The sequence below is a fragment of the Streptomyces sp. NPDC001663 genome, from assembly GCF_042893105.1.
Classification (GTDB): Bacteria; Actinomycetota; Actinomycetes; order Streptomycetales; family Streptomycetaceae; genus Streptomyces.
Map to the genome: position 1 here is coordinate 1 of NZ_JBIAUR010000035.1, position 48,175 is coordinate 48,175.

Annotated in this window: 38 protein-coding genes and 3 pseudogenes; 16 read left to right on the forward strand and 25 right to left on the reverse strand. The window is 70.3% G+C overall.

The annotated features are described in order from the left end of the window. Positions 1–66 precede the first annotated feature (66 nt). On the reverse strand, positions 67–303 hold the full coding sequence (locus ACFY1L_RS54165) for a hypothetical protein (RefSeq protein WP_388842974.1): 237 nt from the start codon (positions 301–303) through the stop codon (positions 67–69). Between the two features lie 190 nt (positions 304–493). On the opposite strand from ACFY1L_RS54165, the gene ACFY1L_RS54170 reads away from it, so the two are divergent. Beyond that, positions 494–2,830, forward strand: coding sequence for a SpoIIE family protein phosphatase (locus ACFY1L_RS54170; protein ID WP_388842975.1), 2,337 nt, complete (start codon positions 494–496; stop codon positions 2,828–2,830). On the opposite strand, the gene ACFY1L_RS54175 is transcribed toward ACFY1L_RS54170, so the two are convergent. The 3 genes from ACFY1L_RS54175 to ACFY1L_RS54185 form a co-directional block, all read right to left on the reverse strand. Continuing rightward, positions 2,831–3,265: a cupin domain-containing protein gene (locus tag ACFY1L_RS54175; protein WP_388842976.1), complete on the reverse strand. Its 435-nt coding sequence runs from the start codon at positions 3,263–3,265 to the stop codon at positions 2,831–2,833. It abuts the gene before it with no gap. 237 nt (positions 3,266–3,502) lie between these two features. Continuing rightward, complete coding sequence (locus ACFY1L_RS54180; RefSeq protein WP_388842977.1) at positions 3,503–4,114, reverse strand: DNA polymerase ligase N-terminal domain-containing protein; 612 nt, start codon at positions 4,112–4,114, stop codon at positions 3,503–3,505. A 56-nt stretch (positions 4,115–4,170) separates the two neighbouring features. Beyond that, complete coding sequence (locus tag ACFY1L_RS54185) at positions 4,171–5,001, reverse strand: aldo/keto reductase (RefSeq protein ID WP_388842978.1); 831 nt, start codon at positions 4,999–5,001, stop codon at positions 4,171–4,173. A 216-nt stretch (positions 5,002–5,217) separates the two neighbouring features. Here ACFY1L_RS54185 and ACFY1L_RS54190 point away from each other — a divergent pair, with 216 nt between their 5' ends. After that, complete coding sequence (locus ACFY1L_RS54190; RefSeq protein WP_388843010.1) at positions 5,218–6,282, forward strand: LacI family DNA-binding transcriptional regulator; 1,065 nt, start codon at positions 5,218–5,220, stop codon at positions 6,280–6,282. Here ACFY1L_RS54190 and ACFY1L_RS54195 read toward each other — a convergent pair. Genes ACFY1L_RS54195 through ACFY1L_RS54210 form a run of 4 tightly spaced genes read right to left on the reverse strand, consistent with a single transcriptional unit; the run spans position 6,245 to position 10,849 of the window. Beyond that, positions 6,245–7,630 (reverse strand): glycoside hydrolase family 32 protein, encoded by a 1,386-nt coding sequence (locus ACFY1L_RS54195; protein WP_388842979.1) that lies wholly within the window; start codon positions 7,628–7,630, stop codon positions 6,245–6,247. The two genes, ACFY1L_RS54190 and ACFY1L_RS54195, sit on opposite strands and share 38 nt — an antisense overlap. After that, entirely contained in the window at positions 7,627–8,481 is an 855-nt protein-coding gene (locus tag ACFY1L_RS54200; protein WP_388842980.1) for a carbohydrate ABC transporter permease, read from the reverse strand. The genes ACFY1L_RS54195 and ACFY1L_RS54200 overlap by 4 nt, the downstream gene beginning before the upstream one ends. Before the next feature lie 14 nt (positions 8,482–8,495). After that, positions 8,496–9,443: a carbohydrate ABC transporter permease gene (locus ACFY1L_RS54205; RefSeq protein ID WP_388842981.1), complete on the reverse strand. Its 948-nt coding sequence runs from the start codon at positions 9,441–9,443 to the stop codon at positions 8,496–8,498. Then, positions 9,440–10,849: an extracellular solute-binding protein gene (locus ACFY1L_RS54210; protein WP_388842982.1), complete on the reverse strand. Its 1,410-nt coding sequence runs from the start codon at positions 10,847–10,849 to the stop codon at positions 9,440–9,442. Before ACFY1L_RS54210 ends, ACFY1L_RS54205 begins: the two co-directional genes overlap by 4 nt. Before the next feature lie 166 nt (positions 10,850–11,015). On the opposite strand from ACFY1L_RS54210, the gene ACFY1L_RS54215 reads away from it, so the two are divergent. Both ACFY1L_RS54215 and ACFY1L_RS54220 read left to right on the forward strand, forming a co-directional pair. Beyond that, positions 11,016–12,554: a glycoside hydrolase family 32 protein gene (locus ACFY1L_RS54215; RefSeq protein ID WP_388842983.1), complete on the forward strand. Its 1,539-nt coding sequence runs from the start codon at positions 11,016–11,018 to the stop codon at positions 12,552–12,554. 192 nt (positions 12,555–12,746) lie between these two features. Then, positions 12,747–13,721, forward strand: a complete 975-nt coding sequence (locus ACFY1L_RS54220; RefSeq protein WP_388842984.1) for a TauD/TfdA dioxygenase family protein — start codon at positions 12,747–12,749, stop codon at positions 13,719–13,721. Between the two features lie 2 nt (positions 13,722–13,723). Here the strand turns inward: ACFY1L_RS54220 and ACFY1L_RS54225 are convergent, their stop codons facing one another. Beyond that, the gene (locus ACFY1L_RS54225; protein WP_388842985.1) at positions 13,724–14,758 is read right to left on the reverse strand and encodes an LLM class flavin-dependent oxidoreductase; all 1,035 of its coding nucleotides are present in this window, start codon (positions 14,756–14,758) and stop codon (positions 13,724–13,726) included. Positions 14,759–14,858: 100 nt separating this feature from the next. Next, complete coding sequence (locus tag ACFY1L_RS54230) at positions 14,859–16,364, reverse strand: metallophosphoesterase family protein (protein ID WP_388842986.1); 1,506 nt, start codon at positions 16,362–16,364, stop codon at positions 14,859–14,861. A 465-nt stretch (positions 16,365–16,829) separates the two neighbouring features. Between ACFY1L_RS54230 and ACFY1L_RS54235 the strand changes: the two genes are divergently transcribed. Continuing rightward, positions 16,830–17,921 (forward strand): LLM class flavin-dependent oxidoreductase, encoded by a 1,092-nt coding sequence (locus tag ACFY1L_RS54235; RefSeq protein ID WP_388842987.1) that lies wholly within the window; start codon positions 16,830–16,832, stop codon positions 17,919–17,921. Then, positions 17,918–19,318, forward strand: a complete 1,401-nt coding sequence (locus ACFY1L_RS54240; protein ID WP_388842988.1) for an NtaA/DmoA family FMN-dependent monooxygenase — start codon at positions 17,918–17,920, stop codon at positions 19,316–19,318. The genes ACFY1L_RS54235 and ACFY1L_RS54240 overlap by 4 nt, the downstream gene beginning before the upstream one ends. A gap of 4 nt (positions 19,319–19,322) precedes the next feature. On the opposite strand, the gene ACFY1L_RS54245 is transcribed toward ACFY1L_RS54240, so the two are convergent. Continuing rightward, positions 19,323–20,276 carry an MHYT domain-containing protein gene (locus ACFY1L_RS54245; RefSeq protein ID WP_388842989.1) on the reverse strand — a complete coding sequence of 318 codons (954 nt, stop codon included), beginning with the start codon at positions 20,274–20,276 and terminating at the stop codon, positions 19,323–19,325. Positions 20,277–20,468: 192 nt separating this feature from the next. Then, a complete protein-coding gene (locus ACFY1L_RS54250; protein ID WP_388842990.1) occupies positions 20,469–21,287 on the reverse strand; it encodes an SDR family oxidoreductase in 819 nt (272 codons plus the stop codon). A 129-nt stretch (positions 21,288–21,416) separates the two neighbouring features. Here ACFY1L_RS54250 and ACFY1L_RS54255 point away from each other — a divergent pair, with 129 nt between their 5' ends. After that, positions 21,417–22,271 carry a helix-turn-helix domain-containing protein gene (locus ACFY1L_RS54255; RefSeq protein ID WP_388842991.1) on the forward strand — a complete coding sequence of 285 codons (855 nt, stop codon included), beginning with the start codon at positions 21,417–21,419 and terminating at the stop codon, positions 22,269–22,271. A gap of 21 nt (positions 22,272–22,292) precedes the next feature. On the opposite strand, the gene ACFY1L_RS54260 is transcribed toward ACFY1L_RS54255, so the two are convergent. From ACFY1L_RS54260 to ACFY1L_RS54270, 3 genes are all read right to left on the reverse strand, one after another. Next, complete coding sequence (locus ACFY1L_RS54260; protein ID WP_388842992.1) at positions 22,293–22,835, reverse strand: FABP family protein; 543 nt, start codon at positions 22,833–22,835, stop codon at positions 22,293–22,295. A 76-nt stretch (positions 22,836–22,911) separates the two neighbouring features. After that, positions 22,912–23,751, reverse strand: a complete 840-nt coding sequence (locus tag ACFY1L_RS54265) for a class I SAM-dependent methyltransferase (protein ID WP_388842993.1) — start codon at positions 23,749–23,751, stop codon at positions 22,912–22,914. Between the two features lie 120 nt (positions 23,752–23,871). Then, the gene (locus ACFY1L_RS54270) at positions 23,872–25,383 is read right to left on the reverse strand and encodes an FG-GAP-like repeat-containing protein (protein WP_388842994.1); all 1,512 of its coding nucleotides are present in this window, start codon (positions 25,381–25,383) and stop codon (positions 23,872–23,874) included. Positions 25,384–25,763: 380 nt separating this feature from the next. Here ACFY1L_RS54270 and ACFY1L_RS54275 point away from each other — a divergent pair, with 380 nt between their 5' ends. Further along, complete coding sequence (locus tag ACFY1L_RS54275; protein WP_388842995.1) at positions 25,764–26,399, forward strand: HAD family hydrolase; 636 nt, start codon at positions 25,764–25,766, stop codon at positions 26,397–26,399. Positions 26,400–26,521: 122 nt separating this feature from the next. On the opposite strand, the gene ACFY1L_RS54280 is transcribed toward ACFY1L_RS54275, so the two are convergent. Then, complete coding sequence (locus tag ACFY1L_RS54280) at positions 26,522–26,983, reverse strand: hypothetical protein (protein WP_388842996.1); 462 nt, start codon at positions 26,981–26,983, stop codon at positions 26,522–26,524. Positions 26,984–27,139: 156 nt separating this feature from the next. Next, positions 27,140–28,078: a hypothetical protein gene (locus ACFY1L_RS54285; protein ID WP_388842997.1), complete on the reverse strand. Its 939-nt coding sequence runs from the start codon at positions 28,076–28,078 to the stop codon at positions 27,140–27,142. A gap of 325 nt (positions 28,079–28,403) precedes the next feature. On the opposite strand from ACFY1L_RS54285, the gene ACFY1L_RS54290 reads away from it, so the two are divergent. Both ACFY1L_RS54290 and ACFY1L_RS54295 read left to right on the forward strand, forming a co-directional pair. Next, a complete protein-coding gene (locus ACFY1L_RS54290; RefSeq protein WP_388842998.1) occupies positions 28,404–31,991 on the forward strand; it encodes a BTAD domain-containing putative transcriptional regulator in 3,588 nt (1,195 codons plus the stop codon). Between the two features lie 326 nt (positions 31,992–32,317). Further along, a pseudogene (locus ACFY1L_RS54295) lies at positions 32,318–33,154 on the forward strand (MFS transporter); the annotation flags it as partial. Positions 33,155–33,328: 174 nt separating this feature from the next. Here the strand turns inward: ACFY1L_RS54295 and ACFY1L_RS54300 are convergent. The 4 genes and pseudogenes from ACFY1L_RS54300 to ACFY1L_RS54315 all read right to left on the reverse strand — a co-directional run. Then, positions 33,329–34,069 carry a DUF1963 domain-containing protein gene (locus ACFY1L_RS54300; protein ID WP_388842999.1) on the reverse strand — a complete coding sequence of 247 codons (741 nt, stop codon included), beginning with the start codon at positions 34,067–34,069 and terminating at the stop codon, positions 33,329–33,331. A gap of 100 nt (positions 34,070–34,169) precedes the next feature. After that, positions 34,170–35,195, reverse strand: coding sequence for a hypothetical protein (locus tag ACFY1L_RS54305; protein ID WP_388843000.1), 1,026 nt, complete (start codon positions 35,193–35,195; stop codon positions 34,170–34,172). Between the two features lie 239 nt (positions 35,196–35,434). After that, positions 35,435–35,887 carry a hypothetical protein gene (locus ACFY1L_RS54310; protein ID WP_388843001.1) on the reverse strand — a complete coding sequence of 151 codons (453 nt, stop codon included), beginning with the start codon at positions 35,885–35,887 and terminating at the stop codon, positions 35,435–35,437. A gap of 71 nt (positions 35,888–35,958) precedes the next feature. Beyond that, positions 35,959–37,029: pseudogene (locus tag ACFY1L_RS54315) on the reverse strand (transposase); the annotation flags it as partial. A 267-nt stretch (positions 37,030–37,296) separates the two neighbouring features. On the opposite strand from ACFY1L_RS54315, the gene ACFY1L_RS54320 reads away from it, so the two are divergent. From ACFY1L_RS54320 to ACFY1L_RS54330, 3 genes are all read left to right on the forward strand, one after another. Further along, positions 37,297–39,366, forward strand: a complete 2,070-nt coding sequence (locus ACFY1L_RS54320) for a prolyl oligopeptidase family serine peptidase (protein ID WP_388843002.1) — start codon at positions 37,297–37,299, stop codon at positions 39,364–39,366. Next, a complete protein-coding gene (locus ACFY1L_RS54325; protein ID WP_388843003.1) occupies positions 39,336–39,896 on the forward strand; it encodes a hypothetical protein in 561 nt (186 codons plus the stop codon). Before ACFY1L_RS54320 ends, ACFY1L_RS54325 begins: the two co-directional genes overlap by 31 nt. A 246-nt stretch (positions 39,897–40,142) precedes the next feature. Beyond that, the gene (locus tag ACFY1L_RS54330; RefSeq protein ID WP_388843004.1) at positions 40,143–42,536 is read left to right on the forward strand and encodes a M4 family metallopeptidase; all 2,394 of its coding nucleotides are present in this window, start codon (positions 40,143–40,145) and stop codon (positions 42,534–42,536) included. Positions 42,537–42,605: 69 nt separating this feature from the next. On the opposite strand, the gene ACFY1L_RS54335 is transcribed toward ACFY1L_RS54330, so the two are convergent. The 4 genes from ACFY1L_RS54335 to ACFY1L_RS54350 form a co-directional block, all read right to left on the reverse strand. Continuing rightward, the gene (locus tag ACFY1L_RS54335) at positions 42,606–43,778 is read right to left on the reverse strand and encodes a glycoside hydrolase family 64 protein (RefSeq protein WP_388843011.1); all 1,173 of its coding nucleotides are present in this window, start codon (positions 43,776–43,778) and stop codon (positions 42,606–42,608) included. Positions 43,779–44,021: 243 nt separating this feature from the next. Continuing rightward, positions 44,022–44,777 (reverse strand): dienelactone hydrolase family protein, encoded by a 756-nt coding sequence (locus ACFY1L_RS54340; RefSeq protein ID WP_388843005.1) that lies wholly within the window; start codon positions 44,775–44,777, stop codon positions 44,022–44,024. A 108-nt stretch (positions 44,778–44,885) separates the two neighbouring features. Continuing rightward, the gene (locus ACFY1L_RS54345) at positions 44,886–45,506 is read right to left on the reverse strand and encodes an L-threonylcarbamoyladenylate synthase (protein ID WP_388843006.1); all 621 of its coding nucleotides are present in this window, start codon (positions 45,504–45,506) and stop codon (positions 44,886–44,888) included. 9 nt (positions 45,507–45,515) lie between these two features. Then, the gene (locus ACFY1L_RS54350) at positions 45,516–46,010 is read right to left on the reverse strand and encodes an FBP domain-containing protein (protein WP_388843007.1); all 495 of its coding nucleotides are present in this window, start codon (positions 46,008–46,010) and stop codon (positions 45,516–45,518) included. Positions 46,011–46,081: 71 nt separating this feature from the next. On the opposite strand from ACFY1L_RS54350, the gene ACFY1L_RS54355 reads away from it, so the two are divergent. The 3 genes and pseudogenes from ACFY1L_RS54355 to ACFY1L_RS54365 all read left to right on the forward strand — a co-directional run. Further along, positions 46,082–46,666 carry a TetR/AcrR family transcriptional regulator gene (locus ACFY1L_RS54355; RefSeq protein ID WP_388843008.1) on the forward strand — a complete coding sequence of 195 codons (585 nt, stop codon included), beginning with the start codon at positions 46,082–46,084 and terminating at the stop codon, positions 46,664–46,666. A gap of 4 nt (positions 46,667–46,670) precedes the next feature. Then, a complete protein-coding gene (locus ACFY1L_RS54360) occupies positions 46,671–47,858 on the forward strand; it encodes a GDSL-type esterase/lipase family protein (protein WP_388843009.1) in 1,188 nt (395 codons plus the stop codon). Positions 47,859–48,066: 208 nt separating this feature from the next. Beyond that, positions 48,067–48,175: pseudogene (locus ACFY1L_RS54365) on the forward strand (IS607 family transposase); the annotation flags it as partial.

Consider the following 48,175-nt stretch of genomic DNA (forward strand, 5'->3'; position numbering starts at 1 on the left):
TCAACCACGTCGCGGCACACTGGAAGAAGGCGCTGAACCAGTTCTCACTCTTCTTCGAGGACCGGCTCAACACCAGGTGAACCCCAAGGACTTACGCAAAGCTACTGACACGCCCGGCTGAGCTGATAGACCCCGCGCCTTGAGTCCGGCGTAGGCCAGGGTCTGCAGCCCCTTGCGCGTGCGGTCCTTCTCGCCAAGGGCGGAGACACGGTTCGCCTCGGTGTTCAACGTGTGCAGGGTGCGCTTGAGTGCGGAAGCCTGAGCGGCATCCGGTGTCAGTTTCACCTGCACGACGGTCTTCACGCCGCGAGCCTAGTGACGCGCGAGGACATGGGCGGGCGTTTGTGTCGGATGCTTGGGTACTTTGCTTCTGCTCATGTCGGGGCTGCCTGTCGCTGTGCGCGAACACGCAACTCCTGCTGAGGCCTGCATCGCCGTGCCCCTTCGCCGGATCCGGTTGAACCGGTGGGACAAAAGCACCATCCTGAAGCCTATGGAGCACGCCCCCGCTGCCGCGATCGTCGATGCCCGGGGAATCGTGACCGGGTGGAGCGAAGGCGCCCGGCGGCTGACGGGCTACCCGGCTGAGGAGGCCGTGGGCCGGGCGGTGCGGGACCTGGTCGCCGAGGAGCCGTCGGCGGAGGGCTTGGCGGCGCTGCACGGTACCGTCATCGTGCGGCACCGCGACGGCTCGTCCGTCACGCTCGCGCTCAGGGCGTGCGCGGTGCTCGGCGAGGGCGGCGAACCGGCCGGCTACATGATCACCGCAGAGCCTCCCGGAGACCCCGAGCCGACCCTGGCCGGCCAGGCGTTCCAGCAGGCGGCCATGTCCATGTCGGTGTTCGACACCCGCCAGCGCTATCTGCGCCTCAATGACGTGGCCTGCCGGGTGATGGGGGTGTCCGAGGAGGTTCTGCTGGGGCGGCACTTCCCGGAGAGTGTGGAGGACGCCGAGCACAGCCGTGGCTTCCTGGCCCATCTCCGCCAGGTGGCCGAGACGGGTCGGCCGACCCGGTACGAGAGCTACACCGGGGCCCCCGCCCTGAACCGGGACCACGCCTGGACCACCGACATGTGGCCGCTGCGGGACGCCTCCGGCGAGGTCCACGCGGTCGCCCTGGCCGCGTTCGACAGCACCGAGCAGTACTGGGCGCGCGAGCGCCTGGCGCTGCTGAACGAGGCGGCAGCCTGCATCGGCACCACCCTGGACGTGGTCCGCACCGCAGAGGAGCTGGTCGAGGTCCTGGTGCCCCGCTATGCGGACTTCGCCAGCGTCGACCTGCTCGACTGGGTCCTCGGCGCCGAGGAGCGGCCCGCGCTGCTGGAGGCGGATGTCGTGCTGCGCCGCGTGGCCCACGGTTCCGTCACCGAGGGCACGCCGGAGGCCGCCGTGCACGTGGGCGAGACGGACGTCTACCCGTCGTTCTCGCCGCCTGCGAAGGCGCTGCGCGGCGGGCGGGCTGTCGTCAGCCAGGCGGGCGAGCCGAACTTCATGCGGTGGGTCGCCGAACGCAACGCCCGGGCCCCGGCCGGCCGGCCCCACCGCATGGGCGTGCACTCGATGGTCGCGGTGCCGCTGCGGGCCCGCGGCACCACGCTCGGTGTCGCCGTCGGCGTCCGTATCGCCAATCCGGACGACTACGGCGGTGACGACGCCGTCCTCGCGGAGGAGGTCGCCAGCCGGGCCGCCGTGTGCATCGACAACGCCCGTCGTTTCGCCCGTGAACGCACCACTGCGCTGGCCCTCCAGAACAGTCTGCTGCCGAGGGGACTGCCCGGGCAGGCCGTGGTCGAGGTGGCTCACCGCTACCTGCCCTCGGGTTCGCTGGTCGGCATCGGCGGCGACTGGTTCGACGTGATCCCGCTGTCCGGCAGCCGCGTCGCCCTGGTCGTCGGCGACGTGGTCGGCCACGGCATCCCCTCCTCGGCGACCATGGGCCGCCTCTGCACGGCCGTACGCACCCTTGCGGACGTGGACCTGCCGCCGGACGAGCTCCTGACCCACCTCGACGACCTGGTCACCCACCTCGCGTCGGACGAGAGCGGCGAGGCCGCCGAGCTCGGCGCCACCTGCCTCTACGCCGTCTACGACCCCGTCTCGCGCCGCCTCAACCTCGCCGCGGCCGGCCACCCGCCGCCTGCCCTGTTGCTGCCCGACGGCACCGCGAGCCTCGTACCCATGACGGCCGGGCCGCCGCTCGGCGTCGGCGGGCTGCCCTTCGAGGCGACGGAGCTGGAGCTGCCCGAGGGGTCCGTCGTCGCGCTCTACACCGATGGCCTGATCGAGGACCGCGACCGCGACGTCGACCACGCCACCACCGAACTGTGCCGCGCCCTGGCCGCCCCCGCCGACACACTCGACACCATGTGCGACACGGTCCTGAAGGCCGTGCTGCCCGAGGAACCCAGTGACGACGTGGCCCTGCTGGTGGCGCGCACCCGGGCGCTGGGCGAGGACCGGGTCGCCACCTGGGACATCACCCCGGACCCCGAGCGCGTGGCCGCGGCCCGGCAGGCGGCCACCGAGCAGCTGACCGCCTGGGGCCTGGACGAGGCCGCCTTTGTCACCGAACTCGTCGTCAGCGAGCTGGTCACCAACGCGATCCGGTACGGGGCCCCGCCCATGCAGCTGCGGCTGATCCGCGACCGCAGCCTCATCTGCGAGGTCTCCGACGGCAGTTCCACCTCACCGCATCTGCGCCGGGCCCACGCCTTCGACGAGGGCGGCCGCGGTCTGCTGCTGGTCGCCCAGCTCACCCAGCGCTGGGGCAGCCGCCAGACGGGCCGCGGCAAGACCATCTGGGCCGAGCAGACGCTGCCGCCGGTCTGATCACTGGAAGTCGCAGCCCGGGTTCGGGACGTCCTCCGAGTACGGCGCGCCGTGCGGAAGGACGTACAGCACTTCGAGGATGAGCGGGGTGGTGCCCTCGTTGCGGCCGAGGTGGACATCGCTCGGCCCGCCCGGCTCGCGGACGGTGGTGCCGGTCTTGTAGACGCCGTCCTCGGCGCAGTCCGAGTGGTAGTGGCTGAGCGTGCCCTGCCGGACGAAGCCGTAGACCGGGCCGTCGTGGTAGTGCCAGCCGGTGCTCTGGCCGGGCGGGACGGTTATCTCCCGGACGACGTAGTCGGTGTTCCCGATGGTGGTGGTGCTGATCAGCTTTCCGGACACCCCCGGACCGGGAGGTGTGGCGCCGGCGGTGCCGCAGGTCAGGACGGTGCCGGTGACGATCGTGCCGACGACTGCGGTACGGAGCGCGTTGCGCATGCGGAGGGCCTCCCGGGACGAGGGACGACGGACGGGGTACGAAGATCGAGTACCGCCGTGAACATAAGCGCCCGGAGGGGGAGTTGGGGCCGGAACGCGTCAATCCGTCCTACGGCGCGGCGAGTTCACTCAGTGTCTGTGCCGCAGACAGACCCTCAGACGAGCTTTCGCTCGAAGATCCACTCGCGGCTTGCGCTGCCCGTCGGGGAGCGAGTCCAGGAGGCCGGGCACCGCGGGTCACTGCTCCTCGGCAGCCGCCGCGACCTGGGCGAGCGTACGGCCGCTGGTCACCGAGCGGGCACGGCGCGGATCCGGTGACCCGTGGTCGTGCGACTTTCCGCCCCCGGCCTTGACCAGCAGCCAGGCTTGCTCGCTGTCACCGTCCTTGCCGCCGCGGAACCGCGTGAGCGCGTGCTCGCCGTGCAGCTTCGAGCCCTTGAGCCGGAAGCGTGCATGCCCGTGCTCCAGCGACTCCTCGAAGTCGACGGGCCGTCCCTTGCGGTCGTGGCTCAGCGGTTCATAGGTGCCGTGGTCCCACACGATCACGGTGCCGCCGCCGTACTCGCCCTCCGGGATCACGCCCTCGAAATCCTCGTACTCCAGCGGATGGTCCTCGGTGGGCACGGCGAGCCGCTTGTCCTGCGGATCGGCGGAGGGGCCCTTCGGGATCGACCACGACTTCAGTACGTCGCCGACCTGCAGCCGGAAGTCGAAGTGCATGGTCCTGGCGTCATGGATCTGCACGACGAACCGGGGTTCCTCGCCCGAGGTCGCGGATCCTCCGCGTGGCTCCTCGGTCCGCCCGAAGTCGCGCTTGCGGTGATAGTCCCGCAGCCGGTGCTCGGCCACCTCCGGCTCCTTCCCTGCGCCCAGTTTCCGCGGCGCCCGAGTACCCGGCCGGCGGCTCAGAACTCCTCGTGCACCTCTGGGTCCCCGCCCACGCGCCGGTGGGTACGGTCGCCGACGGCCCGCAGTTGGTCGGGGTCCAGTTCGAAGCCGAAGACGTCGAGGTTGGCGCGCTGCCGCTCGGGGTCGGACGACTTCGGGATGGGCACCGCGCCCAGCTGGGTGTGCCAGCGCAGGACGACCTGCCCCGGCGTCACCCCGAGCGCGTCGGCCACTCCGGTGACGGCGGGGTCGTCCAGCAGGTCGGTGCCCCGGCCGAGCGGGCTCCAGCTCTCGGTGAGGATGCCCTTGGCGGTGTGGAAGGCGCGCAGCTCGTCCTGCGGGAAGAATGGGTGCAGCTCGATCTGGTTGACGGAGGGCAGGACGCCGGTCTCCTTCTCGAGCCGTTCGATGTGCTCGGCGGTGAAGTTGGAGACGCCGATGGAGCGGACCAGGCCGTCCTCCCGGAGCTTGATCATGGCGCGCCAGGAGTCGACGTACTTGTCGATGCGGGGGAGCGGCCAGTGGATCAGATACAGGTCGACGTATTCCAGGCCGAGCCGGCGGCGGGATTCCTCGAAGGAGGTGAGGGTCTCCTTGTAGCCGTGGTGGCGGCCCGGGAGCTTCGTCGTGACCACGACCTCCTCGCGGGGGACGCCGCTGCGGGCGACGCCGAGGCCGACTCCGGTCTCGTTGCGGTAGTTGGTGGCCGTGTCGACCAGGCGGTAGCCCAGGCCGAGGGCCTCGGACACGGCGCGTTCCGCCTCCGCGTCGCTCATCGGCCAGGTGCCCAGGCCGATGGCGGGGAGCTTCGTACCGTCGTTGAGCGTGTGCGTGGGGATGCTGATCACGTGATCCTTCCGAGGACGCCCCGGCCTTCGGGCTGGGGAGGATTCGGACTCCTGTGCAGCAGGGTAGGGGAGGCTGCCTCACTTCCAGGGACACGGCCGGGCCGTGCACTTGGGCTGCCTGAGCCTGGAATCCCTTTCCTAGGAGAGGCGAGCGGTCAAGGATAGGGTGAGCGGTGATCACATTCGGGCGGATGGGGGATGAGGGCAGCGCACGGCATGGACAGGGCCGAGGACAGGCGTGTGTCGGGATCCGGGCGTGCCACGTCACGGGACGTCGCGCGGCTCGCGGGTGTGTCGCACACCGCGGTGTCCTTCGTGTTCAACGGGCGCGCCGAGGGCAACCTCTCTCCCGCCACCCAGGAACGCATCCGCGAGGCCGCCGCCCGGCTCGGCTATCGCCCTGACCCCGTCGCCCGCGGTCTGCGCCGCCGCCGTACGGCCGTGATCGGCCTGGTCACCGACGAGATCGCCTCCTCGCCCTTCGCGGGCCGGCTGCTGCGCGGTGCCATGGAGACCGCCTGGGACAACGACCACCTCGTGCTGACCGTCGACTCCGGCGGCGACCCGGCCAAGGAGGACGCGGCGGTCGCCGAGCTCCTGGACCGGCGCGTCGACGGCATCATCTACGCCGCCATGTCGCTACGACGTGTCCGCGTCCCCGAGGGCCTGCACCGTACCCACTCCGTGCTCGCCAACTGCCTGCCCGAGGACGACTCGCTGCCCTCCGTGATCCCCGCCGAGCGCGCCGGAGGCCGTACGGCCGCCCGGCTCCTGCTGGAGCAGGGGCACCGGCGGGTCGCCCTGGTGGGCGGCCAGGACGACATCGCGTCGGCCGAACGGCTGCGCGGCTTCCGGGACGCCCTGCGGGCCGAGGGGATCACCCTGCCCAAGGACTGGGTGGTGCGCAGCGGCGGCGAGATCTCGGCCGGCCATGAGGGCGCGTTGCGCATCCTCGAAGGCGTTTCCGCCGACCGCCGCCCGACCGGGATCTTCTGCTACAACGACCGGGTCGCGGCGGGCGTCCTGCACGCCGCGGCCCGGCTCGGCATCGCCGTCCCCGGCGAGCTGTCGGTGGTCGGCTACGACGACCAGGAGCACATGGCCGCGTACCTGACCCCCGCCCTCACCACCGTCGCGCTGCCGCACCGGGCGATGGGCGAGGCCGCCGCCCGGCTGCTCCTCGACGCCATCGACACCGGACGGACGCCGCCCGCCACCGCACGGCGCCTCGCCTGCCCGGTGATCAGCCGTGCGTCGGTGGGACCAGCTCCCACCCGGTGACGGCGTCGGCGTCCCCCGTCACGACGAGCTCGGGCACGTCGTCCGGGCGGAGGTAGACCCGCTCGGTCACCGTCGCGCGGTCGTCGACGAACAGCTCGAACAGCGAACCGTCGACGAGTACCCGTAGCTGTCGGCCGGGCGCCCGCACCACGATCGGCGCCGCCTCGTCGGGCCTCGCCCGCGGCCAGTCACCGCGATCCAGCGTCACCGTGCCCTCGTCCGGGTCCAGCCGGACCGTGAGCCGCGCGCCGGAGACGGACCGCAGCAGGCTCACGGTGGTCCGCCCGTGCGCGGTGACGGTCAGGTCGTACGACCGGGGGAGCGGTACCTGGTGGCCCGGTGCGGTCACGAACGGCTCGGCTGCACGCAGGAGTTGGAGTTCGGGTGCCGGTACGACGCGCAGTGCGCCGTCCGGATGTACGTCCACGACCCGCGGCGCGGTGAGGACCCCGGCCCACCCGGTGCGGTCGACCTCGTTCTGGGTGCGGGCCTCCCAGGACCAGCCCCACATCAGGGCCCGGTCCGGCTCCTGGAGCACGGCGGGTGCGTAGAAGTCCCGCCCGTGGTCGAGCCGCCCGCCGGTTCGTGCCTCGAAGCGCAACTCGCTGTCGCCGTAGGGCTGCAGACGCCCCGTCAGATAGCCGGTGGCGCACGGGTCGCCGTCCCACAGGGACAGCACGAGGACCCAGTCGCCGCTCGCCGTCGCGTACAGCTGCGGGCACTCCCAGCCGACCGCCTTGTCGCCGAGGACATCGGCCGCGACAGGGTCGTTGCCGTCGAGGAGTACCCCGGCGAACCTCCAGTCGGCCAGGTCGTCGCAGTCGTACAGCAGGACCGACGGTGTTCCGTCGGCGTGCCCCGCGCCGACCAGCGCCCACCGCCGGCCGCCGTGGCGGAAGACGAACGGGTCGCGGAACATCACCACGTCCAGGTCGGCGGGCGGGCCCGTCACCACCGGCTTTGGCAGCGGCTTCCAGTCGGTGAGCGTCTCGTCCTCCGGCACCACCGCCCGCGCCAGGCAGATGGCGCCCAGGCCGGTGTGGTGGCGATCGACGCCGGTGTACACGGCGGTCGGCACGCCGTCGTCGTCGACCACGCAGCCGGACCAGCAGCCCGTCTCGTCGGGGCCGCCGGGGGTCGGGGTGAGCGCGATCGGGTGGTGCTCCCAGTGCGCGAGGTCGGCGCTGGAGGCGTGACCCCAGTGGACGTTCGTGTGCACCGGCGCGTCGGGGTTGTGCTGGTAGAAGAGGTGGTAGCGGTCCCGCCAACGGAACGGCCCGTTGGGGTCGTTGAGCCAGTTGGCGGGCGGACGGACCCTGAAACGCGGTGCGTTGGGGTCTTGGTTCAACGGTTGACTCCTGCGGACGTGATGCCCTCGCGCAGAGGGCGCTGGCCGACGACGAACACGGCGACGGCGGGGATCATGGAGAGGACGACACCGGCGAGGACCACCGAGATGGAGCCGGTGCCGAGGTTGCCCTGGAGGGAGACCAGGCCCAGCGGCAGCGTGTAGTTCTGGCCGGAGGTCTCGAGGATCAGTGGCCGGAAGAACTCGTTCCAGTGGTAGTTGAAGGCCAGTACGCCGACGATCGCGAGGCCGGGCGCGGCCAGCGGTGCGTACACGGAGCGGAAGATCCGCCAGGGTCCGGCACCGTCCAGCATCGCCGCCTCGCCCAGGTCCTTGGGCATGCCCAGGAAGTACTGGCGCATCAGGAAGGTGCCGAACGCGGTCGGGAACGCCGGGACGATCAGGCCGAGCAGGGTGTCGGTCAGGCCCATCGATTTCAGCACCAGGAACACCGGCACGATGGTCACCTGCAGCGGCACCATCATCGTCGCCAGCACCAGCCCGAACAGGGGCTTCTTGAAACGGAATTCGAGGCGTGCGAAGGCGTATCCGGCAAGACCGGCGGTGATCATCTGGCCGACCGCGATCAGCGCGGTCACCAGTGTCGAGTTGAGGGCGAGCAGCCAGACGTCTATCTGGTCGAACACCCCGCGGTAGGCCTCGGCCGTGGGGTGTGTCGGGATGATCTTCGGGGGCAGGTCCAGGGACTGGGCCGGGGTGCGCAGCGAGGTGGACACGGTCCAGATGACCGGGCCGAGGGTCAGCAGCGCGCACACGGCCAGGGCGGTGATCCGCGCCCATGGCCCGAGCGAGTGCCGGGCACGGCTCAGGGACAGGGTTGCTTGGCTCATGGAGGTCACCCGGCTCACTGGTAGTGGACGAAACGCCGGCTGAGCCGGAACTGCAGGGCGGTCACCGCCATGATCAGCACGAACAGCAGCACGCCCACCGCGGACGCCTCACCGAAGCGCAACTGCTCGAACGCGGTCTCGTAGATGACCATCACGACGGTGCGGGTGGAGTCGCCGGGCCCGCCGTCGGTCAGGACGTACGGCTGCTCGAAGACCTGCAGGGCGTTGATGACGCCGACCACGGTCGCGACCAGCAGCGTCGGCGACAGCAGCGGCAGCGTGACGTGCAGGTGCTTGCGCAGGCCGGTCGCGCCGTCGAGGGAGGCGGCCTCGTGGACCTCCTTGGGGATGTTGTTCAGGCCGCCGACGAACAGCAGGAAGGAGAACCCGAACTGCTGCCACACGTAGACCAGGATCACTGTGGCCATCGCCGCGTTCTCGGACGTCAGCCACGGCACCGGCGCGACCCCGACCAGTCCGAGCAGCCAGTTCACGACCCCGAAGTCCTGGTTGAACAGGTACTTCATCACCACGGAGATCGACGCCGCGGACAGCACCAGCGGGAAGAAGAACGCCGAGCGGAACACCGACCGCAGCCACAGGGGCATCCGCCCGTTCACCGCGAGCGCCAGCGCCAGGGCGATCACCAGCTGGAGCGCCACCGCGAACACCATGAACAGCAGCGTGTTGCGGAAGGACACCAGCACCGTGGAATCGTGGATCATCTCCCGGTAGTTGGCGGCCCCCGCGAAGCTCGGCGGGTCGATCACGTTCCAGTGGAAGAAGCTGAGCACGACCGAGCCGACGATCGGCACGACCGTGAAGACGACGATGCCGACGATCGTGGGCGCCAGGAACAGCGTGGCCAGCAGCCGGGTGCCGCGATCGCGGCGAGAGGGGCGTGTGACCACCGCTGGAGACGGCAACGTCCTTGCGGGCTCGACTGTCCGGGTGTCCGTCATACCTCACGCTCCATGGCCTTCTCCAGGTCGCCCTGCATCCGGCGCAGTGCGCGGCGCACCGCCCGTGGTGAGGCCAGGGCGGTGCCGGTGTGCTTGAGCAGGACGTCGGTCACCTCGGCGACCTGCGGCGGCGCGGGGATCGGTCCCGTGTCGGGGAACTTGTCGAGGGTGTCGTAGAAGACCGGCCAGTGCGCCGGGCCGGTCTGCCGGTAGCGGGCGGCGGTCAGCAGCGAACGGCGCGCCGGGGTGGTCTGGTTGGTGGCGAACAGCGCGGTGAGGGTGTCCTTGCGGGCGGCGTACTTGATGAACTCCCAGGCCTCGTCCTGCTTCTTGGAGGTCCGCAGCAGCGCGTAGCCGGCCGCGCCGAACTGCATGCGCTGGGTGCGCCAGCGCGGGAAGTACTGCACGTCGTAGCCGTCGGCCTGCATCCCCGCCAGATGCAGTCCGCCCGCCCAGAAGCCGCCCGCGGGCGTGACGCCGACCCGGCCGGTGGAGAACACGCCTACCAGGTTCTGGCCGTTGCCGCCCTCGGGCCGGGTGCACAGATCTTCCTGGATGAGGGAGGCGAGATAGTCGTACGCCTCCTCCACGCGCTCATGGGTGGCCTGCGGCGTGGTCCAGCGGAAGCCGCCGCCGCGCCCGACGCGCTCGGCGGCCGGGTAGAAGCCGTCCCACAGCCAGGAACCGCCGGGCGCCTTGGACTCGGCGAGCAGGTTGGTGTCGTTCGCGAACAGCCAGGGCACCACGCCGCCCCACAGCCGGTTGGTCCAGAAGTACGGCGTGAACTGGGAGCCGCTGGACTTCTTCATGTCCCGCAGCAGGTCGGTGAAGTCGTCGCGGGTCCAGTCGGCCGCCGGGAAGTCCGCGCCCGCCCGCTTCAGGACCTGGTTGTTGAGGTACATGTCGGCCGCGTTGAACTCGACCGGCAGCTGGTACAGGCTCCCCTCGTACATCATCGACTCCACCAGCGAGGGATGGACGTCGGCGAAGTACTCCTTCAGCTCGGCCGCGTCCCGCTTCACCCAGCGGTCCAGCGGCACGCCGAGGCGCTGCGCGAACAGCTGGACGCCCTCGGTGGCGACGTACACGAGGTCGGGAGCGGTGCCCGCCGCGATCTGCGTGAGGATCTTCGCGAAGAAGTCCGACCAGTCGACGGCCTGCACGGCGTTGATGCGGAGCTTGATGTCGGGGTGGACCTGCTGGAAGCCCTCGGTGAGCGTGCGGATGGCCTCCGGTCCGTAGGCGGGGCCGAGGGTGGCGACGACGAGGGAGCCGTCGTCGCGGCCGGGGATGTCGGCTCCGGTGAGCCGGTTCCAGCTTGCGGCGGTGCCGGCCAGGGCGGCGGCTCCCGCCCCGTAGGCGCCGTACCTCAGCAGGGTGCGGCGGGTGAGATGCGAGTCGGTCATCCAACGTGCCTAACTCGTATTAGATCAGGGTTGACGCCCAGATGATGGGAAGCGCGGCATGGCTGTGTCAAGGGTCCCGGAGGGTTGACCTTTAACGAGTTAGGTCCCAGAGTCCTGCATCACATGAGCCGCCTTTCGACGAGAGGAACGACGAGTGACGCGTCGAATGTCCCGGAGAGCGCTGCTGGCCGGAGCCGCCGGCGGGGCCGCCACCCTGCTGCCCGCAGCGCGGGCCGCCGCCAAACCCAAGGCGTCCAGGGCGAGTTGCGCGAGCTATCGCGCCGCCTATCACTTCACGGTCCCGGACGCCTGGAAGAACGACCCGCAGCGCCCGGTCTGGATCGACGGCGAGTACCACTACTACTACCTGTACAACGCGGACTACCCCACCGGTGCCGTGGGCACGGCCTGGCGCCTGGCCACCACCTCCGACCTGGTCTCCTTCACTGACCGCGGGGTCGCCGTGCCCAAGGACACGACCGTCAACGGTGACGTCTGGTCGGGCTCGGCGGTGGTGGACACGGACAACACGGCCGGTCTCGGCGCGGGCGCGGTGATCGTCATCGCCACCATGTCGCCCGGCGGCGGAACCGACCACCAGGCGCAGTTCCTGTACTACTCCACCGACGGTGGCCGCACCTTCACCAACCACGGCACCGATCCGGTGCTGCCCAGCCCGGCTGCCGGCGCCGACTTCCGCGACCCCAAAGTGATCCGCGACGAGGACCGCGACCGCTGGGTGATGGCGCTCGCCGAGGGCACCAAGGTGGGCTTCTATCACTCGGACGACCTCAAGTCGTGGACGTACGCCGGTGGTTTCGTCAAGGACGGTATCGGCACGCTGGAGTGCCCGGACCTGTTCCGCATCACCGCCGGGGACGGTGCGGTGAAGTGGGTGCTGGGTGTCAGCGCGAACGGCAAGGGCTCGGGGCTGCCCAACACGTACGCGTACTGGACGGGCTCCTTCGACGGCAGCGCGTTCACCGCGGACGCCGCCGACCCGCAGTGGCTCGACCACGGCTGGGACTGGTACGGCGCGGTCACCCTCGAGAAGCGGGACGCGAACGGCACGCTCGATTCGGGCGCCCGCTACGCGATCGGCTGGCTGAACAACTGGGACTACGCCAACATCACGCCGACCATCGACTGCGACGGCTTCAACGGCACGGACTCGATCGTCCGCGAGATCACCCTGAAGCGCGGCTCCTCCGGCCCCTATTACCTCGCCTCGCGGCCCGTCTCCGGGCTCGACGCATACGTCTCCCGCACCGTGAACCTGGGCGACGTGAGTGTGAACGGCACCGAGGTGCTCGACTACAAGGGCATCTCCTACGAGCTCACAACCGAGATCACCTGGGACCAACTCACCGGCGCCGGAATGCAGTTGAGGCGCTCACCCGACGGCGGCCGGCACATCGACGCCGGCATCTACGCCGACTACGCCTTCCTCAACCGCCGCAACACCGTCAACCCCGACTCGTCCGGTAAGTGGCAGGAGAGCCACTCCCCGTTCGACCGCTCGGCGGGCACGGTGAAGCTTCGCATCCTCGTCGACCGTACGTCCGTGGAGATGTACGTGGACGACGGCCGGTACGTGCACTCCAGCGAGGTGTTCCCGTACCTGGTCGACACCGGGCTCGCCCTGTTCACGATCGACGGAACGGCGGTGTTCCGGAACACGGTGATACGGGAGTTCACGGTGTGAGAGGGCCGTGCGGGTCCCGGATCCGGTCCGTACGAGGCGTCCGGCGGGCGGTGGTTGAGAGGAGGGCCAGCTGGAATCAGCCCCCGTAGGCACCTCTCGGGGCGCCGCGGTCGTCGTACTGCAGGGCTCGCTGCGAAGATCGGATGAGGGACCGGCCGAGCGGCGCCGGTCGGGCCGAGCATCGGAGCGCGTATGACGACGGAGCGGGACACGGTGACGGACGCTGCACGGGGCGCGGGGATCGAGGTGAACCCGGTCGCCGGGCACATCGGGGCCGAGATCACCGGCGTCGATCTGGCCGGCGACCTCGACGACGCCGTGGTCACCGCGATCCGGGCGGCGGTGCTGCGCTGGAAGGTGGTGTTCTTCCGCGGGCAGCGGCTCGACCACACCGGTCATGTGGCCTTCGCCCGCCGGTTCGGTGAACCCGTCGTGCTGCGCAAGCGCGGCAGCGCCTCGCCGCCGGACTTCCCCGAGGTGGAGACGACCGCCGACCGGCTGGAGCTGGGCGGGAAGTTCGGCATGGAGCACGACGAGTGGCTGCAGCGCCGCCGCCACACCCTGCTGCGCGGCTGGCACTGCGACCACGGCGCCCGCATCGACCCGCCGGCCGCGACGATCCTGCGCGCCGAGACCGTACCGCCGTACGGAGGCGACACGACCTGGTCGAACCTCGCGGCCGCATACGCCGGACTGTCCGCTCCCGTGCGGGAGTTCGTCGACGGGCTGCGCGCCGAGCACCGGCTCGGCGTCGGCTACCAGCCGCGGCCCGGCGACGACGCCTACCTGCGCCGTCTGCTGGACCATCAGGTCGCCTCCGTGCACCCGCTGGTGCGGGTGCACCCGGAGACGGGGGAGCGGATCCTGTTCGTCAACGGCTACTACCTCGAGCAGATCACCGACGTCTCCCGCCCGGAGAGCCGGGCGATCCTCGACATGCTGCTGGAGCAAGCAGTCCGGCCCGAGTACACGGTACGGTTCCGCTGGGAGCCGGGCAGTGTGGCCTTCTGGGACAACCGGGCCACCATCCACCTCGCCCCCAGCGACAACGCCCACCTGGACTTCCCCCGGATCATGCACCGGGTGATGCTGACGGGCGACGTCCCCGTCGGCGTGGACGGCAAACCGTCGGAGCCGGTGGTTGGGACCGAGCCCGGCCGCTGGTGACCTCAGCCGGCGGGCTGCCAGCCCAGCGCCGGGCCGAGCTTCGTGGCCATGTCGGTGAGGATCTGCACGTAGTCCTCGTGCCCGAAGGTGAACGGCAGCGCGAACGCCACCTCGTCCACCTCGCGGAACGCGGCATGCGCGTGGAGGCGTTCGGCGATCTCCTCGGAGGTGCCGACGATGTCCGGCGCGAACAGCAGCCGGGCCGGACCCTGCGGTGACGTCGTGCGAGGGGTGCGCTTGGCCACGAACTCCTCGTACTTCGCCCGCTGTTCGGGCGAGGCGGAGTCGGTGGGGATGACGACCAGGCCCTGCGAGACGCGGGCCGCCTCCCCGTCGGGGTGGCGGTCGCGGAAGGCGCGGATGTGGGACAGCTGGATCTGCGCGAAGTCGAAGTCCGTGTCCCCATCGGCTCCTTCGGCCTTTACGACACTGCTGGTCAGGAAGTTCATGCCGTGCTCGCCGGCCCAGCGTGCCGAACTCAGGCTGCCGCCGCCGTACCAGAGCCGGCGGCCGAGGCCGGGGGAGTGCGGCTGGACCCGGTCGGAGAACACCTCGAAGCCCTCGATGCCGCTGAAGTCGGTGGCGCTCTTGCCCCGCACGAAGTCCAGCAGCCGCCGCACCCGCTCGTAGGAGAAGTCCTCGGTGTCCGCCGTGTCCGGGTAGAGCGCCTGCTTGACCTGGTCGTAGTGCATCGGCGGGCCGACGCTGACGCCCGGGTTGATGCGGCCCCCGGACAGGATGTCGACCGTGGCCAGGTCCTCGGCCAGGCGCAGCGGGTTCTCCCAGCCGAGCGGGATGACCGCCGTGCCGAGTTCGATACGGCTGGTGCGCTGCGAGGCGGCCGCCATCACGGCGACGGGGGAGGAGATGCCGTACTGGAGATGGCGGTGGCGCAGCCATGCGCTGTCGAAGCCGAGCCGTTCGCCCAGTTCGATGATCTCCAGCGTGGACTCGTGGCCGCGGCGCGGGTCCGACTCGTCGAACAGGCCGATGGTCAGGAAGCCGAGCTTGCGCAAGGGGCGTGAGGTGGGCGGCACGGGGCTCCTCCGTGGTTGTTTGACGTATCAAGTAATACGGCAGTGCCAACCCGGTCGCCATCAGAACTGTTCCCGCTGCCCGGGTCAAGATCAGGTCGGCTCAGGCCAGCGGAATCGTCACCTCGTCCTCGACCGGCGGCTCGACCTCCTGGGCGCGGTTGCCGGTGGCCGCGTAGCAGCGCAGCCGGATCGCCTCCGGGGTGACGTCCAGGCGCAGGAAGCACTTGAAGAAGGGCGGGCTGTACGTGGCCGAACTCGGCGAGAACAGCTGCGTGTAGATCTTGCGCACGGGCAGCCGGAACCGGGACGTGCGGTCGGGGCGGCCGCCGGCGCCGAGCAGGCTGGCGACGAGCCGCGTACGGCGGGTGACGCGCACGGGCCCGCCCGGGGTACGGGTCGGTGCGATGCCCAGGCGCTCGGCGATGACGGCCATCGCCTCCGCCTCGGTGAGGGTGAAGAAGCGGCGCAGGCGCAGACGGCGTCCGTAGAGCCTGCTGTAGAAGGCGAGGGAGTCACCGCGCAGCGGGTAGCAGCGGAAGTCCTTCTCGGCGACGTCCGCGATGTCGACGCGCGGGATGGTGTGGGTGGCGTGCATGAACGCGCCGCCGCCGCCCGAGACGACGTACTGGATGGTCCGGCCGTCCACCTGCACCGGGTAGCGCTGGTAGTTGTGGATGTCGCCGCCGATCGCCGCGACGTAGTGGTGCTCGGGGGCGCGGACGATGTCGTCGACCGTGCCGGCGCCCCCTTCGATCGTGCAGGGGCGGTGTTCGCCGTCCACGTACAGGGGCGAGCCGGTGATCAGAATCTTCGGGCGGGGGCCCTTGGACACCTCGCGCAGCCAGGCGCCCTGTTCGGCGTCGATGGTGCCGAGCAGGCCTGTGTCGATGCCGATGAGCCGTACGGGTCCGGCGTCGATGGCCCAGTACGGGCCCGGCTGGACGGCCTGTTGGGCCGGTGCCGACCGCAACTGCCGGGCCTCGTCCAGGCGTTGACCGTCGCCCGCGCGCGGCCGGTGCCACAGCAGCGAACGCAACCAGGCCCGGGTGAAGGGGCGTTGCGCGGGCTCGGGGGCCAGGGGCGGGGTGTCCGCGCAGAAGACCCGCATGAAGGCGCCGAGATCCTCGTACCAGTCGTGGTTGCCGGGTATCGCGTAGATCGGCGCCCGGTAGTCCTGGTAGGGCCGGAAGAACTTTGTGGCGTAGTCGTCCGCGCTGCCCACCGGATAGATGACGTCGCTGGCGACGACGGCGAAGTTCGTGTCCTGACTGACCTTCAGAAAGCCCGGCACGACGGCGTATTGGGGATCGTCGCCCTCACCGGTGTCGCCGATCACCATGAACGAGAACCGGTCCGGGTCCTCGCGCCGGATCACCTTGTCCGCGGGCGCGCCGGCCGCCTCCCGCTGTGCCACCCATCTGCTGCGCGTACGGCCCGTGGGGTCCCCGAACCAGGAGGCCACCACGCCGTTGCGGGCGGCCCACAGCGTCCTGGGGTTCAGCCACGAGATCTTCTCGACCTCGGGCGGCATCAGCTGCTTGTACCCGCCTTGTTCGGCGGCGCCCCAGCCGGCGCCTTCGGCGGTATCGCGTGAAGAGTCAGACACCGCTGAACCGTAACAACGATCAAGTGGCGGACGGGAAGGGGGTGTACGAGGCGGCCGGGCTGCGCTGGTCGTCGACGGGCGCTCTTGACATGGTCAGGGGCCCGCGACGTACGTTGAAGCGGCAAGTTCCGTACCGGTGGAGGCTCTCGATGCACGTTCCTGGCACGGCACCGCTCGGTGCCGGTACGGGCACGCAGCTGGTCACCCGCCGACACGTCGACTACTGCCGTACCGCTTCCGCGGTCTGTCCTTCCGTACCTGTCTGAGCCCCGGCCGACCCGCATCCTCCGTCGGCCGCGTGTTTGTCGTGGACCGGGCGTCCTCGCGCTCGACGACCCTTGCTGCTGATCCGTCGGCGTCCCGTGACCGACGGCAGGCGTCTGTCGCCGCCGGCCCTTTCCGGGGCGGCCCCGCGTGGCAGCCGCCCGCCGTCGGCCCGATCGCCGCGCCCCGGAAGGAACCCGCATGTCCGGCCCCGCCCTGCATCTCGCCCTCGAAGCCGACGGCGACGGCGCCCACCCCGCGGCCTGGCGCCGCGCCGCCCACGCCCCCGCCGAACTCCTCGACCCGCGCCGCCTGGCACGCGTGGCCGCCGCCGCGGAGAACGCCGGGTTCACGCTGATCACCTTCGAGGACGACCCGCTGCCGCCGGGCAGCGCGCCCAACCCCGTCGGGCGGATCGGCGCGGTCGAGCGGGCCGCGTTCGTCGCCGCCTCGACCAGCACCCTCGGCATCGCCCCCGTCCTAGCCGTCACCTACGCCGAACCCTTCCACGTCTCCTCGCAGTTGGCCTCGCTCGACCACATCGCGAGCGGACGGGCCGGCTGGGTCGTGGGGGAGGAGGCCCGCCCGGAATCGGCCCGCGTCTGGGGCCGCCCCGAGGTGACCGGTGTGGCGCTCGCCCGGGAGGCCCGGGACGGCGTGGAGGTGGTGCGTGCGCTGTGGGACTCGTGGGAGGACGACGCGGCCGTCCGGCACGTGGCGACCGGCCGCTACCTTGACCGCGAGCGCCTGCACTACATCGACTTCACCGGCGAGACGTACGCCGTGAAAGGCCCGGCCATCGTGCCACGCCCGCCCCAGGGCCAGCTCGTGGTGTTCGCCCGGCACGGCAGCGTGCCCGACGCACAGCTCGATGTCGCCCTCGTCTCCGGCCGCGACCTCGCGACGGTGACGGCGACGTCCACCGCGACAGCGCGCACCTTCGCCGAGGTCGAGGTCGCCCTGGACACCCCGCAGGCCACGGCCGACGAACGCGTCGCCGACCTCGAACGGTACGCACCCTGGCCGGACCGGGGCCGACTGCGGCACGTCGGCACGGCCGCCGAACTCACCGGGCTCCTGCGGGAGTTGAGCCGCGTCGTCGACGGCGTACGACTGCACCCGCTCGTACTCGACGAGGACCTGCCCGTCCTCTCCCGCCTGGTCCTGCCCGAGCTCGTCGACCAGCGCCTGGCCGCCCGCCCGCTGCCGGGCACGTCACTGCGCGCCACCCTCGGACTGGAACGCCCCGCCAACCGCTACGCCGCCGCCGGCCCCCGCGAGGAGAACCGATGACCCGCACCGACCCCCTGGACGTCCCCCGGCCGCACGCCCAGCTGCACTTCGGCGTGTTCTTCCAGGGGGTCAACCACTGGACCATCTGGTCCGACCCGGCCAGCGGCTCCCAGATCGACCCCGCCAGCTTCCGCCGCGTCGCGCAGAGCGCCGAACGGGGCCTGTTCGACGCGTTCTTCCTCGGTGAGGGGCTGCGGCTGCGCGAGGTCGACGGCCGTATCCACGAACTCGATGTCGCCGGGCGGCCGGACGCCATCACCCAGCTCGCCGCACTCGCCGCCGTCACCGACCGGATCGGCCTGGTCAGCACCTCCAACGCCACCTACAACGAGCCCGCCGATCTCGCTCGCCGCCTTTCAGGCCTCGATCTGCTCTCCCGGGGGCGCGCCGGCTGGAACGTGGTGACCACCGACAACGCCTGGACCGGCGCCAACTTCCGCCGCGGCGGCTACCTCGACCACGCCGACCGCTACCGGCGCGCCGAGGAGTTCCTCACCGTGGCCCGCGCGCTCTGGGACGGCTGGGCCGACGGAGCGATCGCCACGTCCACCGACGGCCCGGCCTGGGCCGCGCCCGGTTCCGTACGCCAAGTGCGCCACCAGGGGCCGCAGTTCGACATCGACCTCGCCCCGACCCTGCCGCGCAGCAACCAGGGCCACCCGGTGATCTTCCAGGCCGGGGACTCCGGCGCGGGACGGGACTTCGCCGCCCGCAACGCCGACGTCATCTTCTCCGCGCACGGCAACGACTTCGACGACGCGCTCGCCTTCGCCGACGACATCCGCACCCGCCTGCGGGTGGCCGGGCGGCCCGACGACGACATCCGCATCCTGCCCGGCACGGAGATCATCATCGGGGCCACCGAGGAGGAGGCCCTGGAGAAGAAGCGGTGGATCCGGCTCCAACAGGTCACCCCGGCAACGGCGTTGAGCATCGCCGGACTCGTCTGGAACCGCGACCTGTCCGACCGCGACGCCGACGGGCCACTGCCCAAGGAGGACCCCGTCGTCGAGGACAACGACGGCTCCTTCGGCGCCCGCCGCATCGCCGATCCGCACAAGGTCGTCGCCGAGTGGCGGGAGAAGGCGGACGCCAACGGCTGGTCGCTGCGGGAGGCCGTCATCGCCCTCGGTCCGCAGCGCGGGCACGTCGGCACCCCGTCCGGCCTCGCCGACAAGTTCGCACACTACGTGCGGCACGGCGCCGTCGACGGCTTCAACGTCACGCCGTACCTCATTCCCGACGGCCTCGACGACATCGTCGACCTGCTCGTCCCCGAACTGCAGGAACGGGGCGTCTACCGCACGGAGTACACCGGTACGACCCTGCGCGAGCACCTCGGCCTGCGCGAGCCGCTCACCCATCGCACGGCGCTCGAGGCACGGCAGGCGGGCTGACGCCTCACCACTCGCGGGTGGGCGGCGGGGCCCACTGCGGCTGCGTGTCGCCGTGCGAACCCTGCTGGGATCGCGCGGGAGGGGCGGGAGCGTAGGAGTCCGGCCGTGACCGTGCGGTCCCCGGGGTGTTGTCGAACAGGGTGCCGCCGTTGCGCGGCGCGGGGATCTTCCCCAGGTCGGCCGCGCGGTCCTTGCGGGACGAAGGCGACCGGTTCCAGTCGCCGTCGCCCAGCACCAGCAGCGGGTCGAACATCACCACGACGCCGGCCAGCAGCAGGAAGACGGCCGGTCCCAGCAGCATCGGGAGCAGCAGCGAGGTCGGCGAGTCGCCCGCCCAGGCCCCGCTGCCGCTGCCGTGCACATGGACGCTGACGGCGGCCATGGCCGTGTAGTGCATGCCGGACACCGCCACGCCCATGACCAGGCTGGCCCCCAGGCTGGCCAGGAAGCCGCGGAGGGTGACGGCCGCCCACAGCGCGGCGGTCGCGGCGGCGATCGCGATGCCGACGGACAGGGCGACGGTGAACGTGTCGTACTGGATGTCGCCGTTCACCTCCATCGCCGCCATGCCGAGGTAGTGCATCGCGGCGACACCGAGACCGGTGATCACACCCGCGACGGACAGGGTGAGCGTGCCGGCGCCCAGATAGCCGACGATGAACACGCCGATGCCGACCACGACGATCGCCACGCCCAGGCTGAGCAGGGTGAGACCGGCGTCGTAGCGGATGCCGGTCTCCTGGACCTGGAAACCGAGCATCGCGATGAAGTGCATCGTCCAGATCCCGCAGCCGATCGACGCGGCGCCCAGCGCCAGCCAACCGGGCTTCCAGGACTGTTCGTTGAGCAGGGACCGGACGATGCACCGCAGCCCCAGCGCCCCTCCCAGGCAGGCCATCAAATAGGCCGCCACCGGGGTCACCGCACCGTAGCGGAACCCGTCAACAGTGCCTTGCATATGCCAACTCCCCCCAGAGTCACGGCATTTCGTGAAAGCAAGGTCTACGGGTGAGTGGCGTGTGAAGGCAAGGGATTACCGGCGGTAAGCGAATAACTTTCAACTTCCGTCGGTTGACTCCGGTCAACGAGGGGCGAGTTCCGGCCATGAACATCTTGCGAGAGGCTCCGACAGCGGCGTGACGGGCGGGGGTCAGCCTTGCTGGACGGGCACGACCACCAGCTCCGCGATGTTGACATGCGGCGGTGCGGCCACCGAGAAGGCAACGGCTTCGGCGACGTCCTCCGCGACCAGCGGGCGCAGGTCGGTGCGCATGCGGGACAGAGTGGTGCGCATGTCGTCGTCCTGCATGTCCGAGCCGAGTTCCGTGACGGTGACGCCGGGTTCGACGTTCCGCACGCGGACACCGCGAGGCCCCAGTTCGGCGCGCAGGTTGCGGGTCAGATGGGCGACGGCGGACTTGGTGGCGCAGTAGACCGACCAGTTGGGGTACAGCGAGTGGCCGGCCACGGAACCGACGTGGACCAGATCCGCAGGCAGCCCCCGGGCCGCGGCGGCGAGCAGGTCGTCGGTGAACGCGCGCGCCGTGTGCAGCAGACCGCGCAGATTGACGTCGATCATGCGGTCCCACTCGTCGGTCCGGGCGGCCTCGAAGGGAGCGCCGAGCATCACACCGGCATTGGCCACGACGAGGTCGACCCCGCCGAGCTCCGCGGCGACGGCACGCGCGGCGGCATCGACGGCCTCCCGGTCGGTCAGGTCGACGGCGAGCGGCAGTACGGTGCCGGCGGCCGTGGCCCGAAGCCGCTCGGCCAGCTCCGTCAGCCGGTCCTCGCGCCGACCCAGGAGCGCGACGTCGGCCCCACCGGCGGCGAGGCGCCGGGCGGTGGCCGCACCGATCCCACTGGAGGCGCCGGTCACGACCGCGACGCGGCCGGTCAGGGGCTGGACGGGACGGCTGGAAGCGGTGGTGAGAGGGCCGGTATCGGTCTTGAGAGGTTCGGAAGTCATGCCTTGGACCCTGCGGCCCCCGCGCCGCGCCGACCAGGCCGCACTTCTCCGGGGAGAGCTGATCGTAGGAGTTCCACGGCCACCTTCCGATCTCCCCTCCCGGGCTGTGCCGTGCCTAGGGTTGAGGCCATGGACAGCACGAACCCGCTCGGGGAATACCTGCGCGCCCGCCGTTGCCTGGTACGGCCGGAGGACTCGGGGCTGCCGGTGTCGGCCCGGCGCCGGGTGGCGGGGCTGCGCCGGGAAGAGGTCGCGCTGCTGGCCGGCGTCAGCACCGACTACTACGTACGGCTGGAGCAGGGCCGCGAGCGGCATCCCTCCGCCCAGGTTGTCGAGGCCCTGGCTTCGGCTCTGCATCTGGACCCGGAAGCGGCCGCCCATCTCCACCGCCTGGCCCGCCCGGGACCCGTCCCCGGCCGGGCGGCCGCACGGACGGGCCGGGAACGGGTCAGCCCGGTTCTGCTGCGGATGATGGAGGGCTGGCACCGCACTCCGGCCGTGGTCCTGGGCCCCTGCATGACCGTGCTGGCCCACAACGCCCTGGGCCGGGCCCTGTTCGCCGGACACACCTACAGCGGCGATCTCGTACGGCTCGTGTTCCTGGACCCGGATGCGCGGGCGTTCTACCCCGACTGGGAGAAGGCGGCGGTCAACACCGTGGGTGCCCTCCGCTCGGCGGCGGGCACCGACCACCACGACGACCCTCAGCTGATCCGCACCGTGGGCGAACTCTCCCTGAAGAGCAAGGAGTTCCGCCGGCTCTGGGCCCGCCACGACATCCGCCAGAAGACTCACGAGACCAAACGCTTCCAGCATCCCCTGGTGGGCGAACTGACGCTGGACTACGAATCGTTGACCGTCAACAGCGCCCCCGGACAGCAACTGGTCGTCTACCAGGCCGCCCCCGGCAGCACCTCGGAACAGACCCTCGCCCTCCTGGGAAGCCTGACCGCCGACCAGCCTGCCCAGGACCTCGAAGTGTGACGGGGTGCCCGGGCCGGTCGCCTATTCCTTGCGGCGCAGGGTCGCCGAGAGATGGTGCTGCAACGGCTGCCCGACCGCCGCGAGTTCGTGCACGAACGTGAGGGTGTCGCCGTCGGTCAGGGTGTAATGGCGGCGGGTGGCGGTGACTTCCTTGGCGGTCGGGGTGAGGGCCACTTCGTGGGTGGCGAGCTCGACCGTGTCCTCGGCGGCCTGTCCGACCGCGATCTCCGCGATGCCGGTGGGCTGGGTGATCAGTGCTTCCACCCGGCCGTCGGGTTGCAGCCGCCACCAGCCGCTCTCCCGGGCCGCCGGACGCAGGGGTGCCCCGTCGGCATCGAGCAGCCAGGCCCGGGCCTCGTAGCGGAGGAAGGGCCGGCCGTCGTGGCTGAAGGTGACCTCCTGCCCATACGCGAAGTCCCCGTCCAGCGTCGGATACCCGCCCTGGCCCCGACCGTGCCAGGCGCCCAGGAGACCGAGCACGGGCGCCAGCAGCGGGTGCGGCGCGGGCGCACCGCCCGGCCTGTGGGATTCGGGGTACGGGTACTCCGGCGCGGGGTCGAACACGGTGACGCTCCTCGGGTTGTACTGGTGACGCTCGAGAGCCTAAGCGTGCCGTCCGCCGGACAGGCGCCGACGCGAGTCAGACTCCCTTCCCCCATACGAAGACCTCGGTGCTCGGCTGACGCTCCGAGAACCGGCCCGACGGGGACGCTTCGTTCAGCAGCCGACGCACATCCGCCTCGAATGCGCCGAGACGCGTGCCGAAGAGGTGAGGCGCCGAGTACGACATTGAGAACTGGCCCGCGACGACGTCGTCAACCGTGCGTACCAGCGGCTGTCCGCCGGCAACGACATGACGCTGCGGACCGGAGAACCCCGCCCGGGCATACACCTCGGCCTCACCACCGGGCGTGCCCTGCGCCAACACGCCCCGACCGGCTCGCCGGACCGGCCCGAGGTAGCGCCGTACCAGATCCTGGATCGCCTCGTACGGTGCCCCCGGATACGGCAGACCTTCGGCGCTGCGGACCTCCGTCGGCAAGTCGGAGATGTGCACCAGCACCCCGCCGGGCCGGAGCATGTCCCGCACGGTCGCCGCCACCAGATCGCGGTCCATCCAGTGGAAGGACTGACCGAAGGTCGCGACGGTGAACGTCCCGAGCCCCGCGGGCAGTTCCTCGGCCCGGGCCTGAACCCACCGCACCTTCCCGGTCACTCCGCGCGAAACGGCTTCGCGAGCGGCTTCGGCGAGCATCCCCTTGTCCGGGTCCACGCCGACGATCTCGCCGAACAGATGCGAGAAGCCCAGAGCGAGAGTTCCGGGCCCGCACCCCACGTCGACGAGGCGCCCCCGCCCATCGAGCTGCAGGACCTCGGCGAGCAGTTCCGCCAGCCCAGGGGCATAGGGAAGCCGCCCACGCCGGTAGTAGGCGGCCGTACCCGCAAACAACGTTTCGTCCCATTCCCAGCCGGCCACCATGCCCCGCCACCACCTTCACACAGATCCGCACCAGTTCAGCCGCCGATGATTCCACGCACCAATCGGCCGGAGGCCCGCCCGCCCCAGCTGGCTTGCGTTCGTACGGGGATGTGGTCGCTGTCAGTCGGCCAATGAGGCTCCGAATTGGGCCCCGGTCGCGGGCAGGCCCATGGTGGACGGGCCGAACGAGAAGGAGCCGCTCGCGGTGATGCCGCTGGAGGTGGCCGAGAAGACCCACGCGGCACCGTTGTTCGTGTTCTCCGCCCAGTCGCCGACGACCAGGCCGTCCTTCTTGTCGCCGTTGGCGTCGACGAGGGCGCTCTCGCTGCCGAAACGGTCCAGCTTCTCGGCGGTGCCGGGTACCCCGGCGGTGTTCTGGCTGAACGACTTGACGCCGGTGGTGGTCAGGCCGTTCGCGCTGCCGCGCAGCACGAGCACGGTGCCGGCGTCGGTGAGGCCGTCGAAGTCCTCGCCGGGCAGGCCGGTCACCACGTCCAGGTAGCCGTCGCCGTTGGTGTCGCCGATCGACAGGCCCGAGCCCATGCCGTCGTGCCACTCCCCGACGCCCGGTACACCCGCGGTGTCCTGGTTGATCCACACCGGCTTGCGGGTGGTGGACACGCCGTTCGGGCCGCCGTGGACGACGGCGATGGCACCGCCCTTGACCGGGAGGTCGATGTCGTAGTCGGTGCCGTCGACGGAGTGGCCGACGACGATCTCGGCGTGAGCGTCCTTGTCGAGGTCGCCGATCGCGACGTCGTCGCCGCGGATGAGCCGGCCCTGGGAGTCCTTGAGGAGGCCCTTGTACGTGAACCCGGAAGGACCGCCCAGCATCAGGGCCACCCCACCGGTACCGACCTCGCCGTCCAACTGTCTGGCGCTGACGGCCAGATCGGCGATTCCGTCGCCGTTCACGTCACCGGCGGCCATCGCGAGGGCGTACCACTCCTCGCCGGGGGCGACGAGGGTGAACCGGGTCGTACTCGCGCTGCCGCCGTCCCGCCTGAACGGGCCGTGCAGCACCGAGCCCTCGCCCGGCGTGTTCTCGTCGCCGTAGTCGTCGCCCGACGCCACCACATCCGGGTACTTGTCCCCGTCGACGTCGGCGACCACGAAGGAGCCGCGGGAGTTCGCCGGCACGTTCCTCAGCAGGGTCGGCGTGGCCGACAGCCCCTTGGGGCCGCCCCAGTTGACGGCCAGGAAACGTCCGTCGTAGCCGCTGATCGGCGACATGTCCACGAGCGACAGCAGATCGGCGTAGCCGTCCCTGTCGAGGTCGCCGCTCTGCAGGTCGCTGCCGTAGCGCGTCTGTGGCTGCGTCGTCGACCGGCTCGACCAGGTCAGCACCTGCTTGCGCGAGGTCGACAGCCCGCTGGACGAGCCGTACAGCACGCTGACGGCCCCCGCCTTCGCCTGCCCGTTCAACGTGGTGCCCGGCGCGCCGATCGCCAGGTCGGGGTAGCCGTCGCCGTTGAAGTCGTCGTGCAGGCGCTTGGTGCTGGGCGTGGTGGCGGTCGTCGCGGCCGGGGTGGCGGCGTCGACGACGGGAACCAGCACGGCACCGCTGACCAGGGCGATACCGGTAGCGAGGAGGAGCTGTCTGCGGCGCCGGGGAAGGGAACGGGAAGCCATGGTTGTCCTGACGTAGGCGGTGACGAGGGCGGGGGGCGGGGGATCAGCGCGGGAACGCGTCGCCGAGCCAGGCCCCGCTCGCGACCGTGCCGAGAGTACGGGCGCCGAAGGAGAGGGGCCCTTGGCCCTCACGCCGCCCAGTACGACTCACCAGAGAGACGGTTGGTTGTGCTGGGGTACGCCGCGACTTTCCCTGCCGTTAACCGCGAACCCCACCCCAACCGGCCGTCATCGACAGCTCCCAGTCGAAGGCGACGGCCTTCTCCTCGGGCCCGATGGCGACACCTTCACCGGCCCGGGCACCCGCTGCATCAACTCCTCTTCCACTCGCGTACTGGTGGCATCCTTGGTCGGTGTTGTCATCCGATCACGTGGGCGCTGTGTTCTTCGACGTCGACGGCACCCTGGTCCCAGGTACCAGTTCGTCGGTCTTTCTGGCCGGCTTCCTCGGCCATCGGGACGAGTTGGCCAAGGCCGAGGACGCCTATGCCTCCGGCGCCCTGGACAATCGACAAGTTTCCGAGCTTGATGCCGCAGGCTGGGCGGGCATGTCCGAGGAACAGATCTCTGGCTGGCTCGACGGACTTCCCTTGGTCTCGGGCATCACGGAGACCGTGGTCTGGTGCCGGCGGAACGGATTGGTGCCCATGCTGGCAACCCTGGCCTGGTCGCCGGTCGGCAGCTATCTGACTGACCGTTTCGGCTTCCACACGTTCAGCGGGCCTCGGCTGGAGACCACCGACGGCCGGTTCACGGGCCGGGTCGCTCGTCACTTCGACGAGTACGACAAACGAGACTTCGCCCTTGCGCAGGCGCGGGAGCTGGGGCTGGCCCCTCACGCATGCGGAGCTGTCGGCGACAGCCGGTCCGACCTGCCGCTGTTTGCGGCTGTCGAGTTGAGCGTGGCGTTCAACGCCTCGGCGGGTGCGCGGGCAGTAGCGACAGCCACGGTGGACGACGACGACCTGCGAAGTGTGCTTCCCGCCTTGAGTTGCCTGGTCACAGCCACTCGTTGAGAGCGGCGACGAGGACGGCGATCCGCTGGCCCTACGTCCGGGGCGCAACGTGCCGTGACCCGCCGGGAGGCGGCGGGCCACGGGGTGAGTGTGCGGATCGGTCGGGCGGGTTTCCGGACGGGTCAGGAATCCAGGAAGTGGCCGTTGCACGAGGCTTCCGTCACCCAGCGGTGGGAGCTGATCGCGTTGTCCACGTCGTAGCCGCTGCTGAAGGAGAAGCCGTTGAGGCTGCTCATGTAGTACTCGGACTTCTTGATGCAGGTGTAGCCGCCGCCCCAGTCCGTCCCCGTCCCGTTGAAGACCTGGACGGCCAGGCCGGACGTCCCCTTGTGCAGGATGGACTCGGCATTGTTGGTGGCGCTGCCCTGGAACCCGCCCTGGTCATTTCCCCAGTTCGAGTCCTCGCCATCGGCCCTGCCGAGGTAGCCGGTGCAGTTGTCGGAGGCGTAGGCGTAGAAGTAGCCGGATGACGCACTGTTCCACGCGTTGTCGCAGGCTGTGGCGGCTTGAGCGCCGCCTGCGGGGACGAGCGCTCCGAGGCCCGCGAGGCCGATGGTGGCGGCTGTGGCCAGGATCTTGCGCATGGTCGTTTCTCCTTGTTCTGCTGGTGCCGTCTTCGGCTGTCCGCAGCCGTGGTGCTGCGGAGGTGTGGGCAGTCCCGGAGCCGCGGACCGATGGGTCTGCGATCCCGGACTGAAGGCGCGCGGCGTCAGGGCTGAAGGCGCGTGGTCGCGCGGGACTCAGGCCGTTGAGCCGGTGATGTCCTTGGCCCGCTGGAGGGCGAGGAGGCTCATGCGCTGATAGGTGGTGATGTCCTTGGCGTACCGACGGAGCTTCCGGTCGCGGTACTCGGTTTCCAGCGCGTGTGCCGTGCCGGACAGTGGGGTCTGCGTTGCACAGGTGGCCTCGGAGACCGCCAGTTCAACCTCGACGGCGTATGCCTTCTTCGCGCTCAACCCCTTGGTGAGCCGCGGCAGTTGTCGTCTGACGGCGGGCGGGTCGGCGAAGTTGTGGCCCGCCTCGCGCATACATGCCGACCACTTTTCGACCGCGTGCACGAAGCGCTTGTCCTTGACGAGGTCGGGTACGTACAGGGAAGACAGGTTCGTTGCGGTCTTCTCGACGCGGAACCAGGTCGCGAAGTCGCCGTAGAGCCGGTTCTTGGCGTCGGCCTGGCAACTGTCGCGAGGGGTCTGGACCGTGCCGCCGGCGGGAAGTTCGGCGGTCAGCATGCCGCTGGAGGGGCCGCCTTCAAGCGCCTTGCCATAGCGGACGCGCTCGTTTTGCGGGAGTGCGTTGGCGTACGCGTTGTTCGGATCGTCGCGTTGGACTTTCTGGAGCTTGCTCTTGAGCCGACTGCCGTACCCGTGTTTCCTCGCCCAGTCGACATCGGTGAGCACATATCCGTCGCCTTTGAGGTCGTCGACGGTCGGCAGCCAACCCACCCAGTACTTGAAGCCCTTGTTCTCCATGCACTTCTTCACGAGCAGCGCTTCGGCCCGTTGGACGAGAATCTGTTCGGCGTCGGTCAGCTCCCGGCCCTGGGTCTTGGAGTTCTGGGCCGTGGTGCCCTTCTGTACGTGCGTGGCGGAGTCGGGCCGGTGGCTCGCGGTGCAGCCGGCCGCGGTGACGGCGACGATCACCGCGCCGACGCAGGCGGCAACGGGTGCTCGCTTCATGCTGGTGTCCCCCTGACTGCGGCGCCCCGGGGCGCATGCCTCGTAACCGGTAGCTCTCTGCCTCTGCACCGGACATGCGCGGATTCGTGTGTCCGACTCGGGCCGAGCGGTCGTGCTACCGACACTGCCGAGCGACCTCGCCCCGTCGCCGACCCTCTGGCCTCCCCCGTGGGGGCCGGCCCGCTCGGCCGCTCGGCGGTGTGTGCGTTGATGGTGGCGCCCCGACCTGGTGGAGATCTTGTCGAAACCTTGTCGATGTCGCGTGTGCCTGATGTGATGGACGTGCGCTCAAGGTGATGGAGCGGATGCGATCAGACGGGTTGGCGTGACGGATTTTCGACTGCTGGGCCCGTTGGAGCTGCGCGTGGCCGGCCGGACAGTGGAGCCGGGCCCGCCGCAGCGGCGAGTCGTGCTTGCCTCCCTGCTGGCGGACGTCGGCCGACCGGTCCCGGTCGACACGCTGATCGACCGGCTGTGGGGTGAGCATCCGCCCGCCGAGGCCCGGGCCTCGCTCTATTCGCACATCGCCCGGATCCGTCGGCTCCTGGAAGCAGAGCCGGGCGCCCCGGTACCTGATGAGGGCGGCGGCCTCACGGCGCCACCCAGTGTCCTGCGCCGCGCCGACGGATACCTCCTCAACGCAGCCCCGGACCAAGTGGACTTGCACCGCTTCCGGCAGCTGGTCGAGAAGGCGCGCAGTCCTGAACGCACACCGGCCGAACGCGCACTGACGCTGCGTCAAGCATGCGCGCTGTGGCGGGGACAACCCATGGGCGGGCTACCGGGGCCCTGGGCGGCCCGCACCCGCGAGAGCTGGAAGCAGGAGTACATCGCCGCACTGGTCGCCTGGGCCGACTGCGAGCTGGAAGCGGGCAACCATGCGGCGGTGGTCGGTCGGCTGCCTGATCTGGTCGCCGAACACCCGCTGGTCGAGCCGCTCGCGGCAGCCTTGATGAGGGCGCTGCACATCGGCGGACGCGCTCCGGAGGCCCTTGCCTGTTTCGCCGCGTTACGGGAGCGGCTGGCCGAGGAACTCGGCACCGACCCGGGGCCCGAGGTACGGCGACTGCACCAGGCGATCCTCCGCGGCGAGGACACGGCACCCAGCCGGCCCGACGGGAGTGCCGCCCGCGGCCGCCGACGCGGAAGCGAGGGCGCAGGCGCGCGCCACCCAGCGGCGTCGACCACCATCGGGACGCGTCCCAAGGCGCAAGGCCGTCACGGCGACCGGCTCGTGGGACGTGCCCAGGAGGTGGCGATGTTCGACCGGCTTCTCGAAGATCTGACCACCGGTGAGTCCGGCGCCCGGGCACACGTGGTGGAGCTCGCCGGTGAACCCGGTATCGGCAAGACGCGCCTGCTCGCCGAGTTGGGCGAGCAGGCGAGAAGGCGCGGGATGCTTGTGCTGGCCGGGCGCAGCATGCAGTTCGACCAGGCTCCCTACGGTGCCTTCGTGGACGCGCTGGACGACCACCTCGCTTCCGCGGCCGCGGGCGGTAACCCCGTGCACGCATTGCCGGCGGCGGCGGTGCGGCAACTCGGTGCCGTCTTCCCTGCACTTTGGAACGAGAGCCCGGCAGCGCAGCCGGTTCAAGCCGAGCGGTACTGGCTCCATCGGGCAGTGCGGTCGCTGCTGGAAGCCCTGGGCGGTGGCTGCCGGGGACTGGTACTCAGTCTGGACGACCTGCACTGGACGGACGACGCGACCGCCGAGTTGATCGAGCACCTGATACGGCATCCGCCGAACACGCCGGTGCTGCTGGCGCTCGCCCACCGTCCGCGGCAGATCCCGTCCCGGCTGTCCGCGGCTCTGGCCCGGGCCGGGGCGGACGGCCGGATATCTCAGGTGGACCTGGGGCCCCTGTCCTCCACGGACGCGGCCGGACTGTTCGCCGGCGACATGGGGCAGGGGCGCTGGAGTCAGCTGTACAAGGTCAGCGGCGGGAATCCGTTCTATCTGGAGGCGCTGACCCGGATGCCCTCCGAGCGGCTCACCGCGGCCGCCCCCATGGATCCGACAGCATCCGTGAGAGACGTGCCACGACCCGTGCGGGACTCGCTCCTGGCGGAGTTACAGGGCCTGTCCGATTCGGCGCGGCTCTGCGCACGTGCGGCCGCCGTCCTCGGCGACTCCTTCGCGGTCACGATGGTCGCGGCCATCGCCGAATCCGATCAGGTGCGCACCCTCGCAGCCCTCGACGAACTCACCGCACACGACGTGGTGCGGCCCGTGGGGGCACCGGGCCAGTTCAGGTTCCGCCATCCGCTCGTGCGGGCCGCCGTGTACGAGGGAGCGGGCGCCGGCTGGTTGATCAGCGCACATGGCCGCGCCGCTGAATACCTTGCGTCGCGCGGCGCTCCGTTGGCCACGCAGGCCTCGCACGTACAGCGATCAGCACATCCGGGCGACGAGAAGGCCGCGGAGCTGCTCGCGCAGGCCGCCCGCGACCTGCTGACCATTGCTCCGTCCACCGCCGCGCACTGGACAGGGGAGGCCCTACGACTGCTGGGTGACGAGGGCCGGCTCAGGCCCGACCTGTGGTTGCAGAGGGCAAGTGCGCTCGGCGCGGCCGGACGACTACGAGAGAGCCGTGACCTGCTGCGTACCACGGCTTCGCTGTTGCCTTCCCGGGCCGGGGACATCCGGGTCCGAGTCGTCGTCGCCCAAGCCACGATGGAGTGGATGCTCGGCGACTGCGAGCAGGCAATGCGCCTGTTGCTCCGGGAGTTGGAGGACCGGGACGGCCGGTCGGCGCATGACACCGCGGAACTGGAGATGGCGCTGGCCGCCATCGCACAGCGCACGGACGAGTTCTCCACAGCCGTCCACTGGAGCGAACGGGCCCTTGTTTCAGCGGAGAAGGCAGGTGACCCCCCACGGCTCGCACTGGCTCTAGGGCTGCTGGCGCTCGCGTACGCCTCGAACGGCGACCACGCCCGCTCCCGCGCCCACCTCACTCAACTACTCAAGACGCTCAGCGCAGCGCAGAGTGAGCGGCCGGAGTACATCGACGCACTTTCCGTGATCGGCTGGACGGAACTGCTGCTGGGCCAATATGACTCGGCCCTGCACCATCTCGACCTGGGACTCGAGTTGTCCCGCCGTACCGGCAACAGCCTGTTGCTCAGTGACCTCTTCGCCGCTTCAGCACACGTCCACCTGCTCCTCGGGAACCTGGACGACGCGTCAAGGTGCGCTGAGGAGGCGCTGGAAGCCGCCTCGTTCGTCGGCAGCGAAGAGGCATCCTCGTTCGCCTCCGCGGTGCTCGCCGCGACCCGCATGTGGCAGGGGGACAACGCCACCGACCATTCCACCCTCGAGAAGCTGGTCATCTCCCTGCGCGCGGTCGACGATTCCGAGCCGGCACCGGTCAGGTCCGTTGCGCTCGGCATTCTCGGCCAGGCCATGCTCATCGACGGTGACCCGGACGGGTGCATCCGCACGGTCACCCGCGCGGGCGGAGGTCCCGACCTGCCCAGATTCGAGGCCCCGACGCGCACTTTGTGGTTCATGCTGCTGTCCGGTGCGGAGCTGGCCAGGGGCGACCACGCAGCCGCCGCTTCCTGGGCAGACCGAGCCGCGGCCGCGGCGAGTCCTGAAGGACCGCAAAACCAGCAGGCCTTCGTCGCACTCTCCCGCGCCGAGATCCATCTCAGTCTGCACGACACGGCGGTTGCAGCACGGTTCGCACTGGATGCCGCAGAGGGGTTCAGTGCCTGTCGTATGCCCCTCTACGAAGCAGCTGCGCGAGTCAAGGCGGGCGTCGCGCTGGCCGCGTCGCCCGAGCGCAGGACCGATGCCCTGGCTCAGCTCGAACAAGCGCGGTCACTGTCCGGGACACGTGGCGCCCATGGTCTGTCAGCAGTGGCCGAGGCGGAGTACCGCCGCGTCGCCGAGTCGCCCGTACGCTGACCGGCGGCACGGTCTGCGCCCCATCAGACCGCCCGGCCCGCCCTGAGCGCAGCCGCCGTCTCGACCACGCGACGCGCCTGGTGACGGGCCGCATGCAAGGCCACCACACTGGGCGGGCCGTCGCCGTCCGCGTGGGACGTGCCGTAGGGGTTGCCCGACCGGAACTGGATTGGGGCGGTGTAGCCGGGGCGTGCCCCTATGAAGCCTCTATGTCCCGTCAACCCTCGTACTTGCTGAAGCGGCGTTGTTGAGGCGGCGATAGAGGCGTCGGGCGAAGTAGCGCTTGAGGCAGCGTCGAATCTCGAGTTCCGTCTTGCCCTCGGTGCGCGCTCGAAGGGAGCCGTTCCTCGGCCCAGATCGGCGGCCCCGCTCTCGGTGGCGCGCTGGTGTCCCTGCTGTCGGCGCCGGTCGCCGCCGCATCCTGCGCGGCCTGCTTCGTGGTGTCGTTCCTGTCGATCCGGCGGATCGACCGCCGCGAGTCGATGCCCGAGAACTCGCAACGACCCTCGCCGGTCTGGCGGCGAATCCGTGACGGCCTCCGCTTCGTCGTCCATGAGCCCTCGCTGCGGACGGTGGGGCTCGCCTCGGCCGCCTTCCAGTTCTCGTTCGCGGCGACGATGACCGTCTATCTGGTCTTCCTGCCGCGGGAACTCCACCTGTCCGGCACGGCCGTTGGGCTTGCACTCGCAGCGACGGGTCCGGGCGCGCTGGTCGGCTCACTGCTGGCCGCCCGGCTACCGCGGCGCTTCGGCTACGGCCCGGTGCTCATCGGAGCGGCGGCACTCGGCGACGGTGCGATGCTGTGCGTGCCCCTGCTCCACGGTCCCCACGCGCAGACGATCGTCGTCCTCCTGGCGGTCAACTTCGTGTTCGGTACCTTCGGCCAGCTGGTGAACGTCACGGTCATGGCCGTGCGGCAGGCCGTCACCCCGAGCGGGATGCAGGGCCGCACCGCCGCGACGATCACGTTCATGGGCATGGGGCTGACCCCGCTCGGCTCCCTGCTCGGCGGCCGGCTGGCCCAGGGATGGGGCCTGCGCACCAGCCTTCTCATTACGGCCGCCGGGATGATGCTGTCGCCCGCGCTGATGCTCCTGTCTCCGCTCGCTCGCCTGGGACGTGAGCTTCCCGCGCCGCGGGAGGCGTCGGCGCCCTCTGCATGACGGCATCCGGCTTCAGGGCGTGCCGTTGAATTCCTCGTACGGATCAGGGAGGAACGCAGCGAGGTGGTTCATCCGGGCGGCGCAGCGGAAGGTCAAGGTCGTGACCGAAGTGCGAGCCCGGGGGAGCAGGGCTGCGCGGCCTTCGCGAGGGTATGCGCCTCGCCTGAGGCTGCGTCAGCCGACCATGTCGAAGCAGGCCCGGACCCGGGTGAAGCGGCCGGCGGCCAGGTCGTCCCGGCGAATCACCCAGTAGACGACGCCCAGTTCACCCTCGGTGAGATCCTCGCCCCCGACCTCCGCGAGCAGCACCCAGTCGCCCGGGCCGTGGTCGTGCTCCGTGATGGGATCTGCGTTCCAGACCCAGGGGTAGCCGCCCATCTGCACCGGTCCTTCCGCCTGTATCTCGCCGCAGGTCTTCCACCACACCGAGCCCAGTTCGCTGCCGTGCGGGAACTCCTCGGTGTCCGAGCCGCGGTTGGGCAGCGAGGGCTCGATCGACAGATGTAGATCCTGGGCCGGGTGAACGTGCGGCGGCCACTCGCCGCCCGGACCGCGTTCGGAGACGGGCGTGCCGGCCGGGACGTGGACGAGCCGGGACCAGTCGTCGTCGCTCCACGGGTCCTCGGTGTCCGCGAAGAAGAGCAGCGTGCCGTCCTTCGGCAGCGGGAGGTCCGTCGCGCCCGGCGGGATGGCCGCGAGGTCGACCGAGGCGAGGAACGGCAGGTCCGGAACGGGCTCGTCCTCGGGCATCGGCGGCAGCCCGCCGAGCCGTCCGGCCACCGGGCCGTCGGGCGGCGCCTGACCGGCGGGGCTCAGCATCGCGCAGCGACGGACGGTGCCGAGCCACCGCTCGACCTCGTCCTGCGGTACGCCACGGCTGCGGGCTTCGTCGCGGAACGGATCCATCGATCGCATTTCGCCGAGTATGCCAGGGCGATCATGACCGCCTGCCCTGATGAAGCGAACCGGCCGCGGGCCCGACGGCCGACGCCGCCCTGACCGACGAGCGGTTTTCCTACCGCTTGTGCGCCTTGTAGCGACTGGCGAGCGCGTGGAACGCTTCCTTCGGTTCCCAGGGCATATCGGGGTAGGTGCGTGCGTCCGCGGGGTAGCTGCTCTGTTCGTCGAGGATCTTGACGATGCCGTAGGAGGCCATGTCCTCGTCCGGTCCGGTCGTGCGGTGGGGTGTGGCGAAGCCGGCGAAGCTGAACCAGAAGACGGAGTCGACGCCTTCCTCTTCGAAGACCGTCATGAGGTCGTCGAGGTAGCGGACCTGCTCGCTCTCGTCGCGTATCAGGTCGGGCTTGAGGGTGACGCCGTCGGCTTCCTTGGCCATGTACCAGCCGGCGCCGCCATAGTCGCCCGCGCCCCGGTACGTGCAGCAGCCGGCCTCCATGATGGCGACGGGCTTGCCGTGGGCGAACTCCTTGCGCAGGTCGTCGCGGTAGGTGGGGGCGTTGCGCAGGCCCCGGAAGGCGTCCAGGCCCACGATGTCGAACGGGGTCCAGTCCACGCCGTCCAGGGGGCAGGAGGCGTAGCTCACGCGACCGCCGAAGAGAGGCCGTACGGTGTCGACGGCCTCACCCAGGAAGGCGTTGACCTTGTCGGGGATGCCCTGGAGCGCGGCCTCGCGGTCGGGCCCCGCCAGGATGGGGACGCGCTCGTTGAAGGTGTCGCCGGGCAGGTACCCGCGGGCGAACAGGCTGAGTTCGCAGCCGGTGACCAGGGTGACCGCGGCGCCGTCCCGGCGCAGCCGCTCCGCCCGCTGGGCGCAGTCGGTGAACAGCGGCAGCATCTCGGCGTTCGCGAGCTCGCAGGGGAACGGTGAGAACCAGACCTCCAGGCCGGCGTCCGCGGCATACCGCGCCGTGGTCTCGATCCGATCCGGGTCGCCGCCCGTGATGCGGACTGCGGTGCAGTGCAGGTCCTTCGCGATGACCCGCATGTCCCGTTGGGCGTCCCGGGGGTCGAAGACAGGGCGCGAGGTGTCGCCGTTGGGAAAGGTGCCGGTGTCGTAGTGGATGCCCTTGCCGCGCAGCATGACGGGTGCCTCCGATAAGCGTCGCCGTGTTCGTATGGCGCGATCGTCCAGGCTCCAGCCGCGTCAGAGTCAAGAGCGGGTGGTCGTGAGCCGGCGTGAGGGCGGTGACGGCCCGCCCAACCCTACGAATGGCTCGACCAGCCTGTCCCAGGAAAGTAAGGCCAACTGGGATGCACAGTGGCTTCCCAATGGGGAAGTCGAGCTGTGTTCCTGTGCATTGGCAGAACTCAGTTCCGTGATCAGTCGAACCAGACCACGAGGCGCACGTGCTCTGGGCCATGCAGCTCGGCCAGGGTCCTCATTACGTCCCAGACTGGCGCCCAGTGGGTCCCCGCCCCGGCCACGGTGTTTCGGCTCAGTGTGCCGGATCGATCGGTCTCGTCCCAGTCGGCGGCTGCCAACTCGGCCCAGCTGATCCACGTTGTTCCGTGCGCGCCTTGTGGCCCACCCCAGGCGTTGAAAGCCTGTCGCAGTCCCTCGGAAGCGTCCTCCGGCAGGCCGCGGTTTTCGGACAGCGGTCGAAACCCGGAGGAGTTGCGGACGCCGAAGAGGCAGGCAAAGGCGTCGTAGGCGTTGCCGGTGTTGAGGAGGAAGAGGTCAATGGCGGCGTGCCACACCGCGTCCTCGTCGTCCTCCCCGAAGATCCGGGCCAAGGGCCTGCACTCGATCATTCCGCTCACGTCGGTGGACATGCGTCGCAGTCTGCCGAGCGCGGGCAAGGCTCGTCGCCTCGATTTCCGATGCAGAACCCAGCCGGCGGGTGTGGTGGGGCGACCTCGTAGGAGCGCCGGTCGCGGATCACGGCCCACAGGACGTTGACTCTGCGGCAGGCGAGGGCGATCACGGCCTGGGTATGGCGTTTGCCCTCGGCGCGCTTGCGATCGTAGAAGATCCGGGAGTTGGGGTCGTAGCGGACGCTTGTCAGAGCGGACATGTAGAAGATGCGTTGGAGGCCCCGGTGGTAGTGGCGAGGGCGGTGTAAGTTGCCATTCCGCTTCCCGGAAGCTGCCGATCGCGGCGAGGAACTCTGCGCCCAGCAGTGGCCCCATGCCGGGCATGCCGGCCACGACCTCGGCCAGCTCGTGTGTCCGGAACGGGTCTCGATGAGCCGGTCGATCTCGGCGACCTTCTCGTTCAGGGTCTGGACCTCCTGGGCAAGTGTCCGAACGAGCTGGGCGATCACAGCCTCTCCCGGGACGGCGGTGTGCTGCCGCTCGGCGGCCTGCACGGCCTTCTGCGTGAGCGCCCCGGGGGTGCGGACGCCGCGGGCGCGCAACCAACGGGTGAGCCGCGCGGTGCCGATGCGCCGGAGGGAGGCCGGCGTCTGGTTGCCGTCCAGCGCAACGAGGGGTCCGGCGGTCGTCAGGACGAGCACCCGTTCCAGCGCGGGGAACAGGTCGGTCAAGGCAGAGCGGAGTCGGTTGATGGACCGGATGCGGTCGCGGACGAGGTCGGTGTGTTGGTTGGTCAGGAGACGGAGTTCGATAGTGGCCCCGTCGCTGGGCCGCAGCGTGTGGAGGTCGCGGCGTATGTGGCAGCGACGGATACCGGGGTGAAGGCAAGACCGACGCCCGCGACGCACTGGTCGTCGCTGACCGGGACGTCCTGGACCGTGATTGACCAGTAGGGCGAGTAGGAGGGCGGGCTCATCGCCGGCCATGTCCACGGCTCAGGTCACCTGGTTGCCGAGGGTAAGTACGGCGTCAAGGAGCTTGAGGAGCTCCGGCTCGTCGTTGGTGACGCGGCGGGACAGCATTGCTTCGCCGTTTTCGTTGAGTACGAGGCAGTGGTGGTGGGTTTTGCCGCTGTCGATGCCTGGCCAGATCCGGTTCATCTTGCTCCAGACGATCGTCCTGCAGGGTTCGTGCCACAGACGACCTCGCCGGCATGGCCTTACACAGTGATCTTGTCCGCACTTCCCAATCTGGCGGCCGGGTCGTCGTGGGGCGCCCGGCGGCCAAGCCACTGCAGCCACGGACGGCCGCCGAGCGCGGACGGGCCAACGGAAGCGGTCAGGCGCAGCCGAGGGTGTGCAACGCGTCTTTCCGAACCTGTCCTCGAACGCGTGTTTCATTTCGACGTCTGGTGGAACCATCCCTCCGTGGCGACCTCTCCCCTCCCTCAACAACTCACCCGCACCCACCGCTTCACCCGAGGCGCCCCCACCCGTCCCTCCGTCTCGCCCGACGGCAGAACCGTCCTGTTCCTGCGCACCCGCGCCGCCGGCGACCCGGTCACCTGCCTCTGGTCCCTGGACGCGGAGACGGAACACGTGCTGGCCGACCCGGCACGGCTGCTCCCGCATCCACAGGACGGGGCCGGTATCGAGGCATACGCCACCGACCGAACCGCCGACCTCATCGCCTTCGCCCTGGCCGGGGAACTGTGGGCGCTGCGGCTCGGCGGCAGTCAGCCGCACCGCCTGCCCGCCCGCGGCCCGGTGTCCGACCCGCGTCCCGATCCCACCGGCCGCCGTATCGCCTACGTCTCCTCCGGCGCCCTGCGCGTTACGGACGCGGACGGCGCAGGAGACCGAGTCCTCGCCGAACCGGACGGCCCCGACGTTGAGTTCGGAACAGCCAGCCATACGGCAGCCACCTCGCTCGACGGCCCTCGCGGCCACTGGTGGTCCCCTGAGGGCACCCGGCTGCTGGTCGCCCGCACGGACTCCACGGCCGTTCACCCTTGGCCGGCGGTCGGCGCGGATGACTCTGGCCGGCGTTTTGCTGCAGTCGGTACTCCCAATCCAGACGTCACCCTCTGGGTCATCGGACTCAACGGCCGTACCACGCAGACGAGTTGGGATCGCGCAGCCTCCGAGTACGTCGTGGGCGCAGGCTGGGACCCGCACGGCCCCTATGCCGTCGTACAGTCCCGTGACCAGCGCACCGTCCGCTTCCTCGCGATCGACCCCGCCGACGGTCGCACCACCGTCCTGTGCGAGCAGCAGGACGACCGCTGGGTACACCTCGTCCCCGGCCTTCCCGCCCGCACCGCCTCCGGCGCCCTCCTCGCCCACGCCGATCTGCACGACACCCGACACCTGACCATGGACGGTGCCTCTGTCACCCCGCCAGGGCTCAACCTCCGTACCGTGCTCGGCATCGACGGCGACGACGTCCTGTTCACCGCATCCGACGCCGACGAGCCCACCGAAACGCATCTGTGGAGCTTGCGGCCGGCAGAGGGGCTACGGCGGCTCAGCGCCGACGCGGCCGTGCACTCCGGCGTGCGCAGTGGCGGAACCCTCGTCCGGGTCACCCATGGCGCGGACCGGCCTGGCGATCGGGTCGACGTGCTGCGGGAGGGGAAGCCGGCCGTGACCCTCGCCTCGTACGTCGAGCGGCCGGTGCTCGATCTGCGAATGAACCAACTCGTCCTCGGCCCGCTCGAACTGCGCGCCCGACTGCACCTTCCGTCTTGGTACCGGCAGGGCAGCGGCCCCCTCCCCGTGCTCGTCGACCCGTATGGCGGCCCCGCCGCCCAGCGCGTCACCGCGGAGGTGGACTGGAAGGTGCTGGTGTCGCAGTGGTTCGCCGAGCAGGGGTTCGCGGTGCTGGCCGCCGACGGGCGCGGCACACCGGGGCGCGGTCCGGACTGGGAGCGCGAGGCGTACGGCGACCTGTTCGGGCTCGCCCTCGACGACCAGGTGACCGCGCTGCACCAGGCGGCCCGCCGCCACCCCGAGCTCGACCTCGGGTGCGTCGGCATCCGTGGCTGGTCCTTCGGCGGTTCCCTCGCGACCGCCGCCGTACTCCGCCGCCCGGACGTCTTCCACACCGCGGTGGCCGGGGCCTGCGTCACCGATCAGCGGCTGTACAACGCCCACTGGCGCGAACGGTTCCTCGGCCATCCGGATCGGTATCCGGAGCGGTACGACGCCAACTCCCTTGTCCTGGAGGCGCCGAAGCTGTCCCGGCCCCTGCTGCTGATGCACGGCCTCGCCGACACCAACGTCCCGCCGGCCAACACCGTGCGCCTGTCGGACGCCCTGCGCGCCGCCGGGCGCCCGCACGAGGTGGTGCTCCTGCCGGGCGTCGGCCACCAACCGGTGGGCAGCGCGATCACGGCAGAACTGTTGGATCGTCAGGTCCGTTTCCTGCAGCGCCACTTGGGCGCGCACCTCGCCGACAGCGCGGCGTGGGCACGTCTCACGGGTCGGCACACCTGACGGCGGTCCGCTCCGACCACTCCGGATTCCCTGCCGCCCGCTCCGCTCCCCGTGAGCCGTGGGCGCGGGCAGCCGCCGTACCGCTGCCGCCGCGAAGGACGCCCCATGGCACAGCCCGCGTCCCTCGACCTCAGCCCGTACCCCTCGACGGGCCGCTGCCCGAACTGCCCCTCTCCATCCAGTCGCACACCGCGCAGCGCCAGATCTACGAGGAGGCCCGCCGCGACAATCTCACCATCCGCGACCTCGTCGGCCGCTTCGCCGCTGACGAGCGCAGCGTCGTCGGCACGCCCGAGCGGATCGCCGACCACATCGAGGAGTGGTTCCACGGCCACGCGGCCGACGGCTTCAACGTGATCTTCCCCTATCTCCCGGGCACCCTCGTCGACTTCGCCGAGCTGGTGATCCCCGAGCTGCGGCGCCGGGGCCTGTTCCGCACGCACTACACGGGGACGACGCTCAGGGAACATCTGGGGCTGCCACGGCCGGGGCACTCGATCCACCGAGCGGCACAGCAAAAGCACAGGTAGGGCACAGGGCGGCCGGGTGCGGTGGCTGTGGCCGTGCCCGGCACCGAGGGATAACCCTCGATGCCTCACCGAATGGCTGACATGTCACCGACAAGCCTGTCATTCTCCCTGCCAACTACCCCACGGTAGCGGCACGTTGTCTTCACACGTGTCCGGCCCCGCACAGCTCGGCTCGTCCCGGACAGCAGACCCGGCTGCCCGGTCTCGCACCGGCCGCCCCACGCGGCCAACGCAGTAGGAGAACGAGTGAGACGCATCCCCCGCAAGCGGACCGCGGTAGGAGCCCTGGTCTCCACCGCGGCCTTCCTCGCCGTCGGCATCCAGTCGGTCCCGGCGAACGCGAAGCCCGCGGCCCCCCATCCCAGCCCCGTGCGCACCGGGGGGCTGGAGGCCAAGCTGACCCCGGCGCAGCACACGGCGCTCGTCAAGAGCGCGGAGAAGAAGACCGCCGCGACCGCCCGCACGATCGGCCTCGGCGCCAAGGAGAAACTGGTCGTCAAGGACGTCGTCAAGGACAACGACGGCACCCTGCACGCCCGTTACGAGCGGACGTACGCAGGGATTCCGGTCCTCGGCGGCGACCTCGTCGTGCACACCCCGCCCGCCTCACTCGCCTCCGGCACGGTGAGCGCGACCTTCAACAACAAGCGCACCGTCAAGGTCGCCTCCACGACCGCCACTTACACCAAGTCGGCCGCCGAGACCAAGGCACTGAAGGCCGCCAGGGCCCTCGACGCCAAGCAGCCCAGCACCGACAGCGCCCGCAAGGTCATCTGGGCGGGCAGCGGCACCCCCAAGCTCGCCTGGGAAACGGTGGTCGGCGGCCTGCAGGACGACGGCACACCCAGCCAGCTGCACGTCATCACCGACGCCACCACCGGCAAGGAGCTCTACCGGTACCAGGGCATCAAGACGGGCACCGGCAACACCCAGTACAGCGGCACCGTCTCGCTCAGCACCACGCTGTCCGGCTCGACGTACCAGCTGTACGACACCACCCGCGGCGGCCACAAGACGTACAACCTCAACAACGCCACCTCGGGCACCGGCACCCTGATGACCGACTCCGACGACGTCTGGGGCACCGGATCCGGCTCCAACACCCAGACGGCCGGCGCGGACGCCGCCTACGGCGCCCAGGAGACCTGGGACTTCTACAAGAACACCTTCGGCCGCAGCGGCATCAAGAACGACGGCGTCGCCGCCTACTCCCGCGTCCACTACAGCTCGGCGTACGTCAACGCCTTCTGGGACGACGACTGCTTCTGCATGACCTACGGCGACGGCTCCGGCGGCACCCACGCGCTGACCTCGCTCGACGTGGCCGGCCACGAGATGAGCCACGGCGTCACCTCCAACACCGCCGGCCTGGACTACAGCGGTGAGTCCGGCGGCCTCAACGAGGCGACCTCGGACATCTTCGGCACCGGCGTGGAGTTCTACGCGGGCAACAGCAGCGACGTCGGCGACTACCTCATTGGCGAGAAGATCGACATCAACGGCGACGGCACGCCGCTGCGTTACATGGACGAGCCCGACAAGGACGGCGGCTCCGCCGACAGTTGGTACTCCGGCGTCGGCAACCTGGACGTCCACTACTCCTCGGGCCCGGCCAACCACATGTTCTACCTGCTCTCCGAGGGCAGCGGCACCAAGACCATCAACGGCGTCACCTACAACAGCCCGACCTCCGACGGCGTCGCCGTCGCCGGCATCGGCCGGGCCGCGGCCCTGCAGATCTGGTACAAGGCGCTGACGACGTACATGACGTCCAGCACCAACTACGCCGGAGCGCGCACCGCCGCCCTCAACGCGGCCGCCGCACTGTACGGGACCAGCTCCACCCAGTACGCCGGGGTCGGCAACGCCTTCGCCGGCATCAACGTCGGCAGCCACATCACCGTGCCGACCACCGGCGTCACGGTCACCAACCCGGGCAGCCAGTCCTCCACCGTGGGCACGGCGGTGAGCCTGCAGATCTCCGCGAGCTCCACCAACAGCGGCTCCCTGACGTACGCCGCGACCGGACTGCCCACGGGCCTGTCGATCAACAGCTCCACCGGCGTCATCTCCGGCACCCCGACGACCGCGGGCACCTACAGCACGACCGTCACGGTGACCGACTCGACCGGCGCCACCGGCACCGCGTCCTTCACCTGGACGGTCACCTCGTCCGGCAGCGGCAGCTGCACCTCGGCCCAACTCCTGGGCAACCAGGGCTTCGAGTCGGGCAACACCACCTGGACCGCGTCCAGCGGAGTCATCACCAACTCCAGCAGTCAGAGCGCCCACGGCGGCTCGTACTACGCCTGGCTGGACGGCTACGGCTCCCCCCACACCGACACGCTGTCCCAGTCGGTGACCATCCCGAGCGGCTGCAAGGCGACGCTCACGTTCTACCTGCACATCGACACGTCGGAGACCACCACGAGCACTCAGTACGACAAGCTCACGGTCACCGCCGGATCGACCACCCTGGCGACGTACTCGAACCTCAATGCCGCCTCCGGCTACACCCAGAAGTCCTTCGACCTGTCGTCCCTGGCAGGCTCCACCGTCACCCTGAAGTTCAGCGGTGTCGAGGACTCCTCTCTGCAGACCAGCTTCGTCGTCGACGACACCGCCCTGACGACCAGCTGACCAAGCGCACGAAGAGGGCCTCACCCCGAGCGGGGTGAGGCCCTTCGCCGTCAGTCGAACGGGTCGAGGTCAGTTGAAGGGGTCGAGCGTCAAGTACGCCTGCTGCGGGCTGCCGTCGTGGACCAGCGACTCCTGGTTGCCGACGTCGTCGAAGGCGAACGCGTAGGCCTTGCCGTCGGCCATCTGCGCGTGGACGTTGCGCGCGTACTGGTTGGTCACCGCGTCCTGGTAGAAGTTCGCCGTGCTCGTGTCCGGCTGGTTGGGGTTGGCCAGCAGCGTGGAGCGGTTGAAGCCCGCGCACAGGGTGCGTGAAATCGGGCCGCGCACCTGGTCGTTGGGCGCGTCGAGCAGCTTGTGGCAGCCGAAGATGCTGTCCGCGTCCGGCTTCTGGAAGCTGGTGACCACCGCGCCGGAGGAGTTGGCGAAGTTCATGACGTTGCCCGAGACCCGGCCGAAGTACTTCGTGTTCGGCTGGTCGGCGAATGGCGTGACGGTCAGCGTCGTCGACGCGTACTTCTGCCAGACGCGGTTGACGTAGTCGTCCATCACGGACGCCGGCAGGGCTCCCGTCTCCAGGCCGTACCCGGGCGCGAGCGCCCGCAGCACGGTGCCGTCGGACCGTGTCTGGACCAGGTTCCCCCAGCCGCCCGACTGCCCGCGCAGGGCGTTGAAGAAGCCGTTGTAGCCGCCCGACTTGAGATGCCCCGTGGTGAGCGTGGTCCCGTCCGAGCGCTGCACCCCGACCGCGTAGGGCGCGGAGAACATGTCCACCTGCGTGCTGTTGAGCCACAGACCGGAGTCGTTGAGCGTGTACTCGGACCAGTTGAACAGGATGTCGCGGTTCGGGTCGCTCGGGTTCTGCACGGCCGGCTGCACCAGCCCGCCCGTGGTCAGCTTGAACACCAGCTTCTGCCCGTACGAGAAGTAGATCCGGCCGGAGAACTTGGGAATCCGGATCGTCGTCGACTGCCCGCTCGCCGGCCCGGCAATGGACGCGTCGGGCGCGGGAGTCGGCGGATTGCCGCCCGCGGGCCAGGCGTGGAACGTGCCGTTCGCGTCCGCCCACCCCTGCTGCCCCGTCGAGAGCAGCGTGCCGAGCGTATAGACGTAAACCGGCTCGCTGCGACCGGAGTTGTTGGTCAGCTTCAGCGGGATCGTGTCGGGCACCGCCGCGTCCGCGGACGAGGGCGAGTGGATCGCGAGGACCGCGGCGAGCAGCGCGGCCGCGGCAGCCGGAGCCAGTAGCCGGTAGGTGCGCTTTCGGTGAGTGAGCCTTCTGAGCACGCTCCACCTCCGTGGGGGGTTCACTTGTTGTGGGGGGATCACCTGAGGGAGATTGGTCCGGACCGCATTGAGAGCGCTCTCAAACTGGCACCGGGTCGCGTGCATGTCAATAAGTTGAACAGTGGGCAACGCACGACGCCCGCGGAGCGAACTCCGCGGGCGCCGTGGACGATTGAGGAAGCCTGCCTCCGAAGCCGGACGTCAGAACGTGCGCTTGAGAAGGTCGAGCAGCGCCGCCCAGTGCCGCTCGTCACCCTCCTTGCTGTAGGCGGCGGTGTCCGCCTGCGTGTACCCGTGGTGCGCTCCCGGGTAGACCTCGCAGCGGTGCCGTACGCCCGCCGCGGTCAGGGTCTCCTCCAGGAGCTGCTGCTGCTCGGGCGGCATGGATCCGTCCTCGTCGGCGTGGCCGAAGTACACCTCGGCGGTGACGTGTTCGGCCACCAGGTGCGGGCTGTCCGGCGCGTCCGTCGCCAGCCGCCCGCCGTGGAAACCGGCCGCCGCCGCGACCCGGTCCGGAAAGGTGCCGGCGGTGAACAGCGCGAGGCGGGCGCCCATGCAGTAGCCGGTCAGCGCGACGGGACCGCCGGCCACCAGCGGCGAGTCCGCCAACCACCGCAAGTACGCGCCCGCATCCCGCATGGCGAGCTCGGGCGTGAGGGACTGCATCACCGGGCCGATCTGCCCCCAGATCTCCGGCCGGGCCGACGGGTCGATGAACTCGGGCAGATCGAAGACCGGCGTACGGCCGTGCCGGTAGAAGACGTTCGGCACCAGCACCGTGTAGCCGGCCCCGGCCAGCCGGTCGGCCATCGACTCCAGGTGCGGACGCAGTCCGAAGGCGTCCATGTAGAGCAGAACACCGGGATGCGGGAGGCCGTCACCGGGATGCGCCACGTAGGCGTCGGCGACGCCGTCCTCGGTGGTGATGTCAACGGCTGTTCCCTGTACGGAGGCCATGGGGGACTACCTCTCTGCGCACTCGCGGCGGAGCAACTGGGCGGCCCGACGGGCCGGTCACGATCATCGTTGCACGTACCATCCACCCGGCTCCGTGCGGGTACGGCTTCACTCGAACCGCGTGGTGTCCCCGGCTCCCCGCCGTACGATCTCGGCCTCGCCGTCCGAGAAGTCGATGACCGTCGTCGGCTCGGTGCCGCAGTCCCCGGAGTCGACCACCGCGTCCAGCACATGGTCGAGGCGGTCCTTGATCTCCCAGCCCTGCGTCATCGGCTCGTCCTCGTCGGGCAGCAGCAGCGTGCTGGACAGCAGCGGCTCGCCGAGCTCGGCGAGCAGGGCCTGGGTGACGACGTGGTCGGGGATGCGCACACCGACCGTCTTCTTCTTGGGGTGCAGCAGCATGCGCGGCACTTCCCTCGTCGCCGGCAGGATGAAGGTGTAACTGCCGGGCGTCGACGCCTTGATCGCGCGGAACACGTCGTTGTCGACGTGCACGAACTGACCGAGCTGCGCGAAGTTCTCGCACACCAGGGTGAAGTGGTGCCGGTCGTTGAGCTTGCGGATGGTCCGGATCCGGTCGATGCCGTCACGGCTGCCCAGCCGGCAGCCGAGCGCGTAGCAGGAGTCCGTCGGATATGCGATGAGGGCGTCCGAGCGGATGCTGTCCGCGATCTGGGAGATGGTGCGCGGCTGGGGGTTGTCGGGGTGCACGTCGAAGTACTTCGCCATTCGCCGAGCTTATGCCGTGGTCACCTTGGCGACGAACGCGGCGAGGTTCGCGACGGTCCGCTCGATCTTCTCCTCGAGGGTGATCGTCTCGTGAAGCCGCCCGCCGATCCCCGCGTCCCGCTTACCCCGTACGTACAGCGAGCAGGCGAGGTCGCTGCACATGTAGGCGCCCACCGAGTTGCCCTGCTGGCCGGCCTTGCCCGCCCGGGGCGCGACCAGCAGCGAGACACCGCCCGAGTGGGTGGTCAGGCACAGCGAGCACATGCTGCGCCGGGTCTGCCAGGAACCGGCGCCGGAGGAGCGCAGGGCGACGGCCTTTGGGTACCCGTCCAGCTCGGCCACCAGGTAGGCGCGGTCGGGGGCCTGGGGGTCACGCCAGCCGAGGAAGTCCAGGTCGTCCCAGGGGCGGTCGGCCAGGTCGCGGGGGACGGACAGACGCTTCGCCTCGCCCTTGGTGCAGTTGACGAACGCGGCGCGGATCTCTTGCTCGGTCAGCGGTTTCATAAAGGTGAGGCTAATTTGCCTAAAGGTGTTAGGCAAATGCATAATCGCTTCAGGTAGACGGAGGGAAGTGCATGGGACGCGTAGGGCTGACCACGGAGCGCCTGGTCCTCGCGGGCGCGGAACTCGCCGACGAGGTCGGCTTCGAGCAGGTGACCGTGTCCGAGCTGGCCAGGCGGTTCGACGTCAAGGTCGCGAGCCTGTACTCGCATGTGAAGAACTCCCAGGACCTCAAGATTCGTATCGCCCTGTTCGCCCTGGAGGAACTCGCCGACCGGGCCGCCGATGCCGTGGCCGGACGGGCCGGCAAGGACGCCCTGACGGCGTTCGCGAACTCCTACCGCGACTACGCCCGCGAACACCCCGGCCGCTCCGCCGCGGCCCGGCTCAGACTCGACCCCGAGACGGCGGCGGCGAGCGCGGGCGTCAGGCACGCCCAGATGACGCGGGCGATCCTGCGCGGCTACGACCTCGCGGAGCCGGATCAGACGCACGCGGTCCGGCTGCTGGGCAGCTTCTTCCACGGCTACTCCAGCCTCGAGCTCGCCGGCGGCTTCGACCACAGCCTCCCCGGCTCGGAGGAGACCTGGTCCCGGTCGCTGGACGCCCTCGACGCGCTGCTGCGGAACTGGCCCGAGAAATCACCTACGGAAGCTTGAGGCGATGACCACCGACACCCACCTGACCACCACCCCCGTCACCGCGGACCTGCTGCGCGGCGCCATAGAGGTCGAGCGCACGGAGGGCGGCGTACTGCCGCACCGGCTGCCCGCCTGGGCCCGCGCCCAGTGCACCGACGGACAGCTCCTCATGGCCGAGTCCCAGCCCTCCGGCGTACGACTGGTCTTCCGCACCCGCGCCACCGTCGTCGAACTGGACACGCGGCCCACCAAGCGCGTCTACGCGGGCGTGTCCTTCCGCCCGGCCGACGGTGTGTACGACCTGCTCGTCGACGGCCGCCCGGCCGGGCACGGGAGCGTCGAAGGCGGCAACACCCTGACCATCGACATGGCCGCCGGCACCGCCGAGCACCGCCCGGGCCCGGCCGGCACCCTTCGCTTCGACGAACTGCCCGACGCAGTCAAGGACATCGAGATCTGGCTGCCGCACAACGAGACCACCGAACTGCTCGTCCTGCGCACCGACGCCCCCGTCGAGCCGGCGCCGGACAGCGGCCGCAAGGTGTGGCTGCACCACGGCAGTTCGATCAGCCACGGCTCCGACGCCGCGAGCCCCACCGCCACCTGGCCCGCGCTCGCCGCGTCACTGGCCGGCGTGGACCTGGTCAACCTGGGCCTGGGCGGCAGCGCCCTGCTCGACCCGTTCACCGCCCGCACCCTGCGCGACACCGCCGCCGACGTGATCAGCGTCAAGATCGGCATCAACCTGGTCAACACCGACCTGATGCGCCTGCGCGCCTTCACCTCCGCCGCGCACGGCTTCATCGACACCATCCGCGAAGGCCACCCCACCACCCCGCTGCTGGTCGTCTCACCCGTCCTGTGCCCCATGCACGAGGACACGCCCGGCCCCACCGCCATGGACGTCTCCTCCCTCGGCACCGACCAGGTCCGCTTCCAGGCCATGGGCAACCCGGCCGAGGTCGGAAGCGGCAAACTGACCCTGCGCGTCATCCGCGACGAGCTGTCCCGCATCGTCGCCCAGCGCTCGCCCGACGACCCGAACCTGCACCACCTCGACGGCCGGGAGCTCTACGGCGCGGACGACGCCGCCGAACTCCCGCTCCCGGACGACCTACACCCGGACGCCGCCACCCACCGCCGCATGGGTGAACGCTTCACGAAGCTGGCCTTCGCCGCGGGCGGTGCCTTCCAGGAGCACAGCGCCTGAGCTCGTCCTACCGTTCTGGCGCGGGCCAACGGCGGGGCTGATGAAGGACGGCTACCAGGACGGCACACCCCCGCGTCGGCGGGAAGGACGGGTGCTCGCCCTCAAGTTGGAAGCCGGCACGCGGAACACCCCCGCGTCCGCGGGGGTGACAACTGCTACAGAGTTTCTATTCGTATGTAGTCATCTCTAGTCGTATATCTTTGGGTGGGTGAAGCTTTCGGAGTGGGCGCGTCAGCAGGGCGTGAGCTACCAGACGGCTTGGCGGTGGGTGAAGGACGGCAAGATGCCCGTCGCTGTCCGCCAGGCGCCGTCCGGGA

Excerpts from the sequence above, each read along its gene's own strand:
- ACFY1L_RS54340 (WP_388843005.1), bottom strand. The coding sequence starts at position 44,777 with ATGGCCTCCGTACAGGGAACAGCCGTTGACATCACCACCGAGGACGGC.
- ACFY1L_RS54175 (WP_388842976.1), bottom strand. The coding sequence starts at position 3,265 with ATGCGCAACGCGCTCCGTACCGCAGTCGTCGGCACGATCGTCACCGGC.
- ACFY1L_RS54300 (WP_388842999.1), bottom strand. The coding sequence starts at position 34,069 with ATGCGATCGATGGATCCGTTCCGCGACGAAGCCCGCAGCCGTGGCGTA.
- ACFY1L_RS54285 (WP_388842997.1), bottom strand. The coding sequence starts at position 28,078 with ATGAAGCGAGCACCCGTTGCCGCCTGCGTCGGCGCGGTGATCGTCGCC.
- ACFY1L_RS54245 (WP_388842989.1), bottom strand. The coding sequence starts at position 20,276 with ATGCAAGGCACTGTTGACGGGTTCCGCTACGGTGCGGTGACCCCGGTG.
- ACFY1L_RS54200 (WP_388842980.1), bottom strand. The coding sequence starts at position 8,481 with ATGAGCCAAGCAACCCTGTCCCTGAGCCGTGCCCGGCACTCGCTCGGG.
- ACFY1L_RS54255 (WP_388842991.1), top strand. The coding sequence starts at position 21,417 with ATGGACAGCACGAACCCGCTCGGGGAATACCTGCGCGCCCGCCGTTGC.
- ACFY1L_RS54355 (WP_388843008.1), top strand. The coding sequence starts at position 46,082 with ATGGGACGCGTAGGGCTGACCACGGAGCGCCTGGTCCTCGCGGGCGCG.
- ACFY1L_RS54345 (WP_388843006.1), bottom strand. The coding sequence starts at position 45,506 with ATGGCGAAGTACTTCGACGTGCACCCCGACAACCCCCAGCCGCGCACC.
- ACFY1L_RS54190 (WP_388843010.1), top strand. The coding sequence starts at position 5,218 with ATGGACAGGGCCGAGGACAGGCGTGTGTCGGGATCCGGGCGTGCCACG.
- ACFY1L_RS54265 (WP_388842993.1), bottom strand. The coding sequence starts at position 23,751 with ATGGTGGCCGGCTGGGAATGGGACGAAACGTTGTTTGCGGGTACGGCC.
- ACFY1L_RS54305 (WP_388843000.1), bottom strand. The coding sequence starts at position 35,195 with ATGCTGCGCGGCAAGGGCATCCACTACGACACCGGCACCTTTCCCAAC.
- ACFY1L_RS54250 (WP_388842990.1), bottom strand. The coding sequence starts at position 21,287 with ATGACTTCCGAACCTCTCAAGACCGATACCGGCCCTCTCACCACCGCT.
- ACFY1L_RS54240 (WP_388842988.1), top strand. The coding sequence starts at position 17,918 with ATGACCCGCACCGACCCCCTGGACGTCCCCCGGCCGCACGCCCAGCTG.
- ACFY1L_RS54270 (WP_388842994.1), bottom strand. The coding sequence starts at position 25,383 with ATGGCTTCCCGTTCCCTTCCCCGGCGCCGCAGACAGCTCCTCCTCGCT.
- ACFY1L_RS54360 (WP_388843009.1), top strand. The coding sequence starts at position 46,671 with ATGACCACCGACACCCACCTGACCACCACCCCCGTCACCGCGGACCTG.
- ACFY1L_RS54280 (WP_388842996.1), bottom strand. The coding sequence starts at position 26,983 with ATGCGCAAGATCCTGGCCACAGCCGCCACCATCGGCCTCGCGGGCCTC.
- ACFY1L_RS54210 (WP_388842982.1), bottom strand. The coding sequence starts at position 10,849 with ATGACCGACTCGCATCTCACCCGCCGCACCCTGCTGAGGTACGGCGCC.
- ACFY1L_RS54310 (WP_388843001.1), bottom strand. The coding sequence starts at position 35,887 with ATGTCCACCGACGTGAGCGGAATGATCGAGTGCAGGCCCTTGGCCCGG.
- ACFY1L_RS54350 (WP_388843007.1), bottom strand. The coding sequence starts at position 46,010 with ATGAAACCGCTGACCGAGCAAGAGATCCGCGCCGCGTTCGTCAACTGC.
- ACFY1L_RS54170 (WP_388842975.1), top strand. The coding sequence starts at position 494 with ATGGAGCACGCCCCCGCTGCCGCGATCGTCGATGCCCGGGGAATCGTG.
- ACFY1L_RS54205 (WP_388842981.1), bottom strand. The coding sequence starts at position 9,443 with ATGACGGACACCCGGACAGTCGAGCCCGCAAGGACGTTGCCGTCTCCA.
- ACFY1L_RS54220 (WP_388842984.1), top strand. The coding sequence starts at position 12,747 with ATGACGACGGAGCGGGACACGGTGACGGACGCTGCACGGGGCGCGGGG.
- ACFY1L_RS54235 (WP_388842987.1), top strand. The coding sequence starts at position 16,830 with ATGTCCGGCCCCGCCCTGCATCTCGCCCTCGAAGCCGACGGCGACGGC.
- ACFY1L_RS54215 (WP_388842983.1), top strand. The coding sequence starts at position 11,016 with ATGTCCCGGAGAGCGCTGCTGGCCGGAGCCGCCGGCGGGGCCGCCACC.